General features: G+C 70.3%; 55 protein-coding genes (2 of these 55 cut by a window edge). 41 read left to right on the forward strand and 14 right to left on the reverse strand.

The features are described from left to right. The 13 genes from ABCR94_RS22395 to ABCR94_RS22455 form a co-directional block, all read left to right on the forward strand. On the forward strand, positions 1-740 hold the final stretch of the coding sequence (locus ABCR94_RS22395) for a UDP-N-acetylmuramoyl-L-alanyl-D-glutamate--2,6-diaminopimelate ligase (RefSeq protein ID WP_347121570.1). It extends 961 nt beyond the left edge of the window; 740 of the gene's 1,701 nt are visible here — the last part of the coding sequence; the start codon falls outside the window, past its left edge; the stop codon is at positions 738-740. Positions 741-744: 4 nt separating this feature from the next. After that, positions 745-2,160 (forward strand): UDP-N-acetylmuramoyl-tripeptide--D-alanyl-D-alanine ligase, encoded by a 1,416-nt coding sequence (locus tag ABCR94_RS22400; protein WP_347121571.1) that lies wholly within the window; start codon positions 745-747, stop codon positions 2,158-2,160. Continuing rightward, positions 2,157-3,227, forward strand: a complete 1,071-nt coding sequence (gene mraY, locus ABCR94_RS22405; RefSeq protein ID WP_347121573.1) for a phospho-N-acetylmuramoyl-pentapeptide-transferase — start codon at positions 2,157-2,159, stop codon at positions 3,225-3,227. The genes ABCR94_RS22400 and mraY overlap by 4 nt, the downstream gene beginning before the upstream one ends. After that, positions 3,224-4,666, forward strand: a complete 1,443-nt coding sequence (gene murD, locus ABCR94_RS22410) for a UDP-N-acetylmuramoyl-L-alanine--D-glutamate ligase (RefSeq protein WP_521977539.1) — start codon at positions 3,224-3,226, stop codon at positions 4,664-4,666. The genes mraY and murD overlap by 4 nt, the downstream gene beginning before the upstream one ends. Before the next feature lie 59 nt (positions 4,667-4,725). Next, a complete protein-coding gene (gene ftsW / locus ABCR94_RS22415) occupies positions 4,726-6,102 on the forward strand; it encodes a putative lipid II flippase FtsW (RefSeq protein ID WP_521977541.1) in 1,377 nt (458 codons plus the stop codon). A gap of 6 nt (positions 6,103-6,108) precedes the next feature. Next, entirely contained in the window at positions 6,109-7,203 is a 1,095-nt protein-coding gene (murG, locus tag ABCR94_RS22420) for an undecaprenyldiphospho-muramoylpentapeptide beta-N-acetylglucosaminyltransferase (protein WP_347121575.1), read from the forward strand. 29 nt (positions 7,204-7,232) lie between these two features. Beyond that, complete coding sequence (locus ABCR94_RS22425) at positions 7,233-8,036, forward strand: cell division protein FtsQ/DivIB (protein ID WP_347121576.1); 804 nt, start codon at positions 7,233-7,235, stop codon at positions 8,034-8,036. A gap of 268 nt (positions 8,037-8,304) precedes the next feature. Then, positions 8,305-9,516 (forward strand): cell division protein FtsZ, encoded by a 1,212-nt coding sequence (ftsZ, locus tag ABCR94_RS22430; RefSeq protein WP_347121577.1) that lies wholly within the window; start codon positions 8,305-8,307, stop codon positions 9,514-9,516. Then, entirely contained in the window at positions 9,513-10,265 is a 753-nt protein-coding gene (gene pgeF, locus ABCR94_RS22435) for a peptidoglycan editing factor PgeF (RefSeq protein ID WP_347121578.1), read from the forward strand. Before ftsZ ends, pgeF begins: the two co-directional genes overlap by 4 nt. A gap of 3 nt (positions 10,266-10,268) precedes the next feature. Next, positions 10,269-10,988, forward strand: coding sequence for a YggS family pyridoxal phosphate-dependent enzyme (locus ABCR94_RS22440; RefSeq protein WP_347121579.1), 720 nt, complete (start codon positions 10,269-10,271; stop codon positions 10,986-10,988). A 139-nt stretch (positions 10,989-11,127) separates the two neighbouring features. Then, complete coding sequence (locus ABCR94_RS22445; RefSeq protein ID WP_347121581.1) at positions 11,128-11,733, forward strand: cell division protein SepF; 606 nt, start codon at positions 11,128-11,130, stop codon at positions 11,731-11,733. A 79-nt stretch (positions 11,734-11,812) separates the two neighbouring features. Then, entirely contained in the window at positions 11,813-12,097 is a 285-nt protein-coding gene (locus ABCR94_RS22450) for a YggT family protein (protein WP_347121583.1), read from the forward strand. Between the two features lie 49 nt (positions 12,098-12,146). Next, a complete protein-coding gene (locus tag ABCR94_RS22455) occupies positions 12,147-13,361 on the forward strand; it encodes a DivIVA domain-containing protein (protein ID WP_347121584.1) in 1,215 nt (404 codons plus the stop codon). 376 nt (positions 13,362-13,737) lie between these two features. Here ABCR94_RS22455 and ileS read toward each other — a convergent pair whose 3' ends face one another. Then, positions 13,738-16,914, reverse strand: coding sequence for an isoleucine--tRNA ligase (gene ileS, locus ABCR94_RS22460; RefSeq protein ID WP_347121586.1), 3,177 nt, complete (start codon positions 16,912-16,914; stop codon positions 13,738-13,740). Between the two features lie 538 nt (positions 16,915-17,452). On the opposite strand from ileS, the gene ABCR94_RS22465 reads away from it, so the two are divergent. The 6 genes from ABCR94_RS22465 to ABCR94_RS22490 all read left to right on the forward strand — a co-directional run bounded on the left by ABCR94_RS22465 (position 17,453) and on the right by ABCR94_RS22490 (position 23,523). Continuing rightward, the gene (locus ABCR94_RS22465; RefSeq protein WP_347121588.1) at positions 17,453-18,259 is read left to right on the forward strand and encodes a TraR/DksA family transcriptional regulator; all 807 of its coding nucleotides are present in this window, start codon (positions 17,453-17,455) and stop codon (positions 18,257-18,259) included. A 146-nt stretch (positions 18,260-18,405) separates the two neighbouring features. After that, on the forward strand, positions 18,406-19,056 hold the full coding sequence (lspA, locus tag ABCR94_RS22470; RefSeq protein WP_347121589.1) for a signal peptidase II: 651 nt from the start codon (positions 18,406-18,408) through the stop codon (positions 19,054-19,056). Positions 19,057-19,073: 17 nt separating this feature from the next. Next, positions 19,074-20,015 carry an RluA family pseudouridine synthase gene (locus ABCR94_RS22475; protein WP_347121591.1) on the forward strand — a complete coding sequence of 314 codons (942 nt, stop codon included), beginning with the start codon at positions 19,074-19,076 and terminating at the stop codon, positions 20,013-20,015. Next, positions 20,012-20,482: a GNAT family N-acetyltransferase gene (locus ABCR94_RS22480; RefSeq protein ID WP_347121592.1), complete on the forward strand. Its 471-nt coding sequence runs from the start codon at positions 20,012-20,014 to the stop codon at positions 20,480-20,482. The genes ABCR94_RS22475 and ABCR94_RS22480 overlap by 4 nt, the downstream gene beginning before the upstream one ends. A gap of 276 nt (positions 20,483-20,758) precedes the next feature. Next, complete coding sequence (locus ABCR94_RS22485) at positions 20,759-21,781, forward strand: glycoside hydrolase family 5 protein (protein WP_521977547.1); 1,023 nt, start codon at positions 20,759-20,761, stop codon at positions 21,779-21,781. Between the two features lie 155 nt (positions 21,782-21,936). Then, positions 21,937-23,523: a Na+/H+ antiporter gene (locus ABCR94_RS22490; protein ID WP_347121593.1), complete on the forward strand. Its 1,587-nt coding sequence runs from the start codon at positions 21,937-21,939 to the stop codon at positions 23,521-23,523. 113 nt (positions 23,524-23,636) lie between these two features. On the opposite strand, the gene ABCR94_RS22495 is transcribed toward ABCR94_RS22490, so the two are convergent. Then, the gene (locus ABCR94_RS22495; RefSeq protein WP_347121595.1) at positions 23,637-24,752 is read right to left on the reverse strand and encodes a mechanosensitive ion channel family protein; all 1,116 of its coding nucleotides are present in this window, start codon (positions 24,750-24,752) and stop codon (positions 23,637-23,639) included. A 41-nt stretch (positions 24,753-24,793) separates the two neighbouring features. Here ABCR94_RS22495 and ABCR94_RS22500 point away from each other — a divergent pair, with 41 nt between their 5' ends. Next, entirely contained in the window at positions 24,794-25,363 is a 570-nt protein-coding gene (locus ABCR94_RS22500; RefSeq protein WP_347121596.1) for a dienelactone hydrolase family protein, read from the forward strand. Between the two features lie 107 nt (positions 25,364-25,470). Here ABCR94_RS22500 and ABCR94_RS22505 read toward each other — a convergent pair whose 3' ends face one another. From ABCR94_RS22505 to ABCR94_RS22525, 5 genes are all read right to left on the reverse strand, one after another. Then, positions 25,471-27,015 carry a serine/threonine-protein kinase gene (locus ABCR94_RS22505; protein ID WP_347121597.1) on the reverse strand — a complete coding sequence of 515 codons (1,545 nt, stop codon included), beginning with the start codon at positions 27,013-27,015 and terminating at the stop codon, positions 25,471-25,473. Positions 27,016-27,020: 5 nt separating this feature from the next. Further along, positions 27,021-28,676, reverse strand: coding sequence for an alkaline phosphatase D family protein (locus ABCR94_RS22510; protein ID WP_347121599.1), 1,656 nt, complete (start codon positions 28,674-28,676; stop codon positions 27,021-27,023). Between the two features lie 133 nt (positions 28,677-28,809). Continuing rightward, positions 28,810-29,625 carry a DsbA family protein gene (locus ABCR94_RS22515; RefSeq protein WP_347121600.1) on the reverse strand — a complete coding sequence of 272 codons (816 nt, stop codon included), beginning with the start codon at positions 29,623-29,625 and terminating at the stop codon, positions 28,810-28,812. Positions 29,626-29,682: 57 nt separating this feature from the next. Then, positions 29,683-30,372 (reverse strand): hypothetical protein, encoded by a 690-nt coding sequence (locus ABCR94_RS22520; RefSeq protein WP_347121602.1) that lies wholly within the window; start codon positions 30,370-30,372, stop codon positions 29,683-29,685. A 37-nt stretch (positions 30,373-30,409) separates the two neighbouring features. After that, positions 30,410-31,744: a DUF2252 domain-containing protein gene (locus ABCR94_RS22525; RefSeq protein WP_347121604.1), complete on the reverse strand. Its 1,335-nt coding sequence runs from the start codon at positions 31,742-31,744 to the stop codon at positions 30,410-30,412. Between the two features lie 180 nt (positions 31,745-31,924). Here ABCR94_RS22525 and dnaE point away from each other — a divergent pair, with 180 nt between their 5' ends. Beyond that, a complete protein-coding gene (gene dnaE, locus ABCR94_RS22530; protein WP_347121605.1) occupies positions 31,925-35,461 on the forward strand; it encodes a DNA polymerase III subunit alpha in 3,537 nt (1,178 codons plus the stop codon). Here dnaE and ABCR94_RS22535 read toward each other — a convergent pair. Together ABCR94_RS22535 and ABCR94_RS22540 are read right to left on the reverse strand one after the other, a co-directional pair. Continuing rightward, positions 35,458-36,380 (reverse strand): IS5 family transposase gene (locus ABCR94_RS22535; protein ID WP_521976869.1). Its coding sequence is split into 2 segments (ribosomal slippage): positions 35,458-35,991 and positions 35,994-36,380, totalling 921 coding nucleotides; the frame shifts between segments, so codons are not numbered across the junction. The genes dnaE and ABCR94_RS22535 overlap by 4 nt on opposite strands. 181 nt (positions 36,381-36,561) lie before the next feature. Beyond that, the gene (locus ABCR94_RS22540; protein ID WP_347121607.1) at positions 36,562-36,744 is read right to left on the reverse strand and encodes a hypothetical protein; all 183 of its coding nucleotides are present in this window, start codon (positions 36,742-36,744) and stop codon (positions 36,562-36,564) included. Positions 36,745-36,968: 224 nt separating this feature from the next. Between ABCR94_RS22540 and ABCR94_RS22545 the strand changes: the two genes are divergently transcribed. From ABCR94_RS22545 to ABCR94_RS22560, 4 genes are all read left to right on the forward strand, one after another. Next, positions 36,969-38,309 carry an NYN domain-containing protein gene (locus ABCR94_RS22545; RefSeq protein ID WP_347121609.1) on the forward strand — a complete coding sequence of 447 codons (1,341 nt, stop codon included), beginning with the start codon at positions 36,969-36,971 and terminating at the stop codon, positions 38,307-38,309. A 304-nt stretch (positions 38,310-38,613) separates the two neighbouring features. After that, positions 38,614-39,585 carry an ABC transporter ATP-binding protein gene (locus ABCR94_RS22550; RefSeq protein WP_347122014.1) on the forward strand — a complete coding sequence of 324 codons (972 nt, stop codon included), beginning with the start codon at positions 38,614-38,616 and terminating at the stop codon, positions 39,583-39,585. Next, complete coding sequence (locus ABCR94_RS22555; protein ID WP_521977553.1) at positions 39,582-40,409, forward strand: ABC transporter permease; 828 nt, start codon at positions 39,582-39,584, stop codon at positions 40,407-40,409. The genes ABCR94_RS22550 and ABCR94_RS22555 overlap by 4 nt, the downstream gene beginning before the upstream one ends. A 34-nt stretch (positions 40,410-40,443) precedes the next feature. Next, on the forward strand, positions 40,444-41,175 hold the full coding sequence (locus tag ABCR94_RS22560) for an ABC transporter permease (protein WP_347121610.1): 732 nt from the start codon (positions 40,444-40,446) through the stop codon (positions 41,173-41,175). 175 nt (positions 41,176-41,350) lie between these two features. Here the strand turns inward: ABCR94_RS22560 and ybaK are convergent, their stop codons facing one another. The 4 genes from ybaK to ABCR94_RS22580 form a co-directional block, all read right to left on the reverse strand. Continuing rightward, on the reverse strand, positions 41,351-41,845 hold the full coding sequence (gene ybaK / locus ABCR94_RS22565; protein ID WP_347121611.1) for a Cys-tRNA(Pro) deacylase: 495 nt from the start codon (positions 41,843-41,845) through the stop codon (positions 41,351-41,353). Between the two features lie 19 nt (positions 41,846-41,864). Further along, entirely contained in the window at positions 41,865-42,626 is a 762-nt protein-coding gene (locus tag ABCR94_RS22570) for an LON peptidase substrate-binding domain-containing protein (protein ID WP_347121613.1), read from the reverse strand. 5 nt (positions 42,627-42,631) lie between these two features. Further along, positions 42,632-43,669 (reverse strand): hypothetical protein, encoded by a 1,038-nt coding sequence (locus ABCR94_RS22575; RefSeq protein WP_347121615.1) that lies wholly within the window; start codon positions 43,667-43,669, stop codon positions 42,632-42,634. 131 nt (positions 43,670-43,800) lie between these two features. Further along, entirely contained in the window at positions 43,801-45,408 is a 1,608-nt protein-coding gene (locus tag ABCR94_RS22580; protein ID WP_347121616.1) for an oxidoreductase, read from the reverse strand. A gap of 159 nt (positions 45,409-45,567) precedes the next feature. On the opposite strand from ABCR94_RS22580, the gene hisD reads away from it, so the two are divergent. The 8 genes from hisD to hisF are packed head-to-tail and all read left to right on the forward strand — an operon-like array spanning position 45,568 to position 51,320. Continuing rightward, positions 45,568-46,902: a histidinol dehydrogenase gene (gene hisD / locus ABCR94_RS22585; RefSeq protein ID WP_347121617.1), complete on the forward strand. Its 1,335-nt coding sequence runs from the start codon at positions 45,568-45,570 to the stop codon at positions 46,900-46,902. Next, positions 46,899-48,041 (forward strand): histidinol-phosphate transaminase, encoded by a 1,143-nt coding sequence (locus ABCR94_RS22590; protein ID WP_347121619.1) that lies wholly within the window; start codon positions 46,899-46,901, stop codon positions 48,039-48,041. The genes hisD and ABCR94_RS22590 overlap by 4 nt, the downstream gene beginning before the upstream one ends. Next, entirely contained in the window at positions 48,038-48,640 is a 603-nt protein-coding gene (hisB, locus tag ABCR94_RS22595; RefSeq protein WP_347121620.1) for an imidazoleglycerol-phosphate dehydratase HisB, read from the forward strand. The genes ABCR94_RS22590 and hisB overlap by 4 nt, the downstream gene beginning before the upstream one ends. Next, positions 48,637-48,804, forward strand: coding sequence for a CG2302 family histidine operon protein (locus ABCR94_RS22600; RefSeq protein ID WP_283516172.1), 168 nt, complete (start codon positions 48,637-48,639; stop codon positions 48,802-48,804). The genes hisB and ABCR94_RS22600 overlap by 4 nt, the downstream gene beginning before the upstream one ends. Continuing rightward, positions 48,795-49,442, forward strand: coding sequence for an imidazole glycerol phosphate synthase subunit HisH (hisH, locus tag ABCR94_RS22605; protein ID WP_347122017.1), 648 nt, complete (start codon positions 48,795-48,797; stop codon positions 49,440-49,442). Before ABCR94_RS22600 ends, hisH begins: the two co-directional genes overlap by 10 nt. Then, on the forward strand, positions 49,442-50,173 hold the full coding sequence (gene priA, locus ABCR94_RS22610) for a bifunctional 1-(5-phosphoribosyl)-5-((5-phosphoribosylamino)methylideneamino)imidazole-4-carboxamide isomerase/phosphoribosylanthranilate isomerase PriA (protein WP_347121622.1): 732 nt from the start codon (positions 49,442-49,444) through the stop codon (positions 50,171-50,173). The genes hisH and priA overlap by 1 nt, the downstream gene beginning before the upstream one ends. Continuing rightward, positions 50,170-50,568, forward strand: a complete 399-nt coding sequence (locus tag ABCR94_RS22615) for a RidA family protein (protein WP_347121624.1) — start codon at positions 50,170-50,172, stop codon at positions 50,566-50,568. Before priA ends, ABCR94_RS22615 begins: the two co-directional genes overlap by 4 nt. Next, complete coding sequence (gene hisF, locus ABCR94_RS22620; protein WP_347121625.1) at positions 50,565-51,320, forward strand: imidazole glycerol phosphate synthase subunit HisF; 756 nt, start codon at positions 50,565-50,567, stop codon at positions 51,318-51,320. The genes ABCR94_RS22615 and hisF overlap by 4 nt, the downstream gene beginning before the upstream one ends. A 52-nt stretch (positions 51,321-51,372) precedes the next feature. Here the strand turns inward: hisF and ABCR94_RS22625 are convergent, their stop codons facing one another. Then, complete coding sequence (locus ABCR94_RS22625; RefSeq protein ID WP_347121627.1) at positions 51,373-52,008, reverse strand: TIGR03085 family metal-binding protein; 636 nt, start codon at positions 52,006-52,008, stop codon at positions 51,373-51,375. Positions 52,009-52,143: 135 nt separating this feature from the next. Between ABCR94_RS22625 and hisI the strand changes: the two genes are divergently transcribed. The 8 genes from hisI to trpB form a co-directional block, all read left to right on the forward strand. Beyond that, on the forward strand, positions 52,144-52,545 hold the full coding sequence (gene hisI / locus ABCR94_RS22630) for a phosphoribosyl-AMP cyclohydrolase (protein ID WP_347121628.1): 402 nt from the start codon (positions 52,144-52,146) through the stop codon (positions 52,543-52,545). A gap of 11 nt (positions 52,546-52,556) precedes the next feature. Further along, positions 52,557-54,041: an anthranilate synthase component I gene (locus ABCR94_RS22635; RefSeq protein WP_347121630.1), complete on the forward strand. Its 1,485-nt coding sequence runs from the start codon at positions 52,557-52,559 to the stop codon at positions 54,039-54,041. 17 nt (positions 54,042-54,058) lie between these two features. Continuing rightward, positions 54,059-54,727, forward strand: coding sequence for a TIGR02234 family membrane protein (locus ABCR94_RS22640; RefSeq protein ID WP_521977560.1), 669 nt, complete (start codon positions 54,059-54,061; stop codon positions 54,725-54,727). 97 nt (positions 54,728-54,824) lie between these two features. Beyond that, on the forward strand, positions 54,825-55,073 hold the full coding sequence (locus tag ABCR94_RS22645) for an HGxxPAAW family protein (protein ID WP_347121632.1): 249 nt from the start codon (positions 54,825-54,827) through the stop codon (positions 55,071-55,073). Positions 55,074-55,193: 120 nt separating this feature from the next. Next, positions 55,194-55,649 carry a DUF2752 domain-containing protein gene (locus ABCR94_RS22650; protein WP_347121634.1) on the forward strand — a complete coding sequence of 152 codons (456 nt, stop codon included), beginning with the start codon at positions 55,194-55,196 and terminating at the stop codon, positions 55,647-55,649. Positions 55,650-55,764: 115 nt separating this feature from the next. Next, a complete protein-coding gene (gene trpC, locus ABCR94_RS22655; protein ID WP_347121636.1) occupies positions 55,765-56,574 on the forward strand; it encodes an indole-3-glycerol phosphate synthase TrpC in 810 nt (269 codons plus the stop codon). Between the two features lie 9 nt (positions 56,575-56,583). Then, positions 56,584-56,802: a tryptophan biosynthesis modulator TrpM gene (gene trpM / locus ABCR94_RS22660; protein WP_347121637.1), complete on the forward strand. Its 219-nt coding sequence runs from the start codon at positions 56,584-56,586 to the stop codon at positions 56,800-56,802. A gap of 116 nt (positions 56,803-56,918) precedes the next feature. After that, a protein-coding gene (gene trpB, locus ABCR94_RS22665; protein ID WP_347121639.1) for a tryptophan synthase subunit beta crosses the window boundary here: on the forward strand, positions 56,919-57,303 show its 5' portion. 908 nt of this gene lie beyond the right edge of the window; 385 of the gene's 1,293 nt are visible here — the first part of the coding sequence; it begins with the start codon at positions 56,919-56,921; its stop codon lies beyond the right edge, outside the window.

The following is a 57,303-nucleotide window of genomic DNA, read 5'->3' on the forward strand; positions in this document are numbered from 1 at the left end:
CGGGTGTCCCGGTCACTTCGTTCTCCGCTGAGGGCCACCCGGACGCCGACTGGCGGGCCGAGAACGTCGACGTCGGCCCGTTCACCAGTGAGTTCACGGCCGTCGGCCCCAAGGGGGAGCGCGTCACCGCGACCGCCCCGCTGGCGGGCCCGTTCAACGTCGCCAACACCCTCGCCGCGATCGTTACGCTCGCCGTCGCCGGCGTCGACCCGCAGACCGCCGCCGACGGCATCGCCGCCGTCCCCGGTGTGCCGGGCCGCCTGGAGCGCGTGGACGTCGGCCAGCCGTACCTCGCGGTCGTCGACTACGCGCACAAGACGGACGCTGTCGAATCGGTTCTGCGCGCGCTGCGCAAGGTCACCGAGGGCAAGCTGCTCATCGTCCTCGGCTGCGGCGGCGACCGCGACAAGCAGAAGCGGGCCTCGATGGGCGCCGCCGCCGCCAGGCTGTCCGACACCGCCGTACTGACCTCCGACAACCCCCGTTCCGAGGACCCTCTCGCGATCCTCGCCGCCATGCTCGCGGGCGCAGCCGAGGTGCCCGCGCACGAGCGCGGCGAAGTCCTGATCGAGGCCGAGCGGGCTGCCGCGATCGCCACGGTCGTGGCGCGCGCCAAGCCCGGCGACACCGTACTCGTCGCGGGCAAGGGACATGAGCAGGGGCAGGACATCGCAGGAGTGGTACGCCCCTTCGACGACCGCCAGGTGCTTCGCGCCGCGATTATGAACACCCAGGGATGACCAAGTGATCGCCCTCTCCCTCGCCGAGATCGCCGAAATCGTCGGCGGGCAGCCGTACGACATACCGGACGGTGCCCTCACGGTGACCGGCCCCGTCGTCATCGACTCCCGTCAGGTCGGGCCCGGCAGTCTGTTCGTCGCCTTCGCGGGCGAGAACGTCGACGGACACGACTACGCGCGGCGCGCCGTCGATTTGGGCGCGGCAGCCGTCCTGGCCACCCGCCCGGTCGGCGTGCCCGCCATCGTTGTGGACGACGTCGTGAGGGCGCTCGGCGCCCTCGCGAGCGCCGTCGTCGAGCGCCTGGGCGCCACCGTCGTCGCGCTCACCGGATCGGCCGGCAAGACCAGTACCAAGGACCTGATCGCCCAACTCCTGGAGCGCAAGGGCCCGACGGTCTGGCCGGCCGGCAATCTGAACAACGAGATCGGGCTGCCGCTGACCGCACTGCGGGCCACCGAGGACACCCAGCACCTCGTCCTGGAAATGGGCGCCCGCTACATCGGCGACATCCGCTACCTCAGCAGCCTCGTCCCGCCGAGGATCGGCCTCGTGCTGAACGTCGGCACCGCCCACATCGGCGAGTTCGGGGGCCGCGAGCAGATCGCCGAGGCCAAGGGCGAACTGGTCGAGGCACTGCCGTCGGCGGAGGCGGGGGGAGTTGCCGTACTCAACGCGGACGATCCGCTCGTACGCGCCATGTCGGCCCGCACGAAGGCCCGGACGATCCTCTTCGGCGAGGCCGAGGACGCGGACGTACGTGCCGAGAATGTCCGGCTCACGCAGAACGGGCAGCCCGCCTTCCGCCTTCACACACCCACCGGGTGCAGTGACGTGACCATGCGGCTGTACGGTGAGCACCACGTGTCGAACGCGCTCGCCGCGGCCGCCGTCGCCCATGAGCTGGGCATGTCCGTTGACGAGATCGCCGTGGCGCTCTCCGAGGCGGACACGCTGTCCCGCTGGCGTATGGAGGTCACCGAGCGTCCTGACGGCGTGACGGTCGTCAACGACGCCTACAACGCGAATCCCGAATCCATGCGAGCCGCTCTTCGCGCGCTCGCGGCCATGGGCACGGGACGTCGTACGTGGGCGGTGCTCGGCCCGATGGCCGAGCTCGGCGACGATTCACTCGCCGAGCACGACGCGGTCGGACGACTTGTCGTCCGGCTCAACGTCAGCAAGCTCGTGGCAGTCGGGGGCAGGGAAGCGTCCTGGCTACAGCTGGGCGCTTACAACGAGGGTTCGTGGGGTGAGGAGTCGGTGCACGTGTCCGACGCGCAGGCGGCGGTCGACTTGTTGCGCAGTGAGTTGCGCCCGGGCGACGTCGTGCTGGTGAAGGCTTCCAGGTCGGTCGGTCTCGAACGGGTAGCCCAGGCGCTGCTCGATCACCGTACCGAGGGCGAGGTCACCGGCCGATGAGGCAGATCCTCTTCGCGGGAGTCATTGGGCTTTTTCTGACCCTGGTCGGCACTCCGCTGCTGATCAAGGTGCTCGCCCGAAAGGGATACGGGCAGTTCATCCGGGACGACGGTCCGCGCGGCCACCACGGCAAGCGCGGCACTCCCACCATGGGCGGCATCGCCTTCATAACGGCCACGCTCATCGCGTACGGCCTGGCGAAGGTCATCGCGGGCGAGAAGCCGACGATGTCGGGCCTGTTGGTGCTGTTCCTGATGGCGGGCATGGGTGTCGTCGGGTTCCTCGACGACTACATCAAGATCGTCAAGCAGCGTTCGCTGGGTCTTCGGGCCAAGGCGAAGATGGCGGGCCAGCTGATCGTCGGCATCGCCTTCGCGGTGCTCGCACTGCAGTTCAAGGACGCCCGCGGGCTCGCCCCGGCGTCCACCAAGCTCTCCTTCGTCCAGGACTTCGGCTGGACGATCGGCCCCGTGCTCTTCGTGGTCTGGGCGCTGTTCATGATTCTCGCGATGTCGAACGGTGTGAACCTCACCGACGGCCTCGACGGTCTCGCCACCGGCGCCTCGGTGATGGTCTTCGGCGCGTACACCTTCATCGGCGTATGGCAGTACCAGGAGTCCTGCTCCGACGCGGTCTCGCTGACCAACCCGGAAGCCTGCTTCGAGGTACGGGATCCACTGGACCTCGCGATTGTCGCCGCCGCCCTGATGGGCGCCTGCTTCGGCTTCCTGTGGTGGAACACCTCGCCCGCCAAGATCTTCATGGGTGACACGGGCTCACTGGCCCTCGGCGGCGCGCTCGCCGGTCTGGCGATCTGCTCCCGCACGGAGTTCCTGATCGCCCTCCTCGGCGGCCTGTTCGTCCTGATCACGATGTCTGTCGTGATCCAGGTCGGCTTCTTCAAGATGACGCGCAAGCGGGTCTTCAAGATGGCGCCGCTCCAGCACCACTTCGAACTCAAGGGGTGGTCCGAAGTCCTTGTGGTGGTCCGCTTCTGGATCATCCAGGGCATGTGCGTGATCGTGGGTCTGGGGCTGTTCTACGCCGGCTGGGCGGCCGACAAGTGAACTGGCAGGACAAGCGGGTCACCGTCGCGGGTCTCGGCGTCTCCGGGATCCCCGCGGCGCGTGCCCTGCGCGACCTCGGCGCCCGGGTCACCGTGGTCAACGACGGCGACGACGAGCGCTCCCGCGCCCAGGCCGCCGAGCTGGCGGCGCTGGGCATCACCGTGCGCCTCGGCGACGGAGCGACGCTGCCCGAGGGCACCGAGCTCATCGTCACCACGCCCGGCTGGCAGCCCGACAAGCCCCTCTTCAGGGCCGCGGCGGACGCGGGCGTGGAGATCTGGGGCGACGTCGAGCTGGCGTGGCGCCTGCGGGGCCCGGACGCGGCCCCCTGGCTCGCGGTCACCGGCACGAACGGCAAGACCACGACCGTGCGGATGCTGGCCTCCATCCTTGAGGCCGCAGGACTGCGCACGGCGGCCGTAGGCAACATCGGCGTCTCACTGCTCGACGCCGTCCTCGGCGACGAGCCGTACGACGTCCTGGCCGTCGAGCTCTCCAGCTACCAGCTGCACTGGGCGCCGAGTCTGCGCGCGCACTCCGCCGCCGTGCTCAACCTGGCCCCCGACCATCTGGACTGGCACGGCTCCATGGAGGCGTACGTCGCCGACAAGGGCCGCGTCTACGAGGGCAACCAGGTCGCCTGCGTCTACAACCTCACCGACCCGGCCACCGAGGCACTGGTCCGTGGGGCGGACGTAGAGGAGGGCTGCCGCGCGGTCGGCTTCACCCTCGCCGCCCCCGGCCCCTCCCAACTCGGTGTGGTCGACGGCATCCTGGTCGACCGCGCCTTCGTGCAGGACCGGCAGAGGAACGCCCAGGAGCTCGCCGAGGTCTCGGACGTGGCTGCGTCTTCCCGGGGGACAGCCCCCGGAGCCCCCGGACCGGCCCCCCACAACATCGCCAACGCCCTCGCCGCCGCGGCCCTCGCCCGCGCCTACGGTGTGCCGCCCACCGCCGTACGCGACGGGCTGCGGGCCTTCCGGCCCGACGCCCACCGCATCGAGCACATCGCCGATGTCGCGGGTGTCGCGTACGTCGACGACTCCAAGGCCACCAACACGCACGCCGCCCAGGCGTCCCTGGCGGCGTACGACCCGATCGTGTGGATCGCGGGCGGCCTCGCCAAGGGCGCCACCTTCGACGAGCTCGTCGAGAAGTCGGCGAAGCGACTGCGCGGCGTCGTCCTGATCGGCGCCGACCGCGCGCTGATCGCCGAAGCCCTGGCGCGACACGCCCCCGAGGTACCGGTGGTCGACCTCGACCGGACCGACACTGGGGCGATGTCGGCGGCGGTGTGCGAAGCGGCACGACTCGCACAGCCGGGGGACACCGTGCTGATGGCCCCGGCCTGCGCCTCCATGGACATGTTCGCCAACTACAACAAGCGTGGCGAGGCATTCACCGACGCCGTACGCGAGTTGGCTCCCGAGCGCGACTAGCGGACCGGTCCCCGCGCCGCGGACCGGTCGGCGCAGCCCATGAGTGGAGGGGACACGAGATGTTGGCCGACGACAGTGCCCTGGCCGGCCGCCCCGCCCTGCGCGGGCGGGCCGGGGCAGGAACGGTCCGCCGCACGGCCGCGCCGCGCCGCCGCGGCCCGACGATGCCCAGACCGCCGCGGGGCAACGGCCCACGGCGGCTGTACGAGCAGCTCCGCCGCACCTGGGACCGCCCTCTGACGGCGTACTACCTCATCCTGGGCAGCGCCCTGCTGATCACCGTGCTCGGCCTGGTGATGGTCTACTCCGCCTCGATGATCAAGGCGCTTGAGCTGTCGCTGCCCGCCTCGTACTTCTTCCGCAAGCAGTTCTTCGCGGCCGTCATCGGGACGGGCCTGCTGCTCGCCGCGTCCCGGATGCCCGCGAGGCTGCACCGCGCGCTCTCCTACCCGCTGCTGGCCGGCACGGTCTTCCTGATGGTCCTGGTCCAGGTCCCCGGAATAGGAGTCTCGATCGGCGGCAACCAGAACTGGATTTCGCTGGGCGGGCCCTTCATGCTCCAGCCCAGTGAGTTCGCCAAGCTGGCGCTGATCCTGTGGGGCGCCGACCTGCTCGCCCGCAAGCAGGACAAGCGGCTGCTGAGCCAGTGGAAGCACATGCTGGTGCCGCTCGTCCCCGTCGCCTTCATGCTGCTCGGCCTGATCATGCTCGGCGGCGACATGGGTACGGCGATCATCCTCACCGCGATCCTCTTCGGCCTGCTCTGGCTCGCGGGCGCGCCCACCCGGCTCTTCGCCGGGGTGCTCGCCTTCGCCGCCTTCATCGGCTTCGTCCTCATCAGCAACAACGCGAACCGGATGTCGCGGCTCGCCTGCATCGGCGCGACCGACCTCGGCCCCAAGGGCGAGTGCTGGCAGGCGGTGCACGGAATCTACGCTCTGGCGTCCGGCGGATGGTTCGGTTCCGGACTGGGTGCGAGTGTGGAAAAATGGGGCCAACTCCCGGAGCCGCACACCGACTTCATCTTCGCCATCACCGGTGAGGAACTGGGTCTGGCGGGGACGCTGTCCGTACTCGCCCTCTTCGCGGCCCTAGGCTATGCGGGTATCCGCGTGGCCGGACGCACGGAGGATCCCTTCGTCAGGTTTGCCGCGGGAGGTGTGACCACCTGGATCACGGCTCAGGCCGTGGTCAATATCGGTGCGGTGCTCGGTCTTCTGCCGATCGCCGGTGTCCCGCTCCCGCTGTTCTCCTACGGGGGCTCGTCCCTGCTGCCGACCATGTTCGCCGTAGGGTTGCTGATCGCCTTCGCGCGAGAGGATCCCGCCGCCAAGGCGGCCCTGGCCATGCGACGGCCCGGCCTTGGCAAAAAGGCCGGGGTGAGATGGAAGACGATGAGACGGCGCGTCAAGAAGCGTCCGTCCGGAGAGCGGTGAATTTCGGTGCATGTCGTACTCGCCGGCGGGGGGACCGCCGGCCACATCGAGCCCGCGCTCGCCCTCGCGGACGCCCTGCGCAGGCAGGACCCGAGCGTAGGAATCACGGCCCTGGGCACGGAGCGCGGACTTGAGACCAGGCTCGTACCGGAGCGTGGTTACGAACTGGGGCTGATCCCCGCCGTACCGCTGCCCCGCAGGCCCACCCCCGAACTGATCACCGTCCCGGGACGGCTGCGCGGCACCATCAAGGCCGCCGAGCAGATCCTGGTACGTACGAAGGCGGACTGCGTCGTCGGCTTCGGCGGCTATGTCGCGCTGCCCGGCTACCTCGCGGCCAAGCGCCTCGGAGTGCCGATCATCGTCCACGAGGCCAACGCGCGTCCCGGCCTGGCCAACAAGATCGGCTCGCGCTACGCGGCGGCCGTGGCGGTCTCCACCCCCGACAGCAAGCTGCGCGGCGCCCGCTACATCGGCATCCCGCTGCGCCGCACGATCGCCACCCTGGACCGGGCCAAGGTCAGGCCCGAGGCGCGCGCCGCCTTCGGCCTCGACCCCAACCTGCCGACGCTGCTCGTATCCGGCGGCTCGCAGGGCGCCCGCCGCCTCAACGAGGTGATCCAGCAGATCGCTCCGGTGCTCCAGCGCTCCGGAATCCAGATCCTGCACGCGGTCGGACCGAAGAATGAAATGCCACACGTCGACAACATGCCCGGTATGCCGCCCTATATCCCGGTACCGTATGTCGACCGGATGGACCTCGCGTACGCGGCGGCCGACATGATGCTCTGCCGTGCGGGCGCGATGACCGTCGCCGAACTCTCCGCCGTCGGACTCCCGGCCGCCTACGTCCCGCTGCCCATCGGCAACGGCGAACAGCGGCTCAACGCGCAGCCGCTGGTCAACGCCGGCGGTGGTCTGCTGGTCGACGACGCCCAGCTGACCCCCGAGTGGGTGCAGAGCCAGGTGCTCCCGGTCCTCGCGGACCCGCACCGGCTGTACGAGATGTCCCGCGCCGCCGCCGAGTTCGGCCGCCGGGACGCCGACGAGCTGCTGGTCGGCATGGTGTACGAGGCGATTGCCGCACGCAGGGCCGGCTGAACGGCCCCCGACACAGGAGGCAACAGCGAGTGGCCGGACCGACGACCGCCCAGCGCGGCGCACGAAAGGCGCCGGGATCGTCGGCGGCCCGCCCACCCCGCGAGAAGGGGCCGGGGAGCCGCCTGCGGCTCCCCGGCCGCCCCTGGGTGATCCTGCTCGTCGTCGCGGCACTGCTGCTCGCCGGGGGCGGTGTGTGGGCGCTCTACGGGTCCACCTGGCTGCGGGTCGAGCGGGTGAAGTCCTCCGGTACGCAGGTCCTGACGCCCGATGAGGTGCTCGCCGCCGCGGCGGTTCCGGTCGGGGCGCCGCTGATTTCCGTCGATACGGATGCCATTGAGGACCGGCTGCGCCGGAAATTGCCCCGTATCGACTCGGTGGATGTTGTTCGTTCATGGCCGCATGCCATCGGCCTGAAGGTGACCGAACGAAAGGCTGTACTGCTCGTGCGGAAGGGCGCACAGTTCGTCGAAGTGGACGACGAGAGTGTGCGGTTCGCCACGGTCCCCAAGGCGCCCAAGGGCGTACCACTACTGGAATTGACACCCGATCAGTCACCGAGTCTGCGACGCTTTGGAGCGGACCGTCTGATGCGGGAAGCCGTTCGGGTTCAGGGCGAAATCCCCGAATCCGTCGCCCAGGATGTGCGATCCTTCAAGGTCCGTTCGTACGACGCCATCTCACTGAAGCTGAGCCGGGGTCGTACGGTCGACTGGGGCAGTAGCGAGCAGGGCGAAGCGAAGGCGCGCACACTGAGGGCTCTCATGAAAGCAGCCCCCAAGGCCGCGCACTTCGACGTCAGTGCGCCCACCGCCCCGGCCGTGTCGGGGAGTTGACGGGTATACGCCCTGGCCAGCACCCTGGTTGGCCAGCGATATGGGTGATCACATAGGGTGAAAAGAAAAACGGGAGGTTCGGCGTGTTCGTTGAACGTGCGCCACTTGTCGACTTAGTGTCCTGTTCGGAAGAGTCCAACAGACACACTGGTAACCCTGAACTTCACCGTTAGGGTTCGGGTCGGCGTTCGGACCGTCCCAATCGGCATCAGTCGTCGCGCGCTGCAACTCCGCGGCGGCACGTAACTCGAGGCGAGAGGCCTTCGACGTGGCAGCACCGCAGAACTACCTCGCAGTCATCAAGGTCATCGGTGTCGGCGGCGGTGGTGTCAATGCCATCAACCGAATGATCGAGGTCGGTCTCAAGGGCGTCGAGTTCATCGCGATCAACACTGACGCGCAAGCGCTGTTGATGAGCGACGCCGACGTCAAGCTCGACGTCGGACGGGAACTCACCCGCGGCCTCGGCGCCGGAGCCAACCCGGCAGTCGGGCGCAAGGCGGCAGAGGACCACCGTGAGGAGATCGAGGAGGTCCTCAAGGGGGCCGACATGGTCTTCGTCACCGCCGGCGAAGGCGGCGGCACCGGAACGGGCGGCGCACCTGTCGTCGCCAACATCGCGCGCTCGCTCGGCGCCCTCACGATCGGCGTGGTCACCCGCCCGTTCACCTTCGAGGGACGGCGTCGCGCGAACCAGGCGGAGGACGGCATCGCCGAGCTCCGCGAAGAGGTCGACACCCTCATCGTCATTCCCAACGACCGGCTGCTGTCCATCTCGGACCGTCAGGTCAGCGTGCTCGACGCGTTCAAGTCGGCCGACCAGGTACTGCTCTCGGGCGTTCAGGGCATCACCGACCTCATCACCACCCCGGGTCTGATCAACCTCGACTTCGCGGACGTCAAGTCCGTAATGTCCGAGGCCGGATCCGCCCTGATGGGCATCGGCTCGGCACGCGGCGACGACCGTGCGGTGGCCGCCGCGGAGATGGCGATCTCCTCGCCGCTTCTGGAGGCGTCCATCGACGGCGCCCGCGGTGTGCTGCTCTCCATCTCCGGTGGCTCGGACCTCGGTCTCTTCGAGATCAACGAGGCCGCGCAGCTGGTGAGCGAGGCCGCCCACCCCGAGGCCAACATCATCTTCGGTGCGGTCATCGACGACGCGCTCGGCGACGAGGTACGGGTCACCGTCATCGCCGCCGGCTTCGACGGCGGACAGCCGCCGACCCGCCGCGAGACTGTTCTCGGTGCGGGCGCGGGCAGCAAGCGCGAGGAGTCCACGCCGTCCCGCTCCGCGGAGACGGCGCGGTCCACCAGCGGTATCGGCACTGTTCCGCCGCGCGAGGAGTCCCCGGCCCCGGCCGAGTCCGCCCCGGTGAGTGAGTACACCAGCACGCCGGTCTCGTCGCCGCACGTGCCGCCGGCCCGCCCGTACCAGGACAGCCAGGCCGAAGAGCTGGATGTCCCGGACTTCTTGAAGTGACCGTGCAGCACGACGCGATACACCCGGACGGCGCGCACTTCGCCTTCACCGACAGGTGGGGCGGGGTGAGCGCCGTTCCGTACGCGGAGCTCAATCTCGGTGGCGCGGTCGGCGACGAGTCCGCCGCGGTGCTGGCCAACCGCGACATCGCGGCCAAGGCGCTCGGCCTCGATCCGTCCCTGGTCGTCTGGATGAACCAGGTGCACGGTCGTGAGGTGGCCGTCGTCGACGGGCCGTGGGGCGCGGACACCGCGGGAACTGCGCACATCCCGGCGGTCGACGCGATCGTGACCGCCCGGCGCGGTCTCGCCCTCGCCGTTCTCACCGCGGACTGCGCCCCCGTACTGCTGGCCGACCCCGTGGCCGGCGTCGTGGCGGCCGCCCATGCCGGGCGGCCAGGTCTGGTCGCGGGGGTCGTCCCGGCCGCCGTCGAGGCAATGATCACACTGGGCGCCCAGCCGTCCCGGATCACCGCCCGCACCGGCCCCGCCGTCTGCGGACGCTGTTACGAGGTGCCGGCCCAGCTGCGGGCCGAGGTCGCCGACGCGGTGCCCGAGGCCTGGTCGGAGACGAGCTGGGGAACCCCGGCCGTCGATGTGAGCGCCGGGGTGCACGCGCAGCTCGAAGCGCTCGGCGTACGGGACCGGCAGCTCTCGCCGGTCTGCACACTGGAGTCGGGTGACCACTTCTCGTACCGCCGTGACCGCACGACGGGGCGGCTCGCCGGATATGTCTGGCTGGACGGATGAGGCATGACGGATCGCAAGTCTGAACTCGCGGCGAACCTGGAGCGGGTGGAGGAACGTATCTCCACCGCTTGTACGGCCGCCGGGCGCAAGCGCGAAGAAATGACCCTGATCGTGGTCACCAAGACCTACCCCGCGAGCGATGTACGGCTGCTCGCCGAGCTCGGCGTGCACCATGTCGCGGAGAACCGGGACCAGGACGCGGCTCCCAAGGCGGCCGAGTGCGCGGGGCTGCCGCTCTCCTGGCACTTCGTGGGGCAGCTGCAGACGAACAAGGTCCGTTCTGTGGCAGATTATGCCGATGTGGTGCAGTCCGTGGACCGGGCGAAGCTCGTCACCGCGCTCTCGGCGGCGGCGACGGGGGCCGGGCGCGAGCTGGGCTGCCTGATCCAGGTCGCCCTCGACGCCGGGGCGGGCGAGCGCGGTGAGCGGGGCGGGGTGGCGCCCGACGGCATCGAGGAGTTGGCCGCGAAGGTGGCCGGGGCCCCGGGCCTGAGGCTCGACGGTCTGATGACGGTCGCGCCCCTGGCGGGAGAGTACGAGGGGCGCCAACGGGCGGCATTCGAGCGGCTGGTGGAATTGTCATCCAGCCTGCGCGCGGCTCATCCTGCTGCGAACATGGTCTCGGCAGGGATGAGTGCGGACCTTGAGGAGGCCGTAGCGGCCGGGGCGACACATGTACGCGTCGGTACTGCGGTACTCGGAGTCCGACCCCGCCTCGGGTAACGTCGCGAAGCAAGTCGGACCACAGCAGAAAATATGGTCATTCCCGCCAAGAGGTGGGCAGGCCCAGTGGATCGCGGGCACTTGGTGACGATGCCGATGGTGACGATGCCGATCCACCACAGAGCGGAGGACTCAGAGAATGGCCGGCGCGATGCGCAAGATGGCGGTCTACCTCGGCCTCGTGGAGGACGATGGGTACGACGGCCGGGGTTTTGATCCCGATGACGATTTCGAACCCGAGCCGGAGCCCGAGCGGGAGCACCGGCGGCACCAGCCACCGCACCAGGACAGGCGCGAGGATTCCGTGCGCGTGGTGCAGCCTCCCGCGCAGCGCGAGCCGGTTGCGCTCGCGGCGGAAAGCGGACGACCAGCGCGAATCGCCCCCGTGGCATCCATCACACCTGAACGCCCGAACCTGGAGAAGAACGCACCGGTGATCATGCCCAAGGTTGTGTCCGAGCGGGAGCCCTACCGCATCACCACGCTGCACCCGCGGACCTACAACGAGGCCCGTACCATCGGGGAACACTTCCGCGAGAGCACTCCCGTGATCATGAATCTCACGGAGATGGACGACACGGATGCGAAGCGACTTGTCGACTTTGCGGCAGGACTCGTCTTCGGTCTGCATGGCAGCATTGAACGAGTGACGCAGAAGGTGTTCCTGTTGTCGCCTGCTAACGTCGATGTCACGGCGGAGGACAAGGCCCGTATTGCAGAGGGCGGCTTCTTCAACCAGAGCTGAGACGCGACAGACGTGACACAGGGGAACGACCCCGGCCGGGAGGCCGGACCGTGAGGGCATGGGGAGAGGGAAGTACGAGATGGGCATTGCACTACAGGTGATCTACATCGCGCTGATGTGCTTCCTCATCGTGCTGATCTTCCGGCTCGTCATGGACTACGTTTTCCAGTTCGCGCGCTCATGGGAACCCGGCAAGGCGATGGTGGTCGTCCTGGAGGCCACCTACTCTGTCACCGATCCACCGCTCAAGCTTCTGCGGCGGTTCATTCCGCCGCTGCGTCTCGGGGGCGTGGCACTCGACCTGTCCTTCTTCGTTCTGATGATCATCGTCTATATCCTGATCAGCATCGTGGTCAGGATGTGAGCGATACGGTCTTGCCGACTGCCGACGACTACGTAGAGGTGAAGAAGAGATGCCGCTGACCCCCGAGGACGTGCGGAACAAGCAGTTCACGACCGTCCGGCTCCGAGAAGGCTACGACGAGGACGAGGTTGATGCCTTCCTCGACGAGGTCGAGGCCGAACTGACCCGCCTGCTCCGCGAGAACGAGGATCTGCGCGCCAAGCTGGCCGCCGCGACGCGTGCCGCCGCGCAGAACCAGCAGCAGGGCATGCGAAAGCAGGAGCAGCAGGATCGCCCCGGCGCGCCTGTGCCCGCAGCCATATCCGGCCCGCCGGTCCAGCAGCAGCCCCCGCAGATGGGTCCGCCCCAGCTGCCCGGTGGTGCTCCGCAGCTGCCCGCGGGTCCCAGTGGTCACGGCCAGCAGCAGGGCCAGCACGGTCCGGGCCCGCAGCAGGGCCAGCACGGCCACCTCCAGCAGCACGGCCCCGGTCCGCAGGGCCAGCACGGTCCCGGCCCCATGGGTCAGGGCCCGATGCAGGGACAGATGGGTCAGGGCCCCATGGGCCAGGGCCAGATGCAGAACCAGATGCAGAACCAGATGGGCGGCCCGATGGGCGGACCCATGGGCGGCCACGGACCGCAGCTCCCGCAGCCCGGTCAGGCACCCGGCGGCGACAGCGCCGCGCGTGTGCTTTCGCTGGCGCAGCAGACCGCGGACCAGGCGATCGCGGAGGCCCGTTCCGAGGCCAACAAGATCGTCGGCGAGGCGCGCAGCCGCGCCGAGGGCCTGGAGCGGGACGCCCGCGCCAAGGCGGACGCGCTGGAGCGGGACGCGCAGGAGAAGCACCGTGTCGCGATGGGCTCGCTGGAGTCCGCCCGCGCCACGCTTGAGCGCAAGGTCGAGGACCTGCGCGGCTTCGAGCGCGAGTACCGGACCCGGCTGAAGTCCTACCTGGAGAGCCAGCTGCGTCAGCTGGAGACCCAGGCGGACGACTCGCTGGCTCCGCCGCGGGCCCCGGCGGCCGCTTCGCTGCCGCCGGCTCCGCAGATGAGTGGCTCGATGGCTCCGGCCGGTGCGGGTTCCATGGGGCACTCCATGGGCGGTCAGCCGTCGATGGGTAACCACGGTGGCCAGCAGTCCAACGCTCCGTCCTACGGCGGCCAGCAGCAGATGTCCCCGGCGATGACTCAGCCGATGGCGCCGGTGCGGCCGCAGGCTCCGCAGCCGATGCAGCAGGCGCCTTCGCCGATGCGTGGCTTCCTCATCGACGAGGACGACAACTGACGGGCGTTCGCGCGCTGAGCGCGTAGCCGTCGGCAGGCTGAGGGCCGGGCCCCGGGGATTCACTCCCCGGGGCCCGGCCCTTTTGGCGTGCGGGCGGGCGGGGGCGGCCCTCGGGTGCGAGTCGGCCGGGGGCGGGGTGCGGCGGGGTGGCGCCTGCGGCGGGCTGTTCCCCTACCCGCCCCTTCCCACAACTGGGGCTCCGCCCCAGACCCCGGTCCTCAAACGCCGGACAGGCTGAATGTGCCGGGGAGGTTCAAAGCGCGGCCCCTGACCTCGGCAGGCTGAAGTACGTGCGGCGTCGAGGAAACGTTCAGCCCGGTCGGCGGAACAGCGAAGGCCCGGCCGACTTCGGCCGGGCCTTCGCGCGTGTTGAGCGCTACGCCTCGGTCTTCCGCAGCCGGAAGGTGAGGGACAGGCCCTCGTCCATGAACGGGTCGCCGTACGTCGCGTCCGCCTCCGCCGCCGCGAAGTCCAGCGCCAGGACCTCCTCCGCGATCAGCTTCGTGTGCGCGGTAAGGGCCTCGGCGGTCTCCGGGTCCGTCGTGCTCCAGCGGACCGCGATACGGTCCGCGACGTCCAGGCCGCTGTTCTTGCGGGCCTCCTGGATCAGCCGGATCGCGTCGCGGGCCAGGCCCGCGAGCCGCAGCTGCGGGGTGATCTCCAGGTCCAGCGCGACCGTGGCGCCCGAGTCGGAGGCCACCGACCAGCCCTCGCGGGGCGTCTCGGTGATGATGACCTCGTCCGGGGTCAGGGACACCGGCTCACCGTCCACCGTGACTTCCGCGGTGCCTTCGCGCAGGGCGAGGGACAGGGCCGCAGCGTCCGTCTCCGCGACCGCCTTGGCCACCGCCTGGACGCCCTTGCCGAAGCGCTTGCCGAGCGCGCGGAAGTTCGCCTTGGCCGTGGTGTCGACCAGGGAGCCGCCGACCTCCGCGAGCGAGGCCAGCGAAGTGACGTTGAGCTCCTCGGTGATCTGGGCGCGCAGCTCGGGGGAGAGGGCCTCGAAGCCATGGGCCGCGATCAGTGCGCGGGACAGCGGCTGGCGGGTCTTGACGCCCGACTCCGCGCGCGTCGCGCGGCCCAGCTCGACCAGGCGGCGTACCAGCGCCATGTGCTGGGAGAGCGGGGGGTCGATCGCGGCGAGGTCGGCCTCGGGCCAGGTGGAGAGATGGACCGACTCCGGGGCACCCGGTGTGACCGGGACGATCATGTCCTGCCAGACCCGCTCCGTGATGAAGGGGGTGAGCGGGGCCATCAGCCGGGTGATCGTCTCGACCACGTCGTGCAGGGTGCGCAGCGCCGACTTGTCGCCCTGCCAGAAGCGGCGGCGCGAGCGGCGTACGTACCAGTTGGACAGGTCGTCGACGAACGACGAGAGGAGCTTGCCGGCGCGCTGGGTGTCGTACGACTCCATCGCCGAGGTGACCTGGTCGGTCAGGGCGTGCAGCTCGGAAAGGAGCCAGCGGTCCAGGACCGGGCGGTCCGCCGGGGCCGGATCGGCCGCGGACGGGGCCCAGTTGGATGTACGGGCGTAGAGCGCCTGGAAGGCGACGGTGTTCCAGTACGTCAGGAGGGTCTTGCGGACGACCTCCTGGATCGTGCCGTGACCCACGCGCCGCGCCGCCCACGGGGAGCCGCCGGCCGCCATGAACCAGCGGACGGCGTCCGCGCCGTGCTGGTCCATGAGGGCGATGGGCTCAAGGGTGTTGCCCAGGTGCTTGGACATCTTGCGGCCGTCCTCGGCGAGGATGTGGCCCAGGCAGACGACGTTCTCGTAACTCGACTTGTCGAAGACCAGGGTGCCGACTGCCATCAGCGTGTAGAACCAGCCGCGGGTCTGGTCGATGGCCTCCGAGATGAACTGCGCCGGGTAGCGCTTCTCGAAGAGCTCCTTGTTCTGGTGCGGGTAGCCCCACTGCGCGAACGGCATGGAGCCCGAGTCGTACCAGGCGTCGATGACCTCGGGCACCCGCGTCGCGGTGAGCGCGCAACTCTCGTCCGGGCAGGGGAACATGACGTCGTCGATGTACGGGCGGTGCGGGTCGAGCGACGACTTGTCGGTGCCGGTCAGGTCGGTCAGCTCGGCGCGCGAGCCCACGCAGGTGAGGTGGTTGTCCTCGCAGCGCCAGATGGGCAGCGGGGTGCCCCAGTAGCGGTTGCGGGACAGCGCCCAGTCGACGTTGTTGTTCAGCCAGTCGCCGAAGCGGCCCTGCTTGACCGAGTCCGGGAACCAGTTGGTCTTCTCGTTCTCGCGCAGCATCGCGTCCTTGACCGCGGTGGTGCGGATGTACCAGGACGGCTGCGCGTAATAGAGAAGCGCGGTGTGGCAGCGCCAGCAGTGCGGATAGCTGTGCTCGTAAGGGACATGACGGAACAGCAGGCCGCGCTTGCCCAGGTCCTCGGTGAGCGCCTCGTCGGCCTTCTTGAAGAAGACGCCGCCGACCAGCGGGATGTCCTCCTCGAAGGTGCCGTCGGGGCGGACCGGGTTGACGACCGGCAGGCCGTACGCCTTGCAGACCAGGAGGTCGTCCGCGCCGAAGGCGGGGGACTGGTGGACCAGACCGGTGCCGTCCTCGGTGGTGACGTACTCGGCGTTGACGATGTAGTGGGCTTCAGCAGGGCTGTGCCCATTGGTTCCCTCGACGCCGCTCGGGAACTCGACCAGCTCGAAGGGGCGTTGGTACTTCCAGCGCTCCATCTCCGCGCCGGTGAATCTCTCGCCGGTGGCCTCCCAGCCCTCACCCAGGGCCTTTTCGAGCAGCGGCTGTGCGACGACGAGCTTCTCCTCGCCGTTCGTCGCGACGACGTAGGTGACGTCGGGGTGCGTGGCGACGGCGGTGTTGGACACCAGCGTCCAGGGCGTGGTCGTCCACACGAGCAGCGCAGCCTTGCCGGCCAGCGGGCCCGAGGTGAGCGGGAAGCGGACGAAGACCGAGGGGTCGACGACGGTCTCGTAGCCCTGCGCCAGCTCGTGGTCGGACAGGCCGGTGCCGCAGCGCGGGCACCAGGGGGCGACGCGGTGGTCCTGGACCAGCAGGCCCTTGTTGAAGATCTCCTTCAGCGACCACCAGACCGACTCGATGTAGTCGGGGTCCATGGTGCGGTAGGCGCCGTCGAGGTCGGTCCAGTACCCCATGCGGGTCGTCAGCTCGGCGAAGGCGTCGGTGTGCCGGGTCACCGAGGCGCGGCACTTCGCGTTGAACTCCGCGATGCCGTATTCCTCGATGTCCTTCTTGCCGGTGAAGCCCAGTTCCTTCTCGACCGCCAGCTCGACGGGCAGGCCGTGACAGTCCCAGCCGGCCTTGCGGGCGACGTGGTAGCCGCGCATGGTGCGGAAGCGCGGGAAGACGTCCTTGAAGACGCGGGCCTCGATGTGGTGGGCGCCGGGCATTCCGTTGGCGGTCGGCGGGCCCTCGTAGAAGACCCACTCGGGGCGGCCCTCGGACTGTTCGAGGCTCTTCGCGAAGACCTTGCTCTCGCGCCAGAAATCGAGCACGGCGTGCTCAAGGGCGGGCAGGTCGACCTGGGCTGGCACCTGGCGGTACTGCGACATCGGTTCCTCCGGCGGACGTGGTATCTCCGTCGGAGGGACGAGAGCGAGTGCTCCCGCGGTACCACCCTCCTTGGCCGCCGACGGTGCCGGTGGCCCCCTCATTGGGGTCGCGATGCCGGTTCTACTGACCCCTGGGGGCGTTCTTCCGGCGGCTCCGGGGCGATGCTTCACTTCGCGCTGGTCCCCGGGCTCTCACCGTCCCCGGGTCGCTCATGGCTGCGTACGACGCTACTGGTCCCCGTCATGGCCTTTCGCTGGGCCCAGTGTACGGGGCCCAGGGCTCGGGGGCGTCCGGTTTCCGCGGGGCGCCCGGGGCCACGCCGCTAGCCCGAATGGCCATACGGGGCGCGAACGGCTCCTGCTGCTTCCGCGCGGCGGATTACCCGGCGGAGAGCTGGGAACAACGGATGCAGGCCCGCCGCGTCGACCGAGTGGCGGGGTCTACCGGCGGCGTGCCCCGTTGCCGCGGGGCTGGGGTCGATTTATCGTCCCAGCACGATTCGCGCGCAAGATCACAAAATGTGAAGGGGCCGCGGCCATGGTGGCTGAGAAGACCGCCGTACAGAAGAAGACGGCGTCCGAAAGATCCACTGGTACGGCGGCTGACGACGCTGACGGGGCCGGTGGGAAGAGAGCCGCCGCAGCGAAGACCGCCACCGCCAAGAAGACTCCCGAGAAGCCCGCCAGGAAGACCGCGAAGAAGGCGGTCGCGAAGAAGGCGGCACCTGCCAAGAAGGCACCTGCCAAGAAGGCACCTGCCAAGAAGGCGGCTGCGAAGAGGGCCGCTCCTGCGGCCAAGGGGGCGGCTCAGGCCGCGGAACAGACAGGAGCCAAGACGGTGGTTGCGAAAAAGACTCCGAGCAGGGCGTCGGCCGTCAAGAAGGCCACGACCACGGCCACGGCGGTGCCCAAGTCCCGTACGGCCGACGCGGCGGCCGTGGGGGGCGTGGGGGGGCTCGCCGTCCGGCCGGGGGAGGATCCGTGGACCTCGTCGGAGATCGCCGAGGCGCGGGCCGAGCTGGAGAGCGAGATCCTGCAGCTCAGGGCCGAGATTTCCACGCTGGAGGAGGCGGTTTCCGGACTGATGCGGGACTCCGGTGGCGGCGCGGGCGACGACGACGCCGACACCGGCACCAAGAACATCTCCCGTGAGCACGAGCTGGCGCTGGCCGCCTCCGCCCGCGAGCGGATGGAACAGACCGAGCGGGCCCTGGACCGGCTGGACGCGGGCACGTACGGGCTCTGCGAGATCTGCGGCAAGGCGATCGGCAAGGCGCGCATGCAGGCCTTCCCGCGCGCCATCCTGTGCGTGGAGGACAAGCAGAAGCAGGAGCGGCGCTACTGAGGGCCGCAGGGAGAGCCACCGAGGGCTCCGAAGGACCGCGGCCGGACCGCCGCCGGACCGCTGCGTGGCTGGTCCGGCACCGCGGAGTCCGTACGTGTGTGCCGTACCCTCGTGCTCTAGTCAGGCACCTAGGTTGAGGGACTCACGTGGCAGAGGCGGAGCGCATCATCGGTACGCCGGACCCCCCTGGGGCGGGGGGCGCCGAGCCGGAGCAGCCCTCCGACGCGCGGGCCCGGCCCGAGGCCGGCGCCGAGCTCGATGCTGAGGTCGGAACCGGCGCCGGGGACCCGCCCGAGCAGCCGGCGAGCAGGGGCAAGCGCAAGATCGCCGCGCTGATCGTGGTGACGCTCGTCGCCTATCTGCTCGACCTCGGCACCAAGATGCTCGTGGTGGCGAAGCTGGAGCACCACGAGCCGATCGAAGTTGTCGGGGACCTGCTCAGGTTCGAGGCGATCCGCAACGCGGGCGCGGCCTTCGGCTTCGGCGAGGCCTTCACGGTGATCTTCACCTGTATCGCGGCCACCGTGATCGTGGTGATCGCCCGGCTCGCGCGCAAGCTCTACAGCCTGCCCTGGGCCATCGCGCTGGGCCTGCTGCTCGGCGGCGCGCTGGGCAATCTCACCGACCGGATCTTCCGCTGGCCCGGTGTCTTCGAGGGCGCCGTCGTGGACTTCATCGCCCCGGCGAATTTCGCGGTCTTCAACCTCGCCGACTCCGCGATCGTCTGCGGCGGCATCCTCATTGTGATCCTGTCGTTCCGGGGCCTGGACCCTGATGGGACCGTCCACAAGGACTGACAAGGCATACTCGACAGGTGAGTACGATTCCCGAGGTTCGCACCCTGCACGTTCCCGATGGCCTAGAAGGCGAGCGCGTCGACGCCGCTATTTCCCGCATGTTCGGCTTCTCCCGTACCAAGGCGGCCGATCTCGCCGCCGCGGGAAAGGTTCAGGTCGACGGGGCGGTGGTCGGGAAGTCGGAACGGGTGCACGGCGGGGCCTGGCTCGAGGTGGAGCTGCCACCGGCCGCCGCGCCCGTGCAGATCATCGCCGAGCCCGTCGAGGGCATGGAGATCGTCCATGACGACGACGACATCGTCGTGATCGTCAAGCCGGTCGGAGTCGCCGCCCACCCGAGCCCCGGCTGGACCGGCACCACCGTGATCGGCGGCCTCGCCGCCGCCGGATACCGGATCTCCACCTCCGGTGCCGCCGAGCGCCAGGGCATCGTGCACCGCCTCGACGTCGGTACGTCCGGCCTCATGGTCGTCGCCAAGTCGGAGCGCGCCTACACCCTGCTCAAGCAGCAGTTCCGCGAGCGTACGGTCGACAAGCGCTACCACACGCTCGTACAGGGCCACCCGGACCCGATGAGCGGGACCATCGACGCGCCGGTGGGCCGCCACCCCCAGCACGACTGCAAGTGGGCCGTGACGGCCGAGGGCAAGCCCTCCATCACGCACTACGACCTCATCGAGGCCTTCCGGGCCGCGAGCCTGCTGGACGTCAAGCTGGAGACGGGGCGCACGCACCAGATCCGCGTGCACATGTCCGCCCATCGCCACCCGTGCGTGGGTGACCTCACCTACGGCGCGGACCCGACGCTCGCCAAGCGCCTCGGCCTGACGCGGCAGTGGCTGCACGCCGTGCGGCTCGGCTTCGAGCACCCGTCGGACGGCCAGTGGGTCGAGTACGCGAGCACCTACCCCGACGACCTCCAGAACGCGCTGGACGTGATCCGGGCGGAGAGCGAGTGAGCTCCCCCTCGTACGTCGTCCGGGTCGCCGATGGCCCCGCGGACACCGAGGCCTGCTTCGCGGTCCGCAAAGAGGTCTTCGTCGTCGAGCAGGAGGTGCCTGCCGACATCGAGTACGACGCGTACGACGCCTTGGCCGTGCACGTCCTGGCCGTGACCGACGAAGGGCTGCCGCTGGGCACCGGACGGCTGCTGTACGGCGCCGCGGCGGCCGGCCGGACCGGTGGTGACGCGACGGTCGGCTCGCTCGGCAGGCTGGCCGTGAGCCGGGCCGCTCGCGGGCTCGGTGTCGGGGCGGCGCTGGTGCGGGCGGTCGAGGACGCGGCCCAGGAGCGCGGTCTGAGCGCCGTGGACCTGCACGCGCAGACGCACGCGCTGGGCTTCTACGAACGGCTCGGCTATGCGGCGTACGGGCCGGAGTTCCTGGACGCGGACATCGCGCACCGGGCGATGCGGCGCGCCCTGTAGGCGCAGCTCAGAGGACCGACGGGGTCACAGCTCAGGCTGTCGGCCCCGTTTTGCTGTCCCCGCGCCTGCCCCGTGCCGCGACCGTGCCGTCCCCGTGCTGCCGCCTTCACAGCCCTGTAATAGTTAGGAAGGTTTCCCAACACTCTTGACGGCGGCTGGAAACGACCCTAGCTTTCACGTCCATGAAGCAGATTCCACGGACTGGACTGTCATGTCCCTGATGTATCTGCCACTGAACTTCCCGACCGGAATCCCCCAGCCCAAGGGAGCGTCACCATGCACCGACGTACGATGCGGCAGCGCAAAGCACTGCTCGTCGCCTCAGCTCTCGGGGTCGTGATCGCGCTGCAGACGCCCGCCGGCGCCAAGCCCCTCGCGACACCCGTCTCCGAGAACGGCCAGCTGAAGGTCTGCGGCAAGCAGCTGTGCAACCAGCAGGGACAAGCCATCCAGCTGCGCGGCATGAGCACACACGGCACTCAGTGGTACGCGAAGTGCGTCACGGACGGGTCGCTGGACGCGCTCGCCGGCGACTGGCGCGCCGACGTCCTGCGCGTCTCGACGTACGTCCAGGAGGACGGCTACGAGACCGACCCGCAGCGCTTCACCGCCCTCGCCCAGAAGTTCGTGGACGGGGCCCACAAGCGCGGTATGTATGCCGTGATCGACTGGCACATGCTCGACCCGGGCGACCCCAACTTCAACTTCGAGCGGGCCAAGACCTTCTTCACCGCGATGGCGAAGAAGTACAAGGACAACCCCGGCGTGCTCTACGAGATCGCCAACGAGCCGTCCGCGACGAGCTGGTCCAGGATCAAGTCGTACGCGGAGAAGATCATCCCGATCATCAGGGCCCAGGACCCCGACGCGGTGGTCCTGGTCGGCACGCGCGCGTGGTCCTCGTTCGGCGTCTCGGAGGGCGCCGACGAGAAGGAAGTGGTGAACAACCCGGTCAACGCCTCCAACATCATGTACACGTTCCACTTCTACGCCGCCTCGCACAAGACGGAGTACCTGGCCGCGCTCAACCGGGCCTCCGACAAGCTGCCCATCTTCGTCACCGAGTTCGGCACGCAGGACTACGCGGGCGAGGGTGCCAACGACTTCGCGCAGACCCAGCGCTACATCGACCTGATGAAGAGCAAGAAGATCTCCTGGACCAACTGGAACTACTCCGACGACAACCGTTCGGGCGCGGTCTTCAAGACCGGTACCTGTAATGGGACCAACTGGACAGGGACCGGTGTGCTCAAGGAAGCGGGCGTCTGGATACGGGAGCGGGTCCGCAGCGACAGCTGATCCGCAGCCGATTGGCCCTGAGCCCTCGCCGCGCACGGCGAGGGCTCAGGGCTGTCCGGCCCGTGCGGCGCGGGGCCACTACTCCGTCAAAGAGGGAGAGCGTGGCAGTCTGGAGGTCTTGATCGTCCAGGTTTCGTACCGCCGGAGGGCGCACCGTGGATCAATTGGCCCTGCTGTTCGTGTTGTTGCTCGGGGCTGTGATCACGGTGCCGCTGGGCGAGCGGATCGGGTTGCCGGCGCCGATCCTGATGACGCTCGTCGGGATCGTACTGGCGCTGCTGCCGTTCGTGCCGAACATCGAGGTCCCGCCCGAGTACATCCTGCCGCTGGTGCTGCCACCGCTGCTGTACGCCTCCGTGCAGCGCACCTCCTGGCGGCAGTTCACGGCGAACCTGCGGCCCATCCTGCTGCTCGCGGTGGCGCTGGTCTTCGTCACCACGGCCGCCGTCGCCGCCGTGGCCAACTCCATCCTCCCCGGGCTGCCGATCGCCGCGGCCATCGCGCTCGGCGCCCTGGTGGCCCCGCCCGACCCGGTCGCCGCGACCGCCGTCGCCGGATCGCTCGGGCTGCCGCGCCGACTGGTGTCGATCCTGGAGGGCGAGGGCCTGTTCAACGATGTGACCGCCATCGTGCTTTACCACGTGGCCATCGCCGCGGCGGTCAGCGGCACCTTCTCCTGGCCCGCCGCCGTCGGGGAGCTCGTCCTGTCCGCCGTGGTCGCCGTGGCGGTGGGTATTGGGCTCGGCTGGCTCACCGTCAAGCTGATGGGCCTCCTGGGTGACGCGACCCTGCAGATCGGCCTGACGCTGCTCGCGCCCTTCGTCAGCTATGTGCTGGCCGAGGAGTTCATGGGGTCCGGTGTGCTCGCCGTCCTGGTGATCGCGCTCTTCCTCGCCGAGCACGCCACCGACGCCGACGATGTGCTCGGCCGGCTCGCCGGGCAGACCTTCTGGCAGATCGTCGACACCCTCGTCACCGGTGTCGCCTTCGGCCTGATCGGTCTGGAGCTGCATGTCGTCTTCGGGACGGCCGACGGGCGCCTGTCCGAGATGCTCGGCTGGGGCGCGGCCATCGTCGGGGTCGTCGTCGGCGTACGGCTGCTGTGGCTGCTGCCGGCGACCTGGCTCGCCAAGCGGCTGCACAAGCTGCGCGACTACGACGAGGAGATCCCCGTCAGCTGGCGCGAGACCGTCATCATGTGGTGGTCGGGCATGCGGGGCGTGGCCTCCGTCGCGCTGGCGCTGGCGATCCCGCTCAAGACGGACGACGGCTCGCCGTTCCCGGCCCGGGACGAGATCATCTTCGTCGCATTCGCCGTCATCATGACGACGCTCGTCTTCCAGGGGCTGACGCTGCCCTGGCTGGTCAGGAAGCTGGGCGTGCGCGCCGACACGGACCTGGAGCGACTGGTCGAGCACAAACTCGCGGTGCGGGCGGCGAAGGCCGCCAAGCGCAGGCTCAAGGAGATCGAAGAGGTCGAGGACCTGCCGGAGGAAGTCGTCGACCGGCTGCACCGGGGGGCGTACGACATCGGCGCCAGGATCAGCCCCGAGATCATCGACGAGGAACGCCGGGAGGCGTTCGCGCAGCGGGCCGAGCGGGTGAAGTCGGTGCAGCGGATCCAGCGGGAGATGCTGTCGGCCGCCCGCCACGAGGTCCTCTCGGCGCGCAGCGAACCGGGCGCCAACCCCGAGATTGTCGACAAGGTCCTGCACCAGCTGGACATGCGCAGCCTGCGCTGAGCGGGTCGGACGGGTGCCGGGATTCGGCGCGCGCCTCTCGGTCGCTTGTCGCCGTCAGCCCCGGCCGGTACCTACCCGGGTGGCACCGACCCCGGGTGGCGTCGCCGTCGCCGTCAGCCCCGGCCGGTCTCGTCGGCGCGCGGCGGGAGGCCGTCGGCCTTGCCCAGCTCCGGCCACTGGTCGTCCGGCGGCAGCGCGGCGGCGGTGGTGGTGGTGATCCGCGGCAGCGCGTACGGATGCTTCTCGCACAGCCAGGCGATCAGCTGCTCTCGCACCGCGCACCGGGCCGTCCAGATGTCGTCCGCGTCCTTCGCGGTGACCACGGCACGCACTTCCATGGTGCTCGGCGTGGTGTCGGTGACCGCCAGGCTCCAGTCGCGGCCGTCCCAGGCCGCGCAGGTGCCGAGGATCTCCTGGAGCTTCTCGCGCATCAGGCTGACCGGGGCGGTGTGGTCCAGCTGGAAGAAGACCGTGCCGGTCATCTGGGCCCCGCCGCGCGACCAGTTCTCGAACGGCTTGCTTGTGAAGTACGACACCGGCATGGTGATCCGGCGTTCGTCCCAGGTCCGTACGGCCAGGAAGGTGAGTGTGACCTCTTCGACGACACCCCACTCGCCGTCCACGACCACCGTGTCGCCCAGCCGCACCATGTCGCCGAAGGCGATCTGGAAGCCCGCGAAGAGGTTGCCGAGGGTGGACTGGGCGGCGACACCGGCGACGATGCCGATGATTCCGGCGGAGGCCAGCATCGACGTACCGATCGCGCGCATGTTGGGGAAGGTCAGCAGGATCGCGGCGACCGCCACCACCACGACGACGGCCGTCACGATCCGCATGATCAGCGTCACCTGGGTGCGGACGCGCCGTACCCGGGCGGGGTCGCGCGTCGAGGACGCGTAGCGGGCGTACGTCGTCTCCACGACGGCCGAGACGATCCGGATGACCAGCCAGGCGCTGGCGGCGATCAGGACCAGGGACAGGGCCCGGCCGATGCCGGCCTCGTGGTCCTGGATGAGCTTGACCTTCGTCTGGCCGTAGGCCCCTCTCAGCAGGGCGGTCAGCAGGACGACCTGGAGCGGCAGCCGGCAGCGGCGCAGCAGGCCCCAGAGCGGGGTCTCGTGGTGGCGGGCATCGGTTCGACGCAGCGCGACGTCGGCGGCCCAGCCGACGAGCAGCGTGAGCACGACCGAGCCGCCGATGACGATCAACGGGCGCAGTACGTTCTCCATGGCTTGAAACTAGCTCCGAATCGAAATGGGAGGATAGCGGGATGGACATCATTCTCTTCCACTCCGTCTACGGCCTGCGTCCGGCGGTGCACGCCGCCGCCGAGCGGCTGCGTGCCGCCGGGCACCAGGTGCACGTGCCCGACCTTTTCGACGGGCAAACTGCCGGGACCACTGAGGAAGGAATGGCGCTCAAGGACAGTTTCGGCCGTGACGAGCTGCTCAAGCGGGCGGTGCTGGCCGCCGCGCCGCACTCCGAGAGCGGGCTGGTGTACGCCGGATTCTCCTTCGGCGGGTCCGTCGCGCAGACGCTGGCACTGGGTGACGAGAAGGCGCGTGGTCTGCTGCTTCTGCACGGGACCTCGGACATCGCGGAGGACGCCTCGGCGCCCGACCTGCCGGTGCAGCTGCACGTCGCGGACCCGGATCCGTTCGAGCCGGACGACTGGCTGAACGCGTGGTACTTGCAGATGCGGCGGATCGGTACGGATGTGGAGGTCTATCGGTATCCCGGGGCCGGGCACCTCTTCACGGACTCGGACCTTCCGGACTTCGACGCGGAGGCGGCCGGCCTGACGTGGAAGGTGGCGCTGGGGTTCCTGGCGACGCTGTAGGGCGGGTGCGCGCGGGTGGGGGGGCGTGGCGGGGGCAGCCCCCGGACCCCCGGGACGCCCTTCGGGCGTGTCCTCAATCGCCGGACGGGCTGAAAGGTGCGGCGCCGCTACGGGCGCGTGCAGCGGCCCGTCGGGTTTGTCGCCGGGGGGCGGCACTGGAACACCTGGTCCACAGGGGCGTCGCTGAGCCAGCGGCCGATGCAGTCATTGGCCGACGTACGGTCGTGCGCCGCGCAGAACGACAGCGCGTCGCGGCCGTCGGCGAACGGTCCAGGGGCGTAGATCACCCAGTAGCCGGGGCTGAGGGACCGGTAGTCGTCGCTGGTCAGCACTTGGGCGCCGGGCACCTGTGCTCGAACCGCCGTGCGCCGCTCCTCCAATTCGGACCGGCCCGCGGACAGCGGTACGGAGGCCAGCTGAGCGATCCAACCGTCCGTGGGCGGAGGCGGGGTGGCCCGGGTCGAGGCGGCCGTCGGTGTCGGCGCGGCAGATGTCGGCGTCGGTGTCGGCGTCGGTGGTGGCTTCGGATCCGCCGTCGCGGTGACCGTCGCCGTCGAGCGGGTCCCGCCCCCGGTCCCGGCGACATCCGTTCCGTCGCCCGGCCTCGTCAGCGCGTACACGCCGAGGCCCCCCAGGCCCAGCGCCACGACCGCAGCCACGCCGATCAGTGGCACCCGGATCCCGGGCCCGCCGGGCCGGGCGGGCGGTGGGGCCTGTGAGGAGACGGTCGGCAGATGGTGCGGCGGGGTGTCGGTCCGGGTCGGCGAGGGCGGCACGGGCAGCGGCGGCGGAGCGGGCAGCCGCCCCGAGGCCGCATCGGCCAGCAGTGCGTCGAGCCGCTCCGCGGAGGGCCGGGCAGCGGTGTCCCGTACCAGCAACTCGGCCAGTACGGGACCGAGCGGGCCCGCCTGCCTGGGTGGCGGAACCGGGTCGTCCAGTACCGCGGCCAGTGTCGCCAGGGTGGTGCCCCGGCGCATCGGGCTGACGCCCTCCACGCACACGTAGAGCGTCATACCGAGCGACCAGAAGTCGGACGCGGCGATGTCCTCGGCGCCCCGGACGCGCTCGGGCGCCATGTACTCGGGAGAGCCGATCACATCGCCGGTGGAGGTCAGGGCGGTCGAGCCGGCCAGCGCCGCGATCCCGAAGTCCGTGAGGACAGCGCTGCCGTCCGCGCGCAGCAGGACGTTCGCGGGCTTCACGTCCCGGTGGTGGATCCCCGCGGCGTGCGCGGCGCGCAGGGCCGAGAGGATCTCCCTGCCCATGCGCGCCGCTTCCTGCGGCGCCAACGGGCCCTGCTCCAGGCGGTCCTGGAGCGTGCGGCCGGGCAGCAGCTCCATCACCAGCCACGGATGCGGCCCGTCCGCCCCCGCGTCCACGATGTGATGGATCGTCACCACGTGCGGGTGATTGAGCCTGGCCAGCGCCCGAGCCTCGCGCATCACACGCTCGCGCAGGACACGCGAGGCTGCCGGGTCACCGGCGAGCAACGCGGGGTCGGGGGGCCTTACTTCCTTCAGGGCCACCTCGCGGTGCAGGGCGAGGTCGCGGGCGCGCCACACCGTGCCCATGCCGCCGCTGCCGAGCTGCTCAAGCAGCTCGAAGCGACCGTCGACGACTCTGTGAACCTGGTGTTCCCCGCCCCCGTTCATGCCCGTCAGAGTACGGGCTGGTACACCCGCTCGACCCGCTGAGTGCCCGAAAGAGTGCGGTACGAGCGGGCCCAGCGCGAGGTCGCGTCCTGCTTGGTCTTGTCGGAGAGGACGAAGTAGTCCATCTGTGAGCGCTCGCCGGTGACATCGAGGACGCCATAGCCGTGCGAGTCCATGTCGAGCCACTTCACATGCCGATTGGCCGTCTTGATCGCCGCGGCGGCGACCAGGGAGACGGTCTGCGGCGCGACATGCAGGATGTCGTCGAGGTTGTCCGAGGTCACCGACGTCACCACGAACTCGGTCGCGGCGGACTGCGACAGCGGATACGTCGCCGCCTTGACCGGTACGTCGTTGGCCCATGCCATGTGGATGTCGCCGGTGAGGAAGACGGTGTTCCTGATCGCCCGGTCCTTGAGGTGGCCGATCAGCTCCTTGCGGTCGTCGGTGTAGCCGTCCCACTGATCGGTGTTGACGGCGAGGCCCCCCTTGGGCAGCCCGAGCAACTCGGCCAGTGGCGCCAGGAGATGGGCCGGTACGGAGCCGAAGGCCACCGGCGAGATCATCACCGACGTACCGACCAGCTTCCAGGTGGCGTCGGACGAGGCGAGTCCCGACTTGAGCCAGTCCAGCTGCGCGCGGCCCGTGATCGTACGCTCCGGGTCGTCCACCGAGCCGCTGCCGACCTTCGCCTGCTCGGAACGGAAGGAGCGCAGGTCCAGGAGGTGCAGATCGGCGAGTTTGCCGAAGCGCAGCCGGCGGTAGACGGTGCCCTCTGTGGAGGCGCGGACCGGCATCCACTCGAAGTACGCCTGCTTGGCGGCGGCCACCCGCGCGGCCCAGTCGCCCTCGGCGCCCGGCGTGTGGTTCTCCGCGCCGCCCGGCCAGGCGTCGTTGGCGAACTCGTGGTCGTCCCAGATCGCGATGACGGGGTGCGCGGCGTGCAGGGCCCGCAGATCGGGGTCGGTCCTGTACTTGCCGTGCCGGGTGCGGTAGTCGGCGAGGGTGACGATCTCGTGCTTCGGCTCGTGCTCCCGTACGACGTACTCGGGCGCCGGGTAGCCGCCGCTCGCGTACTCGTAGAGGTAGTCGCCGAGATGGAGGACCGCGTCGAGGTCGGCGCGGGCGGCGAGGTGCCGGTACGCGGAGAAGTGGCCCGACTCCCAGTTGGCGCAGGAGACGACTCCGAAGCGCACCCCGGGTGTGGCGGCATCGGCTGCCGGAGCGGTACGGGTGCGGGCGGCGGGGGATCTGACGCCGCCGGCCGAGAAGCGGAAGTAGTGGGCGGTGGCCGGGCGCAGGCCTCGTACGTCCACCTTGACGGTGTGGTCGGTGGCGGCACTCGCTTTCGTAGTGCCGCTGTTGACGACCTGGGAGAAGTCCTTGTCCAGCGCGATCTCCCAACTCACCGCCACATCCGGCCCCTTGCCGGAGCCGGGAACGGCGTCGGGGGTGGGGGTGACCCGGGTCCACAGCAGTACGCCGTCGGGCAGCGGGTCACCGGAGGCGACCCCATGGAGGAACGCGGAGGCCCGCGTCCCGGCGGCGGCACTCGGGCCGGCCAGGGCGGGTATGGCGAGCGTGGGCACGGCAACAGCGGTGGCGGCAGCGGCTTTGACGACCGTGCGGCGGCTGGGGGCAGAGAAGAGTCGACTGGTCACGGACGATCACATTACTGATCGGTAGGCCCGAAGGGCAGGCGAATCGCTTGAACGTTCGCCTGCCCTTTCGTGAAATGTTCCGTGCGACTCCGCGTGGGACCTCCGTGAAGTGCCGCCCCGCCGAGGCCCCTTGTTACCCCTTGATGGCCTTGTCGACCGCGGCGGTGAACGCTTCAGGCGCCATGGGGGCGTTGTCGCTGCCCTCGGCGGTGAGCTTCTTGCCGTCCATCTTGAGCGTCGGAGTGCCCTCCACGCCGCTGTTGCTGAAGGCGGCCGACATCTTCATCGCCCAGGCGTCGAAGGTGCCGTCCTGCACGTTCTTCTGGAACTTCGTGTTGTTCTTGAGGGCGCCCACACTCTCGGCGATCTTGAGCAGGTTGTCGTCCTTGGCGAACTTGTCGTCCTGCTCGGCGGGGTGGTTGTCCTTGGAGTAGAGAGCCGCCTTGTATTCCAGGAAGGCCTCGGGGCTGACATCGAGTGCCGCGCCCAGCGCGCTCAGCGCGTTCTTCGAGCCCTCGCCGCTGTCGCTGTTGTCGATGAACGTGGCACCGACGTAACGGATCTTGTACTTGCCGGCCGCGACGTCCTTCTCGATCGTCTTGCCGACGGACTGCTCGAAGGTCGCGCAGATCGGGCAGCGCGCGTCCTCGTACACCTCCAGCGTCTTCTTGGCGTCCTTCTTGCCGATGACGACGCTCGTGCCGTTCGTGCCCGTGGTGTTGGCGGGCTGGGTGACCTGCTTCTTGTCCTTGGCGGCTTCCCAGACGCCGGGCTTGTTCGCCTGCATGATGCCGAAGCCGACGCCGCCGGCGATCGCCAGGACGGCGACGATGGTGCCCGCGACCACCAACTGCCTGCGGGTCTTGTCCTTCTTGGCCTGGCGCTCGCGCTCGATGCGCAGCCGGTCGCGGGCCGCTGCCTTGTTGGAATGGCTGTTGCGTGCACTCATGACGGTCTCCGTGGGGTATGACAGATCTGAGGTGTGACAGATCTGGGGACTGCGGGTTCAGGCGAGGGTGAAGGCCGAGCGCGGCGGTCCCCTGCGTCCGACCCAGTGCACGAACAGCCGGTCGCGCGCGGAACGCCGTGCGCGGCGCGCGGGGCGTGCCGGGCGCCGCACGGTCCGGTGGACCGAGCCCGTCATGGCCACCGCGATCAACAGCGGCCGGAAGGCGAAGCCGGCCGCCGCGCGCAGCAGCCCGGCCAGTGCGGCCTCGCCGCGCCGCAGCCAGAGCGCGGCGAAAAGGCCGACCGTCACATGCGCGGCGAGCAGCAGCCAGGGCAGCGCGGGATCGGGGGAGCTGAGCAGCGCCGCCACGCCCGCCTGGGAGCCGGCGACCCGCACCAGGGGCGCCCCGACTCCGCTGCCGCCGCACAGCACGTCGACGCCGAAGGCGCGCAGCGGGCCCGCCACGGGGCCGCCGGCCGGGCCGTAACAGACATGCTGCCCAGTGGTGAAGACGGTGTCTGCGGCCAGCTCCAGCGGGACGAGCAGGGCGGCGATCCGTCCGAAGCCGCGCTCGCGGCCCGCCAGCGCGTACGCCACGGCGAACACTCCGGCGCCGACCAGGGCAACCGTGGTCACCGGCAGTCGGACCCCGGAAAGGAGCACGTGGGACCCCGCGGACAGCGTCACGACAACCGCCGTGAATAGCGCTGCGCGCAGTGTCCTCAGCCGGGCCCCGGATATGTCCATCGGGCCTCAGTTTGCCACGGGTGCGGGTAAGCCCCTCCTAAAGGTCCTGCAGACCCGGGATGCGTCCGTTGCGGAAGAGGTCGACGAAGGTCTGGTGGTCCGCGCGGGCCCGCGCGCCGTAGGAGTGCGCGAAGTCCACCAGCTGGTCCCCGAAGTGCTCCTCGTCGCCGGCGATGGCCGCGTCGATCGCCCGCTCCGTGGAGAACGGCACCAGCGAGTGGCCGCTCTCGTCGTCCGCCGCCGCGTGCATCGTCGCGGTGGCCCGGCCGAGGTCGGCGACGACGGCCGTGATCTCGTCCAGGTCGTCGATGTCCGACCAGTTCAGGTCGACGGCGTACGGCGAGACCTCCGCGACCAGCTGCCCGGCCCCGTCCAGCTCGGTCCAGCCCAGCCACGGGTCGGCGTGCGCCTGGAGCGCGCGCTGCGAGATCACCGTGCGGTGGCCCTCGTGCTGGAAGTACCCGCGGACGGCGGGGTCGGTGATGTGCCGGGAGACCGCCGGGGTCTGCGCCTGCTTCATGTAGATCACCACGTCGTTCTCCAGGGCGTCACTGTTGCCCTCAAGAAGGATGTTGTACGAGGGCAGGCCGGCCGAGCCGATGCCGATGCCGCGCCGCCCGACGACGTCCTTCACCCGGTACGAGTCGGGCCGGGTCAGGCTGGACTCGGGCAGCGTCTCCAGGTAGCCGTCGAAGGCGGCCAGGACCTTGTAACGGGTGGCGGCGTCGAGGTCGATGGAGCTGCCGTCCGGCGCGAAGCGCCGCTCGAAGTCGCGGATCTCGGTCATCGAGTCGAGCAGCCCGAAGCGGGTCAGCGAGCGCGCCGAGCGCAGCGCGGCCAGCAGCGGCCCGTCGGCCGTGTCCAGGGTGAAGGGCGGCACCGCGTCGTTCTTGGCGCCGGTGGCCTGGGCGTGGATGCGCTCGCGGTAGGCGGCGGCGTACGTCCGCACCAGATCGGTGATCTGCCCGTCGCTGAGCGCCTTGGTGTAGCCGATGAGCGCGATGGAGGCGGCGAAGCGCTTGAGGTCCCAGGTGAAGGGGCCGACGTACGCCTCGTCGAAGTCGTTGACGTTGAAGATCAGGCGGCCCTGGGCGTCCATGTACGTGCCGAAGTTCTCCGCGTGCAGGTCACCGTGGATCCACACCCGGCCGGTGCGCTCGTCCAGGTACGGGCCGCCGTGCTGCTCGCGCTCCAGGTCGTTGTAGAACAGGCAGGCCGTGCCGCGGTAGAAGGCGAAGGCGGAGGCGGCCATCTTGCGGAACTTGACCCGGAACGCGGCCGGGTCGGCGGCGAGGAGCCGGCCGAACGCGGTGTCGAAAACGGCGAGGATCTCTTCGCCGCGCTGAGCAGCGTCTGTCTGCTTGACCGACATCGCCGGGTGCCTCCTGGTGCATGACGTACATGGCAAGTGGGACTGGTGTTTCGCTTCGTCCAACGCTCGACCGTACTCGTGAGTGCCCGGCTGATTGCCTCTGGGTTGTCAGTCGGCCGACGTAGACTTCGTCGCTGTCGCCCCAACCTGTCATCGACCGTTTCGCCGGAGGCCTTCGCCGTGACCAAGCCGCCTTTTACGCACCTTCACGTCCACACCCAGTACTCGCTGCTGGACGGTGCCGCGCGGCTCAAGGACATGTTCGACGCCTGCAACGAGATGGGCATGTCGCACATCGCGATGACCGACCACGGCAATCTGCACGGGGCGTACGACTTCTTCCATCAGGCCAAGAAGGCCAATGTGACGCCGATCATCGGCATCGAGGCGTATGTGGCGCCCGAGTCGCGGCGCAACAAGCGCAAGATCCAGTGGGGCCAGCCGCACCAGAAGCGCGACGACGTGTCGGGTTCGGGCGGCTATACGCACAAGACGATCTGGGCGTCGAACCGCACCGGCCTGCACAACCTCTTCCGGCTGTCGTCGGACGCCTACGCCGAGGGCTGGCTGACGAAGTGGCCCCGGATGGACAAGGAGACGATCGTCAAGTGGTCGGAGGGTCTGATCGCTTCGACGGGCTGTCCGTCGGGTGAGGTGCAGACCCGGCTGCGGCTCGGGCAGTTCGACGAGGCGGTGCAGGCGGCCTCGGACTACAAGGACATCTTCGGCGAGGGCAAGTACTTCCTGGAGCTGATGGACCACGGCATTGAGATCGAGCGCCGCGTCCGCGATGGGCTTCTCGCAGTCGGCAAGAAGCTGAACATCCCGCCGCTGGTCACCAACGACTCGCATTACACCTATGCGAAGGAGGCGACCGCGCACGATGCACTGCTCTGTATCCAGACCGGCAAGAACCTCTCCGACCCGGATCGCTTCCGCTTCGACGGCACCGGCTACTACCTGAAGTCCACCGACGAGATGTACGCCGTGGACTCCTCCGACGCCTGGCAGCAGGGCTGCGCCAACACGCTGCTCGTCGCGGAGCAGATCGACACCGACGGCTGGTTCCAGGAGCGGAACCTGATGCCGAAGTTCGACATCCCCGACGGGTACACCGAGGTCAGCTGGTTCCGCGAGGAAACCATGCGCGGCATGGCCAGGCGCTTCCCCGGCACCATCCCGGACGACCGGCTCAAGCAGGTCGAGTACGAGATGGGCATCATCATCGACATGGGCTTCCCCGGGTACTTCCTGGTGGTCGCCGACTTCATCATGTGGGCGAAGAAGAACGGCATCGCGGTGGGCCCCGGGCGCGGCTCGGCGGCCGGTTCGATCGTTTCGTACGCGATGGGCATCACCGACCTCGACCCGATCGAGCACGGTCTGATCTTCGAGCGGTTCCTCAACCCCGAGCGCGTCTCCATGCCCGATGTCGACATCGACTTCGACGAGCGCAGGCGCGGCGAGGTGATCAGGTACGTCACCGAGAAGTACGGGGCCGACAAGGTCGCCATGATCGGCACGTACGGCAAGATCAAGGCGAAGAACGCGATCAAGGACTCCGCCCGCGTCCTCGGCTACCCGTACGCGATGGGCGACCGGCTCACCAAGGCGATGCCCGCCGATGTGCTGGGCAAGGGCATCGACCTCAACGGCATCACCGACCCGAAGCACCCGCGCTACAGCGAGGCGGGCGAGATCCGGGCGATGTACGAGAACGAGCCGGACGTACGGAAGGTCATCGACACCGCGAAGGGTGTGGAGGGCCTGGTCCGGCAGATGGGTGTGCACGCGGCCGGCGTGATCATGTCCAGCGAGACGATCACCGACCACGTCCCGGTGTGGGTGCGGCACTCCGACGGCGTCACCATCACGCAGTGGGACTACCCGCAGTGCGAGTCGCTCGGCCTGCTGAAGATGGACTTCCTCGGCCTGCGCAACCTCACGATCATGGACGACGCCGTCAAGATGGTGAAGGCCAACAAGGACATCGACCTGGAGATGCTCAGCCTGGCGCTGGACGACCCCAAGACGTACGAGCTGCTCTGCCGCGGTGACACGCTCGGCGTCTTCCAGTTCGACGGCGGGCCGATGCGGTCGCTGCTGCGGCTGATGAAGCCCGACCACTTCGAGGACATCTCCGCCGTCGGCGCCCTGTACCGGCCGGGCCCGATGGGCATGAACTCGCACACGAACTACGCCCTGCGCAAGAACAAGCAGCAGGAGATCACGCCGATCCACCCCGAGCTTGAGGAGCCGCTCAGCGAGGTCCTCGGCATGACGTACGGCCTGATTGTGTATCAGGAGCAGGTGCAGAAGGCCGCCCAGATCGTCGCCGGGTACTCGCTGGGCGAGGCCGACATCCTGCGCCGCGTGATGGGCAAGAAGAAGCCCGACGAGCTCGCCAAGAACTTCGTGCTCTTCCAGGCGGGCGCCAAGAACAACAACTACTCGGACTCGGCGATCCAGGCCCTGTGGGACGTGCTGGTCCCGTTCGCCGGATACGCGTTCAACAAGGCGCACTCCTCGGCGTACGGACTGGTCACCTACTGGACGGCGTACCTCAAGGCGAACTACCCCGCCGAGTACATGGCGGCGCTGCTCACCTCGGTCAAGGACGACAAGGACAAGTCGGCGGTCTATCTCAATGAGTGCCGCCGCATGGGCATCAAGGTGCTGCCGCCCAATGTGAACGAGTCCCAGTCGAACTTCGCCGCCCAGGGCGACGACGTGATCCTCTTCGGCCTGACCGCCATCCGCAACGTCGGACAGAACGTGGTGGACTCGATCATCCGCTGCCGCAAGGCGAAGGGTAAGTACGCCTCCTTCCCGGACTTCCTCGACAAGGTCGAGGCGGTCGTGTGCAACAAGCGGACCGTGGAATCCCTCATCAAGGCCGGTGCCTTCGACGAGATGGGCCACACCCGCAAGGGTCTGGTCGCACACCACGAGCCGATGATCGACAACGTGGTGCAGGTCAAGCGCAAGGAGGCCGAGGGGCAGTTCGACCTGTTCGGCGGGGGCGACGAGGACGGTGACGCGCCCGGCTTCGGGCTCGACATCGAGTTCTCCGACATCGAGTGGGACAAGTCCTACCTGCTGGCGCAGGAGCGGGAAATGCTCGGTCTGTACGTCTCCGACCACCCGCTCTTCGGTATCGAGCACGTCCTGTCCGACAAGGCCGACGCGGCGATCTCGCAGCTCACCGGCGGTGAGCACTCCGACGGCGCGATCGTGACCATCGGCGGCATCATCTCCGGCCTTCAGCGCAAGATGACCAAGCAGGGCAATGCCTGGGCGATCGCCACGGTCGAGGACCTGGCCGGCTCCATCGAGTGCATGTTCTTCCCCGCGACGTACCAGCTGGTCTCGACCCAGCTCGTCGAGGACACCGTCGTATTCGTCAAGGGACGCCTCGACAAGCGCGAGGACATCCCGCGGCTCGTCGCGATGGAGCTGATGGTCCCCGACGTGTCGTCGGCGGGGACGAACGCGCCGGTGGTCCTCACCATCCCGACGGTGAAGGTCACGCCGCCGATGATCACCAAGCTCGACGAGATCCTCAAGCACCACCGGGGCAACACCGAGGTCCGGATCAAGCTCCAGGGGGCACGCAAGACGACGGTGCTGCGGCTCGACCGGCACCGCGTGCAGCCGGACCCCGCGCTCTTCGGCGATCTGAAGGTGCTGCTCGGCCCGTCCTGCCTGGCCGGCTAGGCAGTGTCTGATGGCTCTTTGATGAGGTCGCGGAGCCAGATGACGATGGCTGCGGTGGCCAGGGTGCCGTTGAAGATGTAGTCGCGTTTGTCGTACCGAGTGGCGACGGCCCGGTGTTGTTTCAGTTTGCCGATGGTGCGTTCGACGGTGTTGCGTCGGCGGTACTGGTCGCGGTCGAAGGCTGGTGGACGTCCGCCGGCCCGGCCGCGTCGGTGGCGGTTCGCGCGCTGGTCGTCGGGCTGCGAGATCGTTGCTTTGATCCCGCGTCTGCGCAGGTAGACGCGGTTGGCGCGGCTGGAGTACGCCTTGTCGCCGCGGGCCCGGTCCGGTCGGGTGCGGGGACGCCCGGTCCCGGTGCGGGGCACGTTCAGGGCGTGCATGAGCGGGATGAACATCGGGCTGTCCCCGCGCTGACCGGGCGAGGTCAGCCAGACCAGAGGCCGGCAGCGGTCGTCGGCCAGCAGGTGGATCTTGCTGGTCAGTCCGCCCCGGGAGCGTCCCAGGGCCTCACGCCCATCTTCGTCCACACGAATGCCGCCCCTTTTTCAGGATGGTCGGTCGGAGGAGTATGCCGGGCTCCAGCCGCGTGCTGGTGGGCCCGGCATGTCGTTGAGTCGACGTTCACCGCCCACTCGCCGTCTGTATCCAAAGCGGTGGCATCCGCGCCGGCCTGTAAGGCACGCAGGATCTTTGACCAGGTGCCGTCGGCCGACCAACGGCGGTGTCGCTCGTAGGCGGTCTGCCAGGTTCCGTAGCGTTCAGGCAGGTCACGCCAGGGAATCCCGGTCCGTGTCCGGTAGAACACACCGTTGACCACGGTGCGGTGATCGGCCCACCGTCCACCCGGCCCGCCGATTTCCGGCAGCAGCGGAGCTATCCGCTCCCACTGAGCATTTGTCAGTTCATGCCGACGCACCATGACCGACTCCTGCCCTGAACAGCGATAGATCCACCGCCCGGACAAGAGCCATCAGACACTGCCTAGCCGCAGCCGCCGTACGCGCGCCGAAGGGGCGCACCCGTCGTCACGGGTGCGCCCCTTCGGCATGCGCGGTCGCCGTGGGGCGTCATGACGCTCCACGGCGCGCTGTCACGCTCGGTCAGTTGTGGCCGAAGCGCTTCTGGTGCTTACGGGCAACATCGGCGGGGCTGCCCTGTGCCATCGTCTGCGGCTTGGCCTGGGACTCGAAGGCACTGTCCTTTGCCTGCTCGGATCCACGCTCCGCTGCGGACGCCCGGTCCTGCTGGGCGCCCTGCTTGCGATTCTTGTTGTGCTTGGCCATGGTGCTGCCTCCTGCGGGGGGTCTAGGGGCCAGGGCCGGAACCAGATTCACACATACCGACAAAGCGCGCATTTTGGATCATTACCGTGCGTAATTTGTGGTGGCGCAGTGCAACTTACGGATACGCCACGCCGATGATCGAGTTCCGGCCGTTAACCCCCACGTAGTCGGGCAGACTCGAAGGAAGCCTGAAGCACTTCCGATCCCGAGGTTCCCGAAAGAGGGTGGAACGCGTGGACCGCTGCGTCGTCCTGGTGGACGCCGGCTATCTGCTGGGCGCCGCCGCGAGCCTGCTCGCCGGAGAACCGACCCGTTCCCGCATCACCGTCGATCACGCCGCCCTGATCCAAGGGCTCCGAGAACGGGCGGAGGCCGATACGGAAAAGCCGCTGCTGCGCATCTACTGGTTCGACGGGGCCCCCGACCGGGTGCCGCAGCCCGAGCACCGGCGACTGCGGGTCATGCCGCGCGTGACGGTCAGGCTCGGTGCGCTGACCCGCAGTGACGGGCGCTGGGCGCAGAAGGGCGTCGACGCGGCGATGCACGCGGAGCTGACCGAACTGGCCAGAAATCGCGCCTGCTCCGACATCGTGCTGGTGACTGGGGACGGTGATCTGCTGCCGGGCCTGATGTCAGCCAAGGAGCACGGCGTCGCGATGCACCTGTGGGCGGTGCAGGCCGCGGACGGCGACTACAACCAGTCCGAGGACCTGGTCGCCGAGGCCGACGAGCGGCGGGTCCTGGACCGGGCGTGGATCACCAAGGCGGTACGGGCGAAGGAGCTCGGCGGGGTCTGCTCGCCGCCGCCCGCTCCGCGGCCTGAAATCGCCGCCATCCTGTCGGCCCCGCTGCCGGAGTCGGCGCTCGCCGCTTCGGCGGAGCGGGCGGCGCAGGCGCAGGCCGATGCGCGGGCCCAGGCCCAGGCACAGGCCGTGCGGAACGGATCGGTCGCCGCGCCGGACGCCGAGGGCGCGGGTGCGTCGGCGCCCGGAGCGCCGACGGACGCGGCCGGGCAGCCGCATGAGGCGCACGGTGCGAGGGGTGTGCCCACGCCGAAGGACCTCGCGAGCCTGCGCGGTCCCGGGACGCAGGCGGCGCAGCATCCGACACCGCCGGGCACGAGTCCCGCCGGGGCGACGCTGCGGTGGTCGTCCGACAAGGGCTGGGTCGAGCGGCCCGGCGGCGGCAGCGCGCTCGGCGAGCCGCCCGAGACGGCCTCACTGCCGACGCTGGCTCAGCTGACGAGCGCGGAGCAGCGCTGGGCGGACCGTGAGGAGGACATCACCACGGTCGGCGGTGACCCCTTCGAGGTCGGACAGGTCTTCGCCCGCCGCTGGATGGAGCGGCTGCCGGAGCCGGGACACACCCAGAAGCTCTCGACGATGTATCCGCGGATCCCGCACCGCATCGACGGTGAACTGCTGCGGTACGCGGCGCGGTTCGGGCTGCTGGCACACAAAGACGACCAGATCGACGAGCACGACCGGTACGCGATCAGGGCGGGGTTCTGGCGCGAGATCGATGTGCGGGCGGCGGCGGAACAGCACGCGACGGCGGGGGAGTAGCGCGGGGGGTGGGGCCCGGGCTCGAGTCCCTGCGGGGCTGTTCCCCTACCCGCCCCTTCCCGAACCGGGGCCGGGCCCCGGACCCCTGGTGTGGTGCCGGGCGGGGCGTGGGGTGCGACGCACCCCACGCCCCGCCCGGGCTGCTTCGCGCCGTGTGGCCTGTTGTTTCCGGGCTCGGCCGAGGGGGTGGGGTCGTGCCGTGGGCGTGGGGAGGTGGACCCGCGGGCCGTGCGGGGGCCGGAACCCCGTAGGCTCGTCCCTCGTGAGTACGGGCGCAGCGCAGGCAGGACGCGACACGGGAGTCGTGTGTGCCGTGCGAGAGCTGGTCAAGACCTATCCCGCCGCCCGGGGCCGACGCGGGACACCCGCGACGCCCAAGGTGCGGGCCACCGACGGGATCTCGCTCGATGTGCGGCGCGGTGAGATCTTCGGGCTGCTCGGGCCCAACGGCGCCGGGAAATCGACGCTCGTGCGCCAGCTCACCGGGCTGATGCGGCCCGACGCCGGCAGCGTGGAGCTGCTCGGGCACGACCTCGTGCGGTCTCCGGAGCGGGCCGCGCGGCTCGTCGGGTATCTCGGGCAGGAGTCGACCGCGCTCGACGAGCTGACCGTCTCGCTCGCCGCCGAGACCACCGGACGCCTGCGCGGGCTCACCGCGAAAGCCGCGCGGGCCGAGCGGGACGACGTAATCGAAGAGCTTGGACTGACCGAGATCGCCGGGCGTGCGTTGAAGAAGCTGTCCGGTGGGCAGCGGCGGCTCGCGTGCTTCGCCGCTGTGCTGGTGGGTGAGCGGCCGGTACTCGTACTGGACGAACCCACCACCGGCATGGACCCCGTCGCGCGGCGCGCGGTGTGGGCCGCCGTCGACCGGCGGCGGGCCGAGAACGGCGCGACCGTGCTGCTCGTCACGCACAACGTCATCGAGGCCGAGACAGTCCTCGACCGGGTCGCGGTGCTCGAACGCGGCAAGGTCATCGCGTGCGACACCCCCGCCGGGCTCAAGGCGCACGTCGCCGGGGAAGTACGGCTCGACCTCGTATGGCGGGAGCGGGCGCCGCTGGAGGTGCCCGAGGTCGCGGCGCTGCGGGAATCCGCGCAGGAGTCCGGCCGCCGTTGGGTGCTGCGCCTCGCGCCCGACGAGGCGCGGGCGGCAGTCGCCGCGGTGACCGGGGGCGCCGCTTTCGCGGCGCTCGACGACTTCACGTTGGCCACGCCGAGCCTGGAGGACGTCTATCTCGCACTCGGTGGGAGCACGAAGGGGCTGGTCAAGGGGTGAGTGTCGTTCCTGCTGAGGCGGTCGTCGGGTCCTGGACCCGAGCGGAGGCCACGGCCACCGAGGAGTGGCCCGCGCCGCTGGCGCCGCGGGCGCGGCTGCTGCCGTCGCTCGCCGCCGTCTACCGGGCGCAGCTGTCCCGGGCCCGGGTGGCGCGCATCCCGCTGCTCTTCGTGGCGACCTTCCAGTCTGTCGGGATCATGGTCCTGATGCGCGGGGTCGTCGACGGCGGGGGCGAGGCGCGGGCCGTCGTCGCGGGGTCGAGTGTGCTGGTCGTCGCGTTCGTCGCGCTCAACCTGCTCGCTCAGTACTTCGGGCAGCTGCGGGCGAGCGGCGGGCTCGACCACTACGCCACCCTGCCCGTGCCGCCCGCCGCGGTGGTGCTGGGCGCGGCCGGCGCGTACGCCTCGTTCACCGTTCCCGGCACATTCGTCACAGCCGTCGTCGGCTGTGTGCTCTTCCAGCTGCCGCTCACGAACCTGTGGATCCTGCTGGCGGTGGTCCCGCTCGCCGGCGCGGCCCTCGCCGGGCTCGGTGCGGCGCTCGGGCTGCTCGCGCCCCGGCAGGAACTCGCCACACTCCTCGGCCAGCTGGGCATGTCCGCGGCGCTGCTGCTCGGCGTACTGCCCGCGGACCGGCTGCCAGGACCCATCTCGTACGCCCGCGATCTCCTGCCGTCGACGTATGGCGTGGAGGCTTTCGCGCGGACCTTCGACGCGCATCCGGACTGGTCCGCCGTCGCGCTCAACCTCGCCGTCTGCGCGGCGGTCGGTGTCGCGTCGCTCGCGCTCGCCACGTGGGCGTACCGGCGGGCAGCGGTCCGGTGAGGCACACGCCCGTGGCGCCTGGCACGATGGCAGAGTGACCGCTCCCCTGACGCCGCCTCACCAGCAGCCGCCGAACGACCCCTGGCAGAAGTCCGACGCCGGGACTGTTCCTCCCTTCGAGCCCGCCGTGGACGAGGGGCCCGGCCTCTCGACGGAGGTGGCCAGGGCCGCGTTGGTGGTCGCGGCCCTGACGGTCGCCGGTGTGGCGCTCGGGCTGCTGTGGATGTGGCTGGCCCCCAGGGTGCCGCTGGTCTCCACCGACAAGGCCGTGTTCCTCCAGGACACCGAGGGCGAGGAGGCGGTGGGCGCGGACGGCACGTTCGTCCTGCTGGCGCTCGCGTTCGGCGCGGTGAGCGCTGCCGTCGTGTTCTGGTTCAACCGGCGCGGCGGTGTTCCGCTGGTGGTCGCACTGCTGCTCGGCGGGCTGTTCGGCTCGCTGCTCGCGTGGGGCATCGGCGTCTGGGGCGGCCCGGACGACGTGGTGGCCCGTGCCCGGGAGGTCGGCCAGGGGGTTCCCTTCGACGCGCCGCTCGAACTCGCGGCCAAGGGCGCGCTGCTGGCATGGCCGCTCGCGGCGCTGTTGGTCCATCTGGCGCTGACGGCGCTCTTCGGGCCGAGGGATCCCGAGCCGGAGTGGGAGATGCCGCCCTACTACGGGGCGCCCATGACCGCGCCCGAGCCGCCGGCTGGGTACGGGCCCGGCGCGGGAGGCGCGGGGCCGGTGGCGCCGCCGCAGACGGGTGTGGGGGACGGCGGCCCGGCCTGACCGGTCCGCCGCCGACACTGCTGGGTTCGTCAGGCCGGCCTGCGGCCGTGATTGGCTTTACCCTTTTTGATTCGCCACTTGCGCATACGGGTCTTCTTGGACATGGCGTACCCCTCCCCGGTCGGAAAGCCGTGTTCCCTCGTTCGTAGTCGAGGACGGGGCCGCCGTCGAGGGGCTACGCGCGTCCGATCGGTGCGATCACCGCGTGCGTGAGCGCCGCCAGGTCCGCCGGGGACAGCTCGACCTCCAGGCCACGGCGGCCCGCCGACACACATACCGTCGGGTGCGCCGACGCGGTGGAGTCCAGCACGGTGCGCAGGCGTTTGCGCTGGCCCAGCGGGGAGATGCCGCCTCGGACGTAGCCCGTCGTACGTTCCGCCGCCGCCGGGTCCGCCATCGCCGCGCGCTTGCCGCCGACCGCCGAAGCCAGCGCCTTGAGGTCCAGCGAGCCGGCGACCGGGACGACCGCCACGGTCAGCTCGCCGTCCACGTCGGCGACCAGCGTCTTGAAGACGCGGTCCGCCGGGACGCCCAGGGCCCGCGCGGCCTCCTCGCCGTACGACGGGGACGCGGGGTCGTGCTCGTACACGTGCAGGGTGTACGCGGTGTTCGCCGCGGCCAGCGCCACGGTCGCGGGGGTGCCCGCCGACTTCTTCTTCTTCTTCGCCAAGGCGGCTGCGCCTCCGGGATCAGTTGGGGCTGGTCGGGTTCCTGGTCAGGTCCACGGCGGGCAGCGACGGGAGGTGGCGGATCACGGCCGTCTCGGTGCGCAGGATCTTCAGCTCCTCGCGCAGCCGGGTGGCCGCGTCCGGCGCCTGGAGCAGGCGCTGGCGCGCCGGGATGTCCAGCACCGTGGCCGCGGCGACCAGGTACGACACCACCGAGGGCTCGTCCGGCAGCTCCGCGCCGCTCGCGAGTGAGCGCTCCCGCGCCCCCGCCAGCCGCTTCTGGTAGTTGCGGAAGGCCCGCAGCACACCCTCGGCGAGGGTGCCCGCGCCCTCGCCGAGCTCCTCGGGCAGCTCCTCGACCTCGGCCGTCAGATACGGGCCGCTCGCGTCGACGGAGAGCAGCTTCACCCGGGTCGTTCCGGTGGCGAGGACCTCGTAGCTGCCGTCCTCGCGTTCGCGGATCGTCGCCGCGTCCGCGACGCAGCCGACCTGGTGGAAGGCCTGCAGCGGGTCGGGCCCGAAGCCCGCGCCGGGCCCGCGCTCGGGCACCGCCGTCGGGTCGGGCATGCCGGGGGCGCTGGGAGCGACCTCGCGGCCGTCGCGGATGGCGACCACGACGAAGCGGCGAGGCTCGTCCTCGTCGTCGTCGTCCCCCGAGTCCGTGGTCTTCGACAGGTCGCGCATCATGGCGCGATAACGCTCCTCGAAGACGTTCAGCGGCAGTACGAGGCCGGGGAACAGCACCGAGTTGAGCGGGAAGAGGGGGAGACGAGCGGTGGTCACAACGCTCAAGCGTAATGGCCGTCGGACCTGATCCTGCGTGCCGTCCTGCGCGAAGGACGCAAAGGCGTCGTCAGAGCGACCTGTATTCGTGCGGTGTCGCGCAGTTCCAGGAACTGCGCGAGCGCGTCCTCGCTCAGATAGGCCCAGGGAAACGAGGTCGCGTGGGGCCCTATCAGCCGGAACTGCTCCAGCGCTTCGGCCCACCGCCCCCGGCTGATCAGCATGTACGCGAGAAGGTTGCGGACCTCGGCCGGCCAGGGATCGCCCGCCGCGTACTGGGCGGAGAGCGCGATGGCGCAGTCGGCCGCGGCGTCGATCCGCTCGTACGCCACCACCGTCCCGCCACCGCTCAGCAGGTGCGCGAACGCGGCCCGGACCGGGAGGGCCTGCACCAGCGAACCGGGCAGCGCGTCCGCGGCCGCCTGCTCGGCGAAGTCGAAGCACTCGCGGTGTGAGCCGTACCACTGGGCGGACAGGTACTGGAGCGCCGCGGCATGGCAGCCGTAGTGGTGCGAGGAACGGCTCACGGCCTCCCCCCACAGCTCCCCGAAGGCGGAGTACGAGGCGTGCGTGCCCCGCGCGTGGTCGAGGGCGATGCGCCACGGCACCGGATCGCGCGCGGAGCCCTGCGCCGCGGCGTCGATCAGCGGGCCGACCTCGCGCAGCCGCTCGGCGCGGGCCGGCGACTCCCAGGCCCTGCGCACGGCGAGCTCCGCCTTGACGAGCAGGGCGTCGGGGTCGCGCGGCGAGGCCGCCAGCCACTGGTCGAGCCAGTCCTGGCGGTTGTACGCGAAGGTGGCCAGGCGGATGGTGTAGCGGTCGCGGTTCTCCCACTCGGCCGCCTCCCGGGTGCCGGCCAGCAGCTTCGCCGCGGGCCCGTAGTCGCCGAGGGCCGCCGCGACGAGAGTGGGCCCCATTCGGTCGTCGGGGACGTCGAGCAGCACCTCGTCGTCCGACGGCAGGCCCGCGGCGAGCTCCGGAGTGTTGCGGATCATGCGCGCGGTGCTGATCAGTGCGCGAAGGAGAGGCATGGTGTGAACCATTGAAAACCGCAGGTGGGAGGCGCGCCAGAGGGGGCCTGTGAAGCTTTCGTATCGACGAGAAGGTTGTGCGGATCGAAGTCAAGGGATGGCAAAGATGCGCGGGGATCGGCCGCCTCTCGCCTCGCGGAGCGTCAATTCCGGCGCAGCAGCCGCGAGGCGCCCGCCGCGATCGTCGTGGCCAGGATCCAGCCGAGCAGGACAAGTCCGGCCCCGATCCACTGCCAGCCACCCCTCAGCACCCAGTACCCCTCCTGCCCCAGATTGATCACCGGCAGCAGCAGGTCGAGGGCGAAGAGGGACGGGTTCCACTTGGGGTGCTCGGCGTTCTTGAGCGCGTCCGGGTCCAGCTGGGCGAAGGCCACCGCCCCGGCGGCCCACAGCACGGCCATCCACACCGCGGCCCGGCCGGGCCGGTAGCCGTACGCCACGGTCCAGTCCTGGAGGAGGCCCCACAGCTTCCCGGCGACCGGCAGCGTCTCGCGGCGTCTGCGCTGCTTGGCGAGGAGCACCTCGCGGGCGTCGGCGTCCTCGCCGCTGTTGCGCAGCACGGCGGCGAGTCGCTCGTACGGCTCCGGGGCGTACTCCGGTGTCGCGGCCGTCACCCACTCCAGCCGCAGCGCGAGCGGGAACTGGCCGCGCGGAACGAGGTTGTCGTAACTGAAGCCGTTCATCGTCAGCCCGCCGGGCCCCGGCCAGCTGGCCGCCCTGTCCACCAGGTTGCCGACCTTCGCGCCGGACAGCACCACCTTGCCGTGCTCGGGTCGCTCCCCGAGGAAGCGCAGCTCGGGGACCTGGATCCGGCGCATCGACAGCTCCTGGCCGATCGACATGAGGAACCGGGCGCCCTCCATGTCCACCGCGTCACCGAACCGCCCGTCGTCGAGCCTGATGCCGCCCTCGCACGCGAAGTGCTGGACGCGGGTGCCGTGGAGCGGGGTGTTCGAGATGCCGTACGGGGGAGTGGCGCCCAGGGGCACGCTCCGGGGGCCGAGGCCGGCGGCGGTCAGGTAGAGGGTGCGCTCCACGGTCAGCTGCGGTGCGTTCAGCGCGCGGCGCCCGGCCGGGGTGTAGGGGGCGCGCAGCCGGCTGCCGCGCAGGCTCAGCGAGACGCCGACCTTCGCGCCGCGCAGGCTGAACTCGCCGTGCGACTCGATCATCTCGGCCTGCAGGTCCTGGGCGACGAACAGGCCGTCCGCGGAGATCGAGCGGCCCTTGCGGTCCTGGTGCACGACGATCTGGCTGATCAGCAGGTCCGTGCCGATCTGGGCGTCGGTGAGCCGGATGCCGCCGGGCACCTGGCAGCGCGGTAAGTGCAGGTCACCCCGGGTGCGCAGGCGGGCGGCCTCCAGCCGCGGTATTGAGCAGCCGACCATCCGCAGCGTGGTGAAGTGGCACTCCGGCAGCTGCACCTCCTTCTCGAAGCGGCACCTGTTCAGCTCGACGTACGGCTCGACCCGGCCGCCCGCCAGATTGAGGGTGCCGGTGATCTGTACGCCGTTGAGCTTGAGGGAGGCGACCCGGCCCGGCGTCGCGGAAGGACCGCTGAGCAGCAGCAGCGCCACCACACGGGCGCGCACACTGCGCTCGGGGGACCAGGACCTGGCGGCCATCGGATCGTCCAGGACGGGATTGCGGGTGCTCAGGTCGTACGTGATGCCGTTGCGGAAGGCCTGCCACATGCCGAGCTCCGACGCGCTGAGCCAGTCGGGCGCTTCGACGTCGCTCTGCGGCTCGGTCAAGTGCCACCCCTCTCCCGTATTCGTACACCTGATCCCTACCTTGGTTCTTCCCTCTGAGTGACCGGCTGAACGCCAGGGGTCATGAACGAGTTCTGGGGTCTGTATCAGCCAGTGATACAGGCGTCCGGTGGCGCGAGGCGGTCTGAGAGAATTGACCGCGTGATCTCTCGAATCGATCTGCGCGGTGACGCCCTCCCCGAGGGCGCCGACCTGCGCGGCCTGCTGCCCCGTGCCGAGTTCGACGTGGAAGCCGCCCTGGAGAAGGTGCGGCCGATCTGCGAGGACGTCCATCATCGGGGCACGGCGGCGCTGATCGACTACGCGGAGAAGTTCGACGGCGTGAAGCTGGAGCGGGTGCGGGTTCCCGCGCAGGCGCTCAGTGACGCGCTCGCCGAGCTCGACCCCGTCGTACGGGCGGCCCTGGAGGAATCGATCAGGCGGGCCCGCCTGGTCCACCGCGAGCAGCGCCGCACCACGCACACCACCCAGGTCGTCCCGGGCGGCACGGTCACCGAGAAGTGGGTGCCCGTCGACCGCGTCGGGCTCTATGCGCCGGGCGGCCGGTCCGTCTACCCCTCCTCCGTGATCATGAACGTGGTGCCCGCGCAGGAGGCGGGCGTCCCGTCCATCGCGCTGGCCTCCCCGCCGCAGGCCGCCTTCGCCGGACTGCCGCACCCCACGATCCTGGCGGCCTGCGCGCTGCTCGGCATCGACGAGGTGTACGCGGCGGGCGGCGCCCAGGCCGTGGCGATGTTCGCGTACGGCACCTCGGGCCCCGACGGCTGCGCCCCTGCCAACATGGTCACCGGGCCCGGCAACATCTGGGTCGCCGCGGCCAAGCGCTACTTCACCGGGCGCATCGGCATCGACACCGAGGCGGGCCCGACCGAGATCGCGGTCCTCGCGGACGACACCGCCGACCCGGTGCACATCGCCGCCGACCTGATCAGCCAGGCCGAGCACGACCCGCTCGCCGCCGCCGTCCTGGTCACCGACTCCGTCGCACTGGCCGACGCCGTCGAGAAGGAGCTGGCCCCGCAGGTGGCCGCGAGCAAGCACCGCGCGGACCGGATCGGACCGGCGCTGGCGGGCAGGCAGTCCGCGATCGTGCTGGTCGACGGGCTCGACGAGGGCCTGCGCGTCGTGAACGCGTACGGCGCGGAGCACCTGGAGATCCAGACGGCCGACGCCGCCGCCGTCGCCGACCGGGTGCGCAACGCCGGTGCGATCTTCGTCGGCCCGTGGTCGCCGGTCTCCCTCGGCGACTACTGCGCGGGCTCCAACCACGTCCTGCCGACCGGCGGCTGCGCCTGCCACTCCTCGGGCCTGTCCGTCCAGTCCTTCCTGCGCGGCATCCACATCGTGGACTACACCCGCGACGCCCTCGCGGACGTCGCGCACCACGTGGTGACCCTGGCGGAGGCCGAGGACCTGCCCGCGCACGGCGCCGCCGTGAAGGCGCGCTTCGACGGATGGAAGGTGCCGCAGCGATGACCCGTAGCACCCCTGTCACCGGCAGCACCCGCGTCACCCGTATTGACGATCTGCCCGTCCGGGACGAGCTGCGCGGCAAGTCCCCCTACGGGGCGCCCCAGCTCGACGTACCGGTGCGGTTGAACACCAACGAGAATCCCTACCCGCTGCCCGAGGCGCTCGTCGAGCGGATCGCCGAGCGTGTCCGCGATGCCGCCCGCACGCTCAACCGCTACCCGGACCGGGACGCCGTCGAGCTGCGCACCGAGCTGGCCCGCTACCTCACCCGCACCGCCGGGCACGAGGTCGCCACGGCCAACATCTGGGCGGCCAACGGCTCCAACGAGGTCATCCAGCAGCTGCTGCAGACCTTCGGCGGACCCGGCAGGACCGCCATCGGCTTCGAGCCCTCGTACTCGATGCACGCCCTCATCTCCCGGGGCACCGGCACCGGCTGGATCTCCGGGCCGCGCGGGGAGGACTTCACCATCGACGTGGCGGCGGCCCGCGAAGCCATCGCCGAGCACCGGCCCGACGTCGTCTTCATCACCTCGCCCAACAACCCCACGGGCACAGCCGTCGAGTCCGACACCGTCCTCGCGCTGTACGAGGCGGCGCAGGCGCTCAAGCCGACGCTGGTCGTCGTCGACGAGGCGTACGCCGAATTCAGCCACCACCCCTCCCTGCTGCCGCTGATCGAGGGCCGCCCGACGCTGGTCCTCTCGCGCACCATGTCCAAGGCGTTCGGCGCCGCGGGCCTGCGCCTGGGCTACCTGGCCGCCGATCCCGCGGTGGTCGACGCCGTACAGCTGGTGCGCCTGCCGTACCACCTGTCGTCCGTCACCCAGGCCACCGCGCTCGCCGCCCTCGAACACACCGATACCCTGCTCGGGTACGTCGAGCAGCTCAAGACCGAGCGGGACCGCCTGGTCACCGAGTTGCGCGCGATGGGCTGCGAGGTCACGGACTCGGACGCGAACTTCGTGCAGTTCGGGCGCTTCGACGATGCCCACACGGCATGGCAGCGGATCCTCGACCAGGGCGTCCTGGTCCGTGACAACGGCGTACCGGGCCGACTGCGGGTCACCGCCGGCACCCCGGCCGAGAACGACGCGTTCCTCGATGCGGTTCGCGAAATGATGAAGGAGCAGAGCGCATGAGCCGCGTAGGACGTGTGGGACGCGTGGAGCGCACCACCAAGGAGACTTCGGTCGTCGTCGAGCTCAACCTCGACGGCACCGGCAAGGTCGATGTGTCGACAGGCGTCGGCTTCTACGACCACATGCTCGACCAGCTCGGCCGCCACGGCCTCTTCGACCTCACGGTGAAGACCGACGGCGATCTGCACATCGACTCGCACCACACCATCGAGGACACCGCGCTGGCGATCGGCGCCGCCTTCAAGCAGGCGCTCGGCGACAAGGTCGGCATCTACCGCTTCGGCAGCTGCACGGTGCCGCTCGACGAGTCGCTCGCCCAGGTCACCGTGGACCTCTCGGGTCGCCCGTATCTCGTGCACACCGAGCCGGAGAACATGGCGCCGATGATCGGCGAGTACGACACGACGATGACCCGGCACATCCTGGAGTCCTTCGTCGCGCAGGCCCAGATCGCGCTGCACGTGCACGTCCCGTACGGGCGTAACGCGCACCACATCGTGGAGTGCCAGTTCAAGGCCCTGGCCCGCGCCCTGCGCTACGCGTGCGAGCACGACCCGCGCGCCGCCGGCATCCTCCCGTCGACCAAGGGCGCACTGTGACCGGCCTGAACACCATCCTCATCGTCGTCGGACTCTTCCTCCTCGGCGGTGTGTACTCCTTCTGGAAGCAGCAGCTGCCCAAGGGCGTCATCGTGCTCCTCGGCCTCGGCGCCGTGATGTGCCTGGCCGCCGGCATCATGCGGATCCAAGGACTCTGGGGATGAGCGAAGCGAAGAAAGTCGTCGTCTTCGACTACGGATTCGGCAATGTCCGCTCCGCCGAGCGGGCCCTCGCCCGCGTCGGCGCGGACGTCGAGATCACCCGCGACTTCGACCGCGCCATGAACGCCGACGGCCTCCTTGTCCCCGGCGTCGGCGCCTTCTCGGCCTGCATGAAGGGCCTCAAGGACGCCCGCGGCGACTGGATCGTCGGCCGCAGGCTGGCCGGCGGCCGTCCCGTCATGGGCATCTGCGTCGGCATGCAAATCCTCTTCGAGCGCGGCATCGAGCACGGCGTGGAGACTGCGGGCCTCGACGAGTGGCCCGGCACGGTCGGCCCGCTCCAGGCACCGATCGTCCCGCACATGGGGTGGAACACCGTCGAGGCCGCCAAGGACAGCGAGCTCTTCGCCGGCCTCGACGCCGAAGCGCGCTTCTACTTCGTGCACTCCTACGCCGTGCACGACTGGAGCCTGGAAGTCACCAACGCCAAGATCCGCGTCCCCAGGGTCACCTGGGCCACGCACGGCGAGCGCTTCGTGGCGGCCGTCGAGAACGGGGCGCTGTGGGCGACGCAGTTCCACCCCGAGAAGTCCGGCGACGCCGGCGCCCAGCTGCTGACCAACTGGATCGGAACCCTCTGATGCCCTCCGCGAAGCTTGAACTCCTCCCCGCCGTCGACGTCCGCGATGGCCAGGCCGTGCGCCTCGTCCACGGCGAGTCCGGCTCCGAGACGTCGTACGGCGACCCGCTCCAGGCCGCCCTCGCCTGGCAGCGCTCCGGCGCCGAGTGGCTGCACCTCGTCGACCTTGACGCTGCCTTCGGCACCGGCGACAACCGGGCCCGGATCGCCGAGGTCGCCCGCTCCATGGACATCAAGGTCGAGCTGTCCGGCGGCATCCGCGACGACGCCTCACTCGCCGCGGCCCTCGCCACCGGCTGCCGCCGCGTCAACCTCGGCACGGCCGCGCTGGAGACCCCGGAGTGGGTCGCCAAGGTCATCGCCGAGCACGGCGACAAGATCGCCGTCGGCCTGGACGTACGCGGCACGACCCTGCGCGGCCGGGGCTGGACCCGCGACGGCGGCGACCTCTTCGAGACACTCGCCCGCCTCGACGCCGAGGGCTGCGCGCGCTACGTCGTCACCGACATCGCCAAGGATGGCACGCTCCAGGGCCCCAACCTGGAGCTCCTGAAGAACGTCTGCGCCGCCACCGACAAGCCCGTCGTCGCCTCCGGCGGCGTCTCCTCGCTCGACGACCTGCGGGCGATCGCCGCGCTGGTGCCGGACGGCGTGGAGGGTGCGATCGTGGGCAAGGCGCTGTACGCGAAGGCGTTCACCCTCGAAGAAGCGCTGGAGGCTGTGTCCTCATGACCGAAGTACGCCGTGTGTCGTCCGGTGCCCCGTGGGAGGAGGCCTTCGGCTACTCGCGCGCGGTGGCGCTGCCCAACGGTCTTGTCCTGGTGTCCGGCTGTACGTCGACCGCCGACGGCCGGATCGCCGAAGGCACGCCCTACGAGCAGACGATCATCGCGTTCGGCGTTGCCGTCGCCGCCCTCGAAGAGCTCGGCCTCGGCCGGCAGGACGTGGTGCGCACCCGGATGTACCTGACCCACGCCCGGGACGTGGACGATGTCGGCCGCGCCCACAAGGAGCTGTTCGACGACGTCCGCCCGGCCGCCTCAATGATCATTGTCTCCGGCTTCGTGGACCCCACCCAGGTCGTCGAGGTCGAGGTCGAAGCCTTCCGAGGAGCACCCGAGTCATGACCCTCGCGATCCGAGTCATCCCCTGCCTGGACGTCGACAACGGCCGGGTCGTCAAGGGCGTCAACTTCCAGAATCTCCGCGACGCCGGCGACCCGGTGGAGATGGCCAAGCTGTACGACGCCGAGGGCGCCGACGAGCTGACCTTCCTCGACATCACCGCGTCCTCGGGCAACCGCGAGACCACGTACGACGTGGTGCGCCGCACCGCCGAGCAGGTCTTCATCCCGCTGACCGTCGGCGGCGGCGTCCGCACCACCGAGGACGTCGACAAGCTGCTGCGGGCCGGCGCCGACAAGGTTGGCGTCAACACCGCAGCCATCGCCCGCCCCGAGCTGATCCGCGAGATCGCGGAGCGCTTCGGGCGCCAGGTGCTCGTCCTGTCGGTGGACGCGCGCCGCACCCCGTCAGGCACCTTCGAGGTCACCACGCACGGTGGCCGCGAGTCGGCCGGCATCGACGCCGTCGAGTGGGCGCACCGGGCCGCCGAGCTCGGCGCCGGTGAGATCCTGCTCAACTCGATGGACGCCGACGGCACCAAGGACGGCTACGACACCGAGATGATCGCGGCGGTACGCGCCCACGTCACCGTCCCGGTGATCGCGAGCGGCGGCGCCGGCAAGCTCGACCACTTCGCGCCGGCCGTCGCGGCGGGCGCGGACGCGGTACTGGCCGCCTCCGTCTTCCACTTCGGCGACCTGCGGATCTCCGAGGTCAAGAACACTCTGCGGGAGGCGGGCCACCCGGTCAGGTAGCCCGTATCGGGTGGCGCGGCCCGGCCGCGCCACCCGCCTCCACATGGCAGAGCTATGAATGACCGAGCTTGGTCTCGTGCAGGCGGGTCACCGCTTCCTTGTCGCCCTCCAGCTCCACCCGCGCCGCGTCCTGCCGACCGTAGGCGAAGAGCACCAGCTCACCGGGCTCGCCGGTGACCGTCACCACCGGCGTGCCCCGGTGCGCCACCGCCGTCTGCCCGTCCGGGCGGCGCAGCACCACACCCACCGGCGCCTTGCGGCCCAGCACCCGGGACATCCTCTCGATCCGGCTCCACAGGGCGTTCGCGAAGACCACGTCGAGCTCGCGGGGCGTCCAGTCGGGCTGCGCCCGCCTGACGTCCTCGGCGTGGACGTAGAACTCGACGGTGTTGGCCGCCTCGTCCAGCTGCTTGAGGGAGTACAGCGACATTCTCGGCGGGCCCGTACGGATGAGCTGGATCAGCTCCTCGTACGGCTTCGCGGCGAACTCGGCCTGCACCCGCTCCAGCCGGCTCTTCAGAGCCCCCAGCAGTATTCCGCCCGCCGCATCCGGGCGGCGCTCACGCACCACGACATGGGCGGCGAGCTCTCGGGTCTTCCAGCCGTCGCACAGAGTGAGGGCGTCGGGTCCCGCCGCCTCCAACAGGTCGGCGAGCAGAAGTCGTTCACGCTTGGCATGGGTCGACATAAGGGCCAGCGTACGGCGCGCCGCCGTTCACTGCCACGGCGCCGCGCGGCCGATGTCCCCGCAGTGCCCGGTCCGGGCGTCCAGAGACCGGACAGCGTGTCCACCGCCGCCCGCCCGCGCGGCACAATGGGACCCATGACCAGCGCGCCCCGCCCCAGCAGCCTCGCCCCCGCCCTCGCCGCCCGCCTCAAGCGCAGCGCCGACGGACTGGTTCCGGCCATCGCCCAGCAGTACGACACCGGCGAGGTGCTGATGCTCGGCTGGATGGACGACGAGGCCCTGCACCGCACCCTCACGACGGGGCGCTGCACCTACTGGAGCCGCAGCCGCCAGGAGTACTGGGTCAAGGGCGACACCTCCGGGCACGTCCAGCACGTCAAGTCCGTCGCCCTGGACTGCGACGCCGACACGGTCCTCGTCCGGGTCGACCAGGTCGGCGCCGCCTGCCACACCGGCGCACGCACCTGTTTCGACGCAGATGTCCTGCCTCTCGGACAGGGGCCCGAGCTGTCTTCCGGACGGCCTTTCGGCCAGTAGGGTCTGCGCTCATGGACCTGGAGACCTTCCGCAAGCTTGCCGTCGACCGTCGTGTCATCCCCGTCAGCCGCAGACTGCTCGCGGACGGCGACACCCCTGTCGGGCTCTACCGCAAGCTCGCCGCGGAGCGCCCCGGCACGTTCCTGCTTGAGTCCGCGGAGAACGGCCGCTCCTGGTCCCGCTACTCCTTCGTCGGCGTACGCAGCGCCGCGACCCTCACCGCGCGTGACGGCCGGGCGCACTGGCTCGGTACCCCGCCCGTCGGCGTGCCGCTGGAGGGCGACCCGCTGGACGCGCTGCGCGCCACTGTCGAGACCCTGCACACCCCGCACGACCTGGGGGACGAGCTGCCGCCGTTCACCGGCGGCATGGTCGGCTACCTCGGATACGACGTCGTACGCCGCCTGGAGAAGATCGGCGACCACACCCGCGACGACCTGCGTCTGCCCGAGCTGACGATGCTGCTCACCTCGGACCTCGCCGTCCTGGACCACCGCTCGGGCACCGTCCTGCTGATCGCCAACGCGATCAACCACAACGACCTCGACACGGGCGTCGACGAGGCCTACGCCGACGCCGTCGCACGCCTCGACGCGATGCAGGCCGACCTGGCGCAGGCGACCGCATCCGAGCCCACCGCGCTGCCGCCGTCCGAGCTCCCGCCGTACACCGAGCAGTGGGGCGGCGCGGCCTACCAGGCCGTCGTGGAGGACATCAAGGAGCGCATCCGGGCGGGCGAGGCCTTCCAGGTCGTCCCCTCCCAGCGCTTCGAGACCCCGTGCACCGCGAGCGCGCTGGACGTCTACCGGGTGCTGCGGGCCACCAACCCGTCGCCGTACATGTATCTCTTCCGCTTCGACGGCTTCGACATCGTCGGCTCCAGCCCCGAAGCGCTCGTCAAGGTCGAGAACGGCCGCGCCATGCTGCACCCGATCGCCGGGACCCGGCCGCGCGGCGCGACGCCGCAGGAGGACCAGGACCTCGCCGACGAGCTGCTCGCCGACCCCAAGGAGCGGGCCGAGCACCTGATGCTCGTCGACCTGGGCCGCAACGACCTCGGCCGGGTCTGCGAGCCCGGCAGCGTGGAGGTCGTGGACTTCATGTCCGTCGAGCGCTACAGCCATGTCATGCACATCGTCTCGACCGTGACCGGACGGATCGCGCCGGGCCGCAGCGCCTTCGACGTACTGACCGCGTGCTTCCCCGCCGGGACCCTCTCCGGCGCACCCAAGCCGCGCGCCATGCAGATCATCGAGGAGGTCGAGCCCTCCCGCCGCGGCCTGTACGGCGGCTGCGTCGGCTATCTGGACTTCGCCGGCGACTCCGACACCGCCATCGCCATCCGGACCGCGCTGCTCCGCGACGGCACGGCGTATGTGCAGGCCGGAGCGGGTGTGGTGGCCGACTCCGATCCGGTCGCCGAGGACACCGAGTGCCGCAACAAGGCGGCCGCGGTGCTGCGCGCGGTGCACACGGCGAACCGCCTCGGGGGCTGAACAGGGCGTAGGGGATAGTGGAGTACGTGAGTGCCGCATCCCCCGCCCCAGTGCCCCTTCCGCTTCCGCGCGGCGAGACCGGACCGGCCGTGTCGACCGGCCGCCGCAGTCTCGCAGTCGCCCTCCTGTCCGGCGCCGTCGGCGCCGTCGTCGTGCTGCTCGCCTCGGGCCGGCCCTGGGCCGGGGGCACGGCCTCCGTGGGTGGCGGCTCGCTGCCGCTGGTCGCCGACGGGCAGGACATTACCGGCGCCCCCGCGGCGCTGGCCATCGTCGGCCTGGCCGCGCTCGTCGCGGTGTTCGCCGTTCGCCGTTCCGGCCGGCTACTGGTCTCCGCACTGCTCGCGCTGAGCGGCGCGGGCGCAGCCGTCACCGCGTACCTGGGCGCCTCCGACAGCACGGCGCTCGACGAGAAGGCCGCCACGACCACCGGCGACGCCACCGCCGCGGCCGCCGCTCTGACCCATACCGCCTGGCCGTACGTGACGGCGGTCGGCGGTCTGCTGATCCTGCTCGCCGGGCTGCTCGCCCTGTTCCGCGGCCGGAAGTGGCCCGCGATGTCCGGGCGTTACGAGCGCGACGGCAGCCCCAGGCCCCGCAAGGCCCCGCGCGTGGCCCCGGACCCGGAGCGGCCCGAAGAGCTCTGGAAGGCCCTCGACCGCGGCGAGGACCCGACGCGCGACGCATGACCCCGGGCTCCACCCACGGTCCCGGGTGCGGGACAATGGGCCGCGAGCATCCACTCACCACGACTCACCACAGAGCAACAGCAACGAGGAGCAACTCATGGCGGGCACCAGCCACGGACACACCCCGGCCGCCTGGACCGGTGTCACCATCGCCTTCATCGGTTTCTGCGTTTCGGGCGCCTTCATGGTGCTGGCCAACCCGCTCGGCGTCTGGGCCGGACTGGCAGTGATACTGCTGGGCCTCGTTGTCGGCATGGCCATGAGTGCCGCGGGTCTCGGCATGCCGAAGGAGTCCGACGCGGTGCGCCGGGCCAGGATCGAAGCAGGGCAGATGCAGACCCGCTGACGGGCCGGTCACCGACCGGTCGCCCGGTCGAGAAGTACCGAAACCGGCCTTTGCAGGTTTCGAAGCAAGGCGCAGCCCGGTCGGGCTGCGCCTTTCCTCGTGAGCAGGGACAATCGCCCCGTGGATGCCAAGCCTTCGCCCGCCCCAGCCCCCTCGCCGCCGCCATCAAGAGCCCCCGCGGCGCTCGCCCGGCGGCTCCTGACGCCGCTCGTCACCCTCGCGGGCGTCGCCGCGGCCTTCGCGTACGTCGGCACGGTCGACCCCAATGAGCCGGGCCACTACCCGGCCTGCCCGCTGCTCCAGCTCACCGGCATCTACTGTCCGGGCTGCGGTGGCCTGCGCAGCGCGCACGGTGTCGCCACCGGCGACCTGGCCGGCGCGTTCGGCGCCAACGCCATGGCCGTCGTCGGCTACGCGATCTGCGCCGCGCTGTGGGCCGTATGGGTGGTTCGCTCCGCCCGCGGACTGCCGATGCGGATCAACGTGAAACCGGTCTTCTGGTGGTCCCTGGGCGCTGTGGCCGCGATCTTCAGCATCGTCCGGAATCTGCCGTTCGGCTCGGCGCTCGCTCCGTGAAGTACCAGGTGGTGGGACTGGCGCGCACCGGATGCGAGACCTTGGCCCTCCTGCGGATACCATCGGTATGGCTGATCCTGGTCCACCATTACTGTCCCGAAAGGGGGCCGCTCGCGTGAGTGTGCTCGACGAGATCATCGAAGGCGTCCTCGCCGACCTCGCAGAGCGGCAGACACGCGTCAGCCTCGACGAGCTCAAGGATCGCGCGGCCAAGGCCCCACAGGCGAAGGACGGTGTCGCCGCCTTGCGCGGCGACGGCGTCCAGGTCATCTGCGAGGTCAAGCGCTCCAGCCCGTCGAAGGGCGCGCTCGCCGCGATCGCCGACCCGGCAGGCCTCGCCGCCGACTACGAGGCGGGCGGCGCCGCCGTCATCTCCGTACTGACCGAGCAGCGCCGCTTCGGCGGTTCGCTGGCCGACCTGGAAGCCGTACGCGCCAGGGTCGATGTGCCGCTGCTGCGCAAGGACTTCATGGTCACGGCCTACCAGCTGTGGGAGGCGCGGGCGTACGGCGCAGACCTGGCGCTGCTGATCGTCGCGGCCCTGGAGCAGGAGGCCCTGGTCTCCCTCATCGAGCGGGCCGAGTCCATCGGGCTCACCCCGCTGGTCGAGGTGCACGACGAGGACGAGGTCGAGCGCGCGGTCGAGGCCGGCGCGAAGATCATCGGGGTCAACGCACGCGACCTCAAGACGCTCAAGGTCGACCGCGGGGTCTTCGAACGCGTCGCCCCCGAGATCCCCGCGCACATCGTCACCATCGCCGAGTCCGGCGTGCGCGGCCCGCACGACCTGATCGCGTACGCCAACGCGGGCGCCGACGCGGTGCTCGTGGGCGAGTCCCTGGTCACCGGCCGCGACCCGAAGGCCGCCGTCGCCGACCTGGTCGCCGCGGGCGCCCACCCTGCGCTGCGCCACGGGCGGAGCTGACCCACCCCCATGACCGCTCTCCGCCGCCCCGTCACCCGCACCCGGCCGGGCCTGCGCCCGTCCGTGGCCCGCGCGCGCGACCCGCACGCGCCGCTGGCGCGCGGGTGCCGTCCGCGTGGGTGCCGGGCGCCGGCGCGGCGGGTGCTGGGACGCCGGGTGCGGTACCACATCGGTGCGGAGCCCGGCCAGATCAACGGCGCGCGATGGCGGGCCGAAGGCGCGTCGTAGCGAACCTGGAATGCCGGTACGCGTGATCACGTACCCGTTTCATCCCTCGCACGGCGCATAGGCGAAGCCCACCTGTTGATTCATGGGGCGCGAGCCCCTTCTGAGGAGTGCGTCGGATGTCTTCTGACTTCTTCATTCCGGACCCCGAGGGTCATATCCCCAACGCCGAGGGCTATTTCGGCGCGTACGGCGGCAAGTTCATCCCCGAGGCGCTGGTCGCCGCGGTCGACGAGGTCGCCGTCGAATATGCCAAGGCCAAGTCGGACCCGGCCTTCGCGGCCGAGCTGAACGAGCTCATGGTCAACTACACCGGCCGTCCCAGCGCGCTCACCGAGGTGCCCCGGTTCGCCGAACACGCGGGCGGGGCACGGGTCTTCCTCAAGCGCGAGGATCTCAACCACACCGGCTCCCACAAGATCAACAATGTGCTGGGCCAGGCGCTCCTCACCAAGCGCATGGGCAAGACGCGGGTCATCGCGGAGACCGGCGCGGGCCAGCACG

It is taken from the genome of Streptomyces changchenzhani (assembly GCF_039766235.1).
Lineage (GTDB): Bacteria > Actinomycetota > Actinomycetes > Streptomycetales > Streptomycetaceae > Streptomyces.

Excerpts from the sequence above, each read along its gene's own strand:
- priA (WP_347121622.1), top strand. The coding sequence starts at position 49,442 with ATGCCCTCCGCGAAGCTTGAACTCCTCCCCGCCGTCGACGTCCGCGAT.
- trpM (WP_347121637.1), top strand. The coding sequence starts at position 56,584 with ATGACCGCTCTCCGCCGCCCCGTCACCCGCACCCGGCCGGGCCTGCGC.
- ABCR94_RS22505 (WP_347121597.1), bottom strand. The coding sequence starts at position 27,015 with ATGAACGGGGGCGGGGAACACCAGGTTCACAGAGTCGTCGACGGTCGC.
- ABCR94_RS22645 (WP_347121632.1), top strand. The coding sequence starts at position 54,825 with ATGGCGGGCACCAGCCACGGACACACCCCGGCCGCCTGGACCGGTGTC.
- ABCR94_RS22575 (WP_347121615.1), bottom strand. The coding sequence starts at position 43,669 with ATGGTTCACACCATGCCTCTCCTTCGCGCACTGATCAGCACCGCGCGC.
- ileS (WP_347121586.1), bottom strand. The coding sequence starts at position 16,914 with ATGTCGCAGTACCGCCAGGTGCCAGCCCAGGTCGACCTGCCCGCCCTT.
- hisF (WP_347121625.1), top strand. The coding sequence starts at position 50,565 with ATGACCCTCGCGATCCGAGTCATCCCCTGCCTGGACGTCGACAACGGC.
- ABCR94_RS22635 (WP_347121630.1), top strand. The coding sequence starts at position 52,557 with ATGGACCTGGAGACCTTCCGCAAGCTTGCCGTCGACCGTCGTGTCATC.
- ABCR94_RS22450 (WP_347121583.1), top strand. The coding sequence starts at position 11,813 with ATGGGCATTGCACTACAGGTGATCTACATCGCGCTGATGTGCTTCCTC.
- ABCR94_RS22625 (WP_347121627.1), bottom strand. The coding sequence starts at position 52,008 with ATGTCGACCCATGCCAAGCGTGAACGACTTCTGCTCGCCGACCTGTTG.
- ABCR94_RS22495 (WP_347121595.1), bottom strand. The coding sequence starts at position 24,752 with ATGGAGAACGTACTGCGCCCGTTGATCGTCATCGGCGGCTCGGTCGTG.
- ABCR94_RS22455 (WP_347121584.1), top strand. The coding sequence starts at position 12,147 with ATGCCGCTGACCCCCGAGGACGTGCGGAACAAGCAGTTCACGACCGTC.
- ABCR94_RS22540 (WP_347121607.1), bottom strand. The coding sequence starts at position 36,744 with ATGGCCAAGCACAACAAGAATCGCAAGCAGGGCGCCCAGCAGGACCGG.
- ABCR94_RS22590 (WP_347121619.1), top strand. The coding sequence starts at position 46,899 with ATGACCCGTAGCACCCCTGTCACCGGCAGCACCCGCGTCACCCGTATT.
- ABCR94_RS22615 (WP_347121624.1), top strand. The coding sequence starts at position 50,170 with ATGACCGAAGTACGCCGTGTGTCGTCCGGTGCCCCGTGGGAGGAGGCC.
- ABCR94_RS22465 (WP_347121588.1), top strand. The coding sequence starts at position 17,453 with ATGGTGGCTGAGAAGACCGCCGTACAGAAGAAGACGGCGTCCGAAAGA.
- ABCR94_RS22500 (WP_347121596.1), top strand. The coding sequence starts at position 24,794 with ATGGACATCATTCTCTTCCACTCCGTCTACGGCCTGCGTCCGGCGGTG.
- ABCR94_RS22525 (WP_347121604.1), bottom strand. The coding sequence starts at position 31,744 with ATGTCGGTCAAGCAGACAGACGCTGCTCAGCGCGGCGAAGAGATCCTC.
- ABCR94_RS22440 (WP_347121579.1), top strand. The coding sequence starts at position 10,269 with ATGACGGATCGCAAGTCTGAACTCGCGGCGAACCTGGAGCGGGTGGAG.
- ABCR94_RS22485 (WP_521977547.1), top strand. The coding sequence starts at position 20,759 with ATGCACCGACGTACGATGCGGCAGCGCAAAGCACTGCTCGTCGCCTCA.
- mraY (WP_347121573.1), top strand. The coding sequence starts at position 2,157 with ATGAGGCAGATCCTCTTCGCGGGAGTCATTGGGCTTTTTCTGACCCTG.
- hisB (WP_347121620.1), top strand. The coding sequence starts at position 48,038 with ATGAGCCGCGTAGGACGTGTGGGACGCGTGGAGCGCACCACCAAGGAG.
- ftsW (WP_521977541.1), top strand. The coding sequence starts at position 4,726 with ATGTTGGCCGACGACAGTGCCCTGGCCGGCCGCCCCGCCCTGCGCGGG.
- hisI (WP_347121628.1), top strand. The coding sequence starts at position 52,144 with ATGACCAGCGCGCCCCGCCCCAGCAGCCTCGCCCCCGCCCTCGCCGCC.
- ABCR94_RS22520 (WP_347121602.1), bottom strand. The coding sequence starts at position 30,372 with ATGGACATATCCGGGGCCCGGCTGAGGACACTGCGCGCAGCGCTATTC.
- ABCR94_RS22515 (WP_347121600.1), bottom strand. The coding sequence starts at position 29,625 with ATGAGTGCACGCAACAGCCATTCCAACAAGGCAGCGGCCCGCGACCGG.
- ABCR94_RS22445 (WP_347121581.1), top strand. The coding sequence starts at position 11,128 with ATGGCCGGCGCGATGCGCAAGATGGCGGTCTACCTCGGCCTCGTGGAG.